The sequence below is a fragment of the Streptomyces albiaxialis genome, assembly GCF_039530985.1.
Classification (GTDB): Bacteria; Actinomycetota; Actinomycetes; order Streptomycetales; family Streptomycetaceae; genus Streptomyces; species Streptomyces albiaxialis.
The window spans coordinates 456,580-510,330 of record NZ_BAAAPE010000016.1; the positions used below are offsets into that span (position 1 = coordinate 456,580).

Genomic DNA, 53,751 nt, shown 5'->3' on the forward strand with positions numbered 1-53,751 from the left:
ACTGTCCCCGCCGCCGCACTTCGTCGAGGAGCGGATGACGTTCGTACGGGCACACCCCGGGCCCGTCACCGGCCAGGTGCTCGCGCAGCTCGACGCGCTCGGCGTCGGCTTCGGCGCGGCCCACACCGAGTTCGTGGTCGACGGGCGCGGCCGGGCCCGCCTCGTCGAGGTCAACTACCGCGCCATCGGCGACCAGTGCGACCTGCTCCTCGCCGGGCTCCTCGGCATCCCCCTGTTCGAGCACATCCTCCGCACCCACCTGGGCGAGCCCCTGCCGACCGATCTCGGCGCCCGGACCGACGGCGCCGCCCGCCTGGAGTACCCCTGCGCCGACCGTGCCGGGACGCTGACCGCCGCGCCCGAGGCGGCGGACCTGGACGTGGACGGCGTACGGCTGGCCTACCGCCCGCTGCGCGCGCTCGGCGAACGGCACGCGCTGTACCGCACGAACCGCGACTTCCTCGGCGTCGTCCGCGCCACCGGCACCGACCAGACGGCCGTCGACCGGGCCGTGGCCCGCTTCCTCGCCGCACACCGCTGGGAGGTCACCCCGTGAGCCCGTACGCCTACGCCCGGACCGGCCGGGTCCCCGCCGGGCAGGAACTGCTGCTGCGCGTGCTGGACGCGCTGCTGCGCGAGGACGTCGCGGGCCTGCGCTCCCGCTCCGTACCCGTCGAGCGCGAGGACGGCCGCTGGCTGCGCCTCCCCACGTCCGCCGACGGGGACGCGCTGCTGCTGCCGGTCCGGGAGGACGGGTTCCAGTGCGCGTACGCGGCCCGCGCGCCCTTCCTCGTCGCGCGGCAGGGCGCGGAGGAGCTGCGGCTGACCTCGTACGGCGTCGTGCTCGCCGCCCTCAGGGCCCTCGCGGACCCCGCCGACCGGCCCGGCTTCGACGCCTTCGCCGAGGAGTGCCGCGAGGACCTCGCCGCCCGGCGCCTCCACGCCCGTACGCGGAACGAGGTGGCCGCCCGGCTCCGCGAGCGCTACGGCGCCGACCCCGCACGCTGGACCGGCCCCGCCGGAGGGCTCGCCCTCGACACCCTCGCCGCCCGCCACGACCACCCCGTCTACCCCACAGGGCGCGGGCGCGCGGGGCTCGGCGAGGCCGAACTCCGCGCCTACGCCCCCGAGTTCCACCCGCGCTTCGCGCTGCGCTGGCTCGCCGTGCCCCGCGAGGCGCTCACCGTGGCGGGCGGCACGGAGGCCCTGCCCGAGTTCTGGCCGGCGCCCGGTGTGCTGGGGCTGCCGGAGCTGGCCGCGAGCCATCTCGCCCTGCCCGTCCACCCGCTCACCGTCGGCGCCCCGCTGCGGGAGGCGCTGCGCGCCACCGGCCTCCAGGACCGGGCCGTGCTCGCCGGACGCCCGTACCTGGAGGTCGTACCCACCCTGTCCATGCGGACCGTCGCCGTCGCCGACGCGCCCGGCCTCCACCTCAAACTGCCGCTCGCCACCGCCACGCTGGGCCTGCGCAACCGGCGGACGATCAAGCCGGGCACGCTCGCCGACGGCGCCGTCTGCCAGCGGCTCCTGGAGGCCGTGACCGCCCGCGAGCCCCGTTTCCGGAACACGGTGCTGCACGCGGACGAGACCGTGTACGCGCACGCCGGACACGAACTCCTCGCCGTCCTGTGCCGCCGCCTCCCGCCGGGCCTCGACGGCGCGGTCGTCACGCCGCTGGCCGCGCTGCTGAGCGAGGCGCCGGACGGCGGGCCGGTGATCGGCCACCTCGCCGACCGCTTCCACGGCGGCGAACCCGTCGCCCTCCTCGACGCCTTCCTCACCCCGCTCCTCGACTGGCAGACCACGCTGCTCGGCCACGGCATCGCGCTGGAGTCGCACCAGCAGAACGTCTCCCTCGTCCTGGACCGGGAAGGCGCCTCGCGCGGGACGCGGCTGCGCCTGCTGTTCAAGGACGACGACGGGCCGCGCCTGAACGCCGCGCGCGTACGCGCCTCGCTGGGGGACGCGGCGCCGGACCCGGCCGCGTTCGCCGACGCCCGGATCCTCGCGGAGGACGACGGACCGGTCCTCGACCTGTTCACCACCATCACCCTCCACCTCTGCGCCGTCGCCCCGGCGTTCGCGCTCGCCCGGCACGGCCGGGCCCCGCTGCCGGAGCTGCTCGGGCTGATACGCGCGCGGCTCGGCGAGGCCGCCGACCGGCTCGGCACGGGCCCGGGGGAGCCGGGCGCGCTGCTGCGCTCCCGCGTCCTGGACGCGCCGGAACTGCCGGTCAAGGCCATGGTCACCGCCGGGACGCTGCTCACGAAGGAGCGTTCGGGGGCGGCCGACGTCAACAAGCACTACACCACAGGCCCGAACTACCTCCGCTGGAGCCGTCGATGCCCCTGACCGATGCGGTCGGTTCCCGTTCTCTCTCCGTCACCGCCGAGGACGCCGTCGCGCACACCCTCCTCAACTGCCTGCTCCGCGAGGTCTGCGGCCCCGAACACCTGACCGCCGTCCACGGGGACCATCTGCTGCTGCGGCTGCCCCGCCGGGGCGTCCCGCTCCGCGTCGCCCTGCGCCGTACGTCGCTGCTCGGCGCCCACCGCTTCACCGGGCCCGTCCAGGAAAGGGGCCGCGACGGCCGCTGGACGGAGGCCGGCTGGCGGCGGCTCGGCGCGTACGTACGGGACGAGCTGTCGCTCCGTACGGGCGTGCGCAACGAGGAGTTCCTGGGCCAGATCGCCTCCAGCCACCAGGCCGTCGCCGCCGCGCTCGCCGTCCGCGCGGAGCGAACCGGGCTCGGGCCCGGGCCCGCGCCGTCCGGCCCGGCGGACACCTACCTCGCCTCCGAGCAGTCCCTGCTCTTCGGCCACCGCTTCCACCCCACGCCGAAGGCCCGGACGGGCGACCCCGGCACCTGGCAGGCCTACGCGCCGGAGACCGGGGCCTCCTTTCCGCTGCGCCATCTCGCCGTCCGCGCGCACCTGCTCGCGGGGGAGAGCGCCCACCCGGGCGCGGACGCCGCCCTCGACCGGCTCCGCCCCGGCTCCGTCCCCGCCTCCGCCCCCGGGCTCCCGGACGGCTACCGGCTGCTGCCCGCGCACCCCTGGCAGTACGAGATGCTGCGCGGGCACCCCGCGCTGCGCGCGGCCCTCGCGCGGGGCGACGTGCTCGACCTCGGGCCCGGCGGACGCCCGTTCGCCGCCACCGCCTCCGTCCGCACGCTCTACGACGGCGACACGTTCCTCAAGTTCAGCCTCAACGTGCGCCTCACCAACTGCCTGCGGAAGAACGCCCGTTACGAACTGTCCGGCGCCGTCGCCCTCACCCGCCTGCTGGAGCCGGTCCTCGACGGCCTCGCCGCCCGCTTCCCCGGCAGCGCCATGCTCCGCGAGCCCGCCTACCGCTCCCTCGCCCTCCCGGGCCCCGACGGGACGCCCCGCACGGAACTGCTCGAAGGGTTCGGGGTCATCGTCCGCGAAGGGCTGGCCGCGCGGCTGCTGCCCGGCACCACCCCGCTGCTCGCCGCCGCCGTCGCCGACGAGTACCCGACGGGCCCCGCGCACATCTCCTGCCTCCTGCGCGGCGCGGGCCCCGGGACGGCGCTCGCCTGGTGGTCCGCGTATCTGCGGCTGCTCGTCCCGCCCGTGCTGGCCGCCTACTTCGACCACGGGCTGGTCCTGGAGCCGCACCTCCAGAACGTCCTGGTCTGCGTCGACGACGACGGCATGCCCGCGCAGGTCGTCTTCCGCGACCTGGAGGGCACCAAGCTCCTCCCCGGCCACCACGCCGAGGCCCTCGCCGCGCTGCCCGCCGACGTCGCGGGCCCCCTGACGTACGACGCGGGGCGCGGCTGGGACCGGGTCGTCTACTGCCTGCTGGTCAACCACGTCGCGGAGCTGCTCGCGGCCCTCGCCGACCTGCACCCGGAGACCGAGCGCGCGCTGTGGGCCGAGGTCCGCGCCACGCTGCGCGCGTACGGCGAACGCCACGGCTGCCCCGCCCGCCTCGCCGCCCTCCTCGCGGGAGCGCCCCTGCCCGCGAAGGCCAACCTGCTCACCCGCTGGGCCCGCAGGGCCGACCGCGAGGCCGCCTACGTCCGCCTCCCCAGCCCCCTCGCGGAGGATCCGCCGCCCGTCCCCGGCACCCGGAGGCCACGATGACCGCGCCGACCTTGGCCGTACGCGAGCGCGTACTGTCCCTGCCCGCCGCCGAACTCCCCGCGTACGTCTATGACCTGGCGGCACTCCGCGCCCACGCCGCCCGCGTACGTGCCGCGCTGCCCGCCGGTGTCGAGCTGTACTACGCCGCGAAAGCCAACCCGGAGCCCGGGCTGCTGACCGCGCTCGCGCCGTACGTCGAGGGGTACGAGGTCTCCTCGGGCGGCGAACTCGCCCACGTCCCCCGGGCCGTGCCGGGCCGCCCGCTGGCCTTCGGCGGGCCCGGGAAGACCCCGGCGGAGACCGCCGCGGCGCTGGCGGCGGGCGTGGACCGCTTCCACGTCGAGAGCCTCCACGAGGTGCGGGTGCTCGCGGAGCTGGCGCGCCGGGCGGGCACGCGCGCGGCCGTGCTGCTCCGCGTCAACCTGCCGCTGCCCGCCGAACGCCTGGCGGGCAGCTCCCTCGCGATGGGCGGCGGGCCCACCCCGTTCGGCCTCGACCCGGCCGACGTCGACACAGCCGTACGGCTCCTCACCGACGGCTCGGCCCCGCACCTCGAACTGCGCGGCGTCCACGCCCACCTGGCCAGCGGGCTCGACGCCCCCGCACAGGCCGCCGTCGCCGGGACCGTCGTCACCTGGGCGGCCGGACTGGCAGCCCGGCACCGGGTGCGGCTCGCCGAGGTGACCGTCGGCGGCGGCATGGCCGTGGACTACGCGGCGCCGGACACGCGCTTCGACTGGGCCGCCTACGGCAAGGAGCTGGGCCGACTCGCCGAGGCCCACCCGGAGTTCACGCTCAGGATCGAGCCGGGGCGCGCGCTCACCGCGTACTGCGGCTGGTACGCGACCGAGGTGCTGGACGTGAAGCGGAGCCACGGGGAGGAGTTCGCCGTCGTCCGCGGCGGCACGCACCACCTGCGGACCCCGGCGACGAAGGCCCACGACCAGCCCTGCGCGCTCCTCCCCGTGGACGACTGGCCGCACCCCTGGCCCCGCCCCGCCGCCACCGGCGAACGCCTCACGCTCACCGGCCAGTTGTGCACCCCGAAGGACGTCCTGGCGCGCGGCGTCCCGGCCCCGGGACTGCGCGCGGGCGACCGCGTGGCGTTCTGCCTCGCGGGCGCGTACGCGTGGAACATCTCGCACCACGACTTCCTCATGCACCCCCGGCCGGGCTTCCACTTCCTGGACCGACCGCTGTAGGGCGCCGGTTCAGAGCCGCCAGAGGCCCGGGTCGCGTCCCCGGAGCCCGCTCACCCCGGCCGCCGAGCCGTGGGAACGGAACGCGCGTGCCGTGAGGCGCGCGTCGCGCATGCCCCGCGTCGCGGCGGCCTCGATCCGCCGCGCCTCGGGCGCAGGTGCGGCCGCGGCCCGCCGCCGCTCGCGCCGCGCCAGCACGGCAACCGCGAGCGCGATCACCAGGAGCACGGCCCCCACCGTCGCCGGCATGGTCACCACCCGCTCTCGTCGTGCCCCGAGGATAGGCGCGCCCGGCGCGCCGGGACACGGCCCCGCCCGGCAGCGTGGCGGGGCCCGCTCCTGCCGAGGGGCGGCAACCCCCGGGCCGTCACCGGTCGCGCGGTGCCACCAGCCCCGACTCGTAGGCGAGGACGACGAGTTGGGCGCGGTCGCGGGCGTGGAGCTTGGCCATGGCGCGGTTGACGTGGGTCTTGGCGGTGAGGGAGGTGATCACCATCTGCCGCGCGATCTCGTCGTTCGACAGCCCCCGCGCGACCAGCGCGACGGCCTCGCGCTCGCGGTTCGTCAGCTCTTCGAGGCCCGGCACCTCGTCGGCCGGGAGCGGCTGGGCGACGTACCGGTCGATCAGCCTGCGGGTGACCGACGGGGCGAGCAGCGCCTCGCCGCGCGCGGCGACGCGCACGCCGTGCAGCAGGTCCTCCGGCAGGATCGTCTTCACGAGGAAACCGGCGGCGCCCGCGCGCAGCGCGTGGAAGACGTACTCGTCGAAGCCGTAGTTGGTCAGGATGACGACGTGCACCCCCGCGAGCGCCGGGTCGGCGGCGATGCGCCGGGTCGCCTCGATGCCGTCCACGACGGGCATCCGGATGTCCACCAGCGCGATGTCGGGCAGGTGCCGCCGCGCCAGCTCCAGGCCCTCCTGCCCGTCGCCCGCCTCGGCGACGACCTCGATGTCGTCCTCCAGGTCGAGGAGCGCGCGGAATCCGCTGCGCAGCAGCGGCTGGTCGTCGACCAGCAGGACCCGGATCACGGAGTACGGTCCACGGGGAGTTCGGCCCGGACGCGGAACCCGCCCCCGTCGCGCGGCCCGGCGTCCAGCCGCCCGCCCAGCGCGGTCACGCGCTCGCGCATCCCGGCGAGCCCGACACCGGGCGTCGGCGCCCCGCGCGCGCCGCCGCCGGAGCCCGGCCCCTTGCCGTCGTCGTCCACGCGTATCGCGAGGGCGTCGGCGCCGCAGTCGATCCGTACCCGGGCCGTACGCGCCCCCGCGTGCCGGGCGGCGTTCGTCAGCGCCTCCTGGACGATCCGGTAGACGGTCCGGTCCACCGCCGCCGGTACGTCGTCGTGCCGTCCCTCCATCGTCAACGTCGCCTCCAGGCCGATGGCCCGTGCCCGCTCCACCAGTTCCGGCACGTCGCCGAGGCCGCGCGGCGGGGCCGTGTCGTCGTCGCGCAGCGCCCCCAGGGTCGCGTGCAGTTCCCGCGCGGCCTCGCGCCCGGCCTCCTGGATCGCCAGCAGCGCCTCGGGCACCGTCTCGCCGCGCTTGCGGGCCACATGGACGGCGACCTCCGCCTGCACCTTGACGATCGAGATCTGGTGGGTCAGGGAGTCGTGCAACTCCCGCGCGATGCGCAGCCGTTCCTCGTCGGCGCGGCGCCGCGCGGTCTCCTCCCGGGTGCGCTCGGCCTCGTCCGCGCGCCGCTCGGCCTGCCGCAGCGCCTCGCCCGCCGCGCCCGCCGCGATCAGCCAGGCGATCTCCAGGGCGTCCCGCGCCCGCGCGAACGCCTCGCCCCCGTCGTGCGTCCCCGAGACCAGCGCGGCGACGGGCAGGGCCGCCAGCATCAGCACGCTCGCCGCTGCCGTGAGGGCCCGGTGCCCCGCCCGTACGGCCGCGTACACCGCGAACAGGAAGGCGACGGCGGGCACTTCGGCGCCCGCCGCCTCCGAGCCCGCCGCGCACAGCCCCGTCACGGCCAGCACGGGCACCGGGGCCCGGCGCCGCGCGACGAGGGCCAGGCCGCCGACGGCAAGCAGCGCGAGGGCGAGGGGAGCCGGGTGCGGGCCGGAGTGCCGCCCGGACACGACGGTCACCAGCAGCGCCGCCGTCACCCCGGCCGCTATCGCCCAGTCCCCGGCGGCGGGCAACCGCCCGACGTCCCCTCCTCCGCCCATGCGGGCACCCTAGCCGCGCGCCGCCCCGGGCGGGTCCCGCCCGGGAACGAGCGGACGACTACCGCGCACGCGGTACGCCCCGCGCTTCTGCGGCGCCCACGGCAGCCGGGTGCCGCGCGGGCGGCAGCGCGAAGTGACCGCGTCCGCCGGACGACCGGCGGCCCGCGCGGCGCCACCATCGACGGCATCCGCGCCTCGTCGGTGAGGCGCGCGAACGTGAGGAGAACGCGATGAGGCCGACTGTCCCGCTCCCACCCGTCCGGCACGTCCTCGCCGCGACCGGCGCCCTGCTCGCCGCGACGGCCGCGCTCGCGGCACCGGCCGCGGCGCACCCCGCCGTCCAGCCGAGCGCGGCGGCGGCCACGTCCCTGAGCGCGGGACGGCTCGGCGCCTCGACGGCCGCCGTGCTGGGGCTGATCGGCGTCGCCGCCGCCGTCCTGGCCCTCGCCCGCCCCGAGGGACGTTTCGGCGAGGGCTCGGGCTCCGGACGTCTCGGCGCCGTCGTGGCCCTGACGACGGGCGCGACCGCCCTCGCCCTCGGCACCCTCGTGACGGCCACCGCCGACGGCGGCCTCGGCACGGGCAACGGCCTGGGTGGCGCGGTCGTGGCGATGGTGGTGGGCGCGGGCGCGGTGGCGCTCGGCTGCCCGGCCCTGTCCCGCGCGCGGCGGCGCGGACGTCAGCCGGGTCCCGCCCGCGACCTGCGCGGCGGCACGGCGGGCACGTCCGGCTCCGGGGCGGGCGGCGTCAGGAGGCGGGCGCGCTCCTCCGCGAAGCCGGGGTCGGAGCGGTAGTCGCCGTGGCCCAGGATCGGGCGGGGGAGGGGGTGTTCGAGCGTACGGCCGTACGCGAGGGGGTCGCGGAGCGGCGGCCTGTCGATCTCGGCGCCGGGGACGCCCATCGGACCGCCGACCGGGTCCGTGAACCGCCACAGATTGCGCCAGTTCTCGACCCGGCGGTGGACCGTGGCCAGGGCGTCGGGGCCGAGGAAGGCGGGGAACCAGCGGGCGTAGATCCGCTCAAGGGGCGAGCCGTAGGTCAGCAGCGAAACACGGGACCGGGTCTCCCCGTCGAGCTGGAACAGCGCGGCCACGGCGAGGACGCTGCCCTGCGAGTGGCCGGAGACCAGCAACCGCCCCTGGGGGCCCATGCGCCGGGCCCAGGTCGCCATCCGCCAGGTGAGGTCGGGCACGGCGCGCTCCGCGTAGCACGGCGGCGCGAAGGGGTGCGCGGCGCGCGGCCAGAAGGTGCCCACGTCCCAGAGGATGCCGAGGGTGCTGACGGAGGCGGGGTCGCGGTAGGCGATACGGCCCCGGTTGAGGAAGAGGACGAAGCCGAGCGCGATCAGCCAGGAGCCCAGGGTCCGCGCCGTCGTGAAGGGGGCGTCCAGGTCGCCCGGGGAGTCCTGGGTGAGCTGCGCGCCCACCACCGCCGCGCACATCAGCAGGAAGAACGTCGCCAGGACCGTCGCCAGCAGCCAGGGCACCGTGTCCAGGAGGCTCGCGCGCACCATCGCCCGGGTGATGAGGCGGGACCGCGCGGGGTCCGGCGCCGACTCGGGGTAGAGCGTGGGGACCTCGGCCTTGAGGCGGCGGGCCCGCTGCCGGAGGATCACGATCACGGCGCACTGGACGAGGAGGACCACCACCAGCAGTACCGGAACGATGGCTACCGGCGAGACCAGTTGGGGCGCGGGCCCGGGCAGCGGAAGTCCCTTCCCGCCGAACGCGCCCCGCCCGAAGAGCCAGTCCGTGATGCCTTGCGCGGCACCCGCCGCCAGCGTCATCGCGAGCCCGCACGCGAGCATGGCGGCGGCAGCGGGCGCGAGCCCGCGCAGCGCGGCGCGGGGGGCGGCACCCCGCCGGTGGAGCACGGCGCCGACGACGGCGAGCGCGAGGACGCACACGCCCTGGACCAGGGCGAGCATCCCGAAGGCCTCGCCCCCGGGCAGCCTGCCCGACGACTCCCAGCCGGGGCGCGGCCAGAGGGTGTACGTGGCGGCCAGCAGCAGCGTGAGCAGGGCGAGCAGCGACAGGGCGCGCACGACCGCCCTGTCGATCCTCGTATCGAGCAGTGCGGCGCTGTGCCCTCTGCGGGCCACCACGTAGAGCGCCATCGTCACGCAGAGCGTGGCCGGTACGAGGACCAGCCGGCCGAGTGTCTCCAGCCAGACGCCGGTGTCCGGCGCCTCCCGGTCGTACCGGCGGGGCGCCGCGACGAGGAATTCCGCGATGACGGCCACCCCCAGCGCGGTGTGCGCGGCCCGCAGCCGGGCGATCAGACGCGCCGTGTACCAGAAGCCGGGCCGGGCGAGCGGCAGCGGAACGTCGTCCTCGTCCGGATCCCGGTCCATGAACGTGGGCGGCGGCTTGTTCTCGTACGCCTGCCAGGTGCGCTGGGCCAGCCACCACACGAGCAGCAGCAGCCCCGCCGGCACCAGCGCGGCCACCGTCAGCCGCGTGCCTGGCCTGCTCCACCAGCCCCCGGCACCGTCGGGCCCCGCCGCCAGGAAGGCCAGCCAGGAGCGGTCCTTCGCGCACGCGGGCGTCCCCGCGCACTGCCACGCGACGACGTCCATCGCGACCGCGCAGACGGCGGCGACGGTCAGCGCGGTGAGGCTGAGCGCCAGCAGCCGCACCAGAACGCCGTGCAGCCGTACCGTGCGCCGAAAGCCGCGTGCGGCGGGGCGCGTCCAGTGCGCGAGATTGATGAGGGTGAACGGCAGCAGGATCAGCCACAGGGTGCGGCTGCGGCTTCCGGTCACGGCGTTGGACCAGGTGTACGCCTCGGAGACGGATCGAGGCCCCTCGTCCCCGCGCTCCTCGGCGTCCACGTCCTCCGTGCGCCGGAAGAGCCCGGCGGTCGTGTCGCCCTGCGTCTGCTCGATACGGGTGTCGCCGAGCATCTCCGCCGGGTCGGTGTCCACGACGCCGTGGACGATGAGTTCCAGGGAGAGGACACGCAACGGCTCGGGCGACGGCTCGGGTTCGGGTCCGGGCTCGGCTTCGCGCTCGGGCTCGGGCTCGGGCTCGGCTTCCGCCCGTACGTCTGCCCGTACGTCCGCGCGTACGGGCGCCCATTCCTCCGTGCGGGCCAGCGCCTCCCGCACCGCGTGGGTCTGCGGGTGCCGGGCGCCGAGCGTGACGGAGGCGCGTTGCGCGGCCACGGCCAGTACGTGCGCGAGGCGTTCCGCGCTCCAGGCGTCCCCGTCGCGCACCGCGATCTCGTGCCGGGCGGAGGCCATCGTCACCAACGCTGCGAGCGCGCGCGGGTGTTCGTCGCCCCACGCGTCGATCAGCCGCCCGCACACGGACTCCAGCTCGACCGCCAGCTCGCGCGCGGCGCCCTCTTCGCCCTCGGCCCCCGCCGCCTGAAAGAGGACGGAGACGGAGCGCATCCGTATCTCCAGCCGCTCGCGCGGGTCCGGTACGGCCGAGAGGTGACGCGCGGCCGTGCGCGCGTGCGTGGCCGCCGCCGCCCAGCGCTGCTGCCGTGCGGCCAGGACGCCGAACAGTGCGTGTATCCGCGCGCGTTCGCGGCCGTCGCGCGCGTGCGGGAGGCCGAAGCGCAGCGCGGCGCGCGCGGCCCCGTTCCGCCCTGCCTCGGCCAGGAGGACGGCCACCCGGGTGTGCACGGCACCGCGTACGTCCCGCGGCACCCCGCCCGTCATGACGCGTTCCTCGGCCTCGTCCAGCGCCCTCGCGTGGGACCGCGTACGCCCCGACTCCCGCAGCAGCGCCACCAGATACGCGAACCGTCCGGCACCCTCCGGGGTGTCGAGCAGCGCCGGGTGGCCGAGCACGTCGGCGAGCACCGGGTCGTCCGGGTCGGAGAGCAGCGCGAGGGCCTGCCCGTCGCCGCGTACGGCCGCTTCGGCGGCCTCGACGGCCATCGCCCAGGGCGGGGCGCCGTCGCCTCCGTGGGGCCCGGTCACGAGCCGCTGCCCCCGGAGCCGTCGCGGACGCCGTCGGCGAGCCGCTTCAGGGCACGGCCGCGGGTCTTCTCGGCCTCCGCGGCCGTGATGAGGCCGCTCTCCTCCCACTGGCGCAGGGAGGTGAGGAGGTCGGCGACGCCGCTCAGCGCGGACGCGTGCCCGGACGGCGGGGAGCCGGCGGCGGGGCGTTCCGGGTCCGGGGCCGGGTCGGTGACGACGGCGCGGAGATGGCCGACGGCGAACTGCGGGAAGCGCTCGACGGCGTGGCGCACGGTCGCGGCGAAGAGCACGTTGCTGCCCTGGGCCGGGTCGAGCCGGTTGAGCTTCTCCTCCAGCAGGATCCCGACGACGGGCCCCGCCTCGTCCTCCGTCCTGGTCTCGACGGGGCCGCCCGAGTACCCGGCGAAGCTGCCGAGCGCCTGCTCCACCCGGAGCTGCAGCGCCGGGACCACGCCGCCCGCGAGGCAGCGGTGGTCGACGGGCGCGTGGGTGACGGTGCCGCTGAGGCGGGTGCCCGCGTCCTCGTTCGGCGGGACGTAGCGGCAGTTCCAGCGGACGTCGGCGCGGGGCGCGTCCGTCGCGGGGGCCTGGGGGAGCGTCGCGGCGTACGCGTGGGCGTTCCGCACGGCGATCAGGGCGAGGTCCGCCTCCTCGACCGCGTCGCACACCCGGCCGGACACGCTCTGTCCGTCGGCCAGTTCGAGCCGCAGGAGCGCCTGGTCCGAGGGGAGGCTCCGCAGGCAGTGGAGCGCGGTGAGGACGAAGCCCCGCGTGAGGAGGAACCCGGCGCCGAGATAGCGGTCGCCCTCGTGGATGTGCACCCAGTAGTCGGCACCGTCCCCGTCACCGTTCGCGTCCCCGTCCCCTTTCACGGTGTCCCGTCCGGCGACGGGCCGGAGGGGGCACCGGGACCGCCGGTGTCCCGTTCCACCGTGAGGGTGATCTCGAACGAGGCCTCCGCCGACGCCTTGGAGAGGATCACCCCCGCCTCCGCGGCGAGCGTCAGCCCGAACGTGATCTCCATGGTGCGCACCGACCACCCGTCGTGGCGCGGCACTTCGGCCACCGACCGCTGGGCGATCTCCGATGCCTGGACGATCGCCGCCCGCACGTCCTCGGACCGCTCGCTCAGCGCGGCCGAGGCCCGGGGCCGCGCACCGATCTGCCGCGCCCCGCGCGCGTCCAGATCGACGGTCTCAACTCGCACCGACGGGAGGCCGGTTATGTCCTCGCGGGACTCGTCGTCTCTCTCGAACACACCGCGCACGGTAGCGCGGAACGCGCCCCTCGTGAGCCTGACCTGCCTGCCCCGTAACCCTTTTGACGGACTGTCACGACCAGCGGCGCTGCGTATACGTTGAGTGAGGGCGGTGGTCCCGCCCGGACCTCTGCGGACGAACAAGGGCCGTGACCCCTCATGACGACCGACCGTGCAGAGCCGCGCGTGCGCGTGCCGCGCTGGGTCGCGGCGGGTGCCGTGCTCGTCGGGCTCTTCCTGCTGAGCATGGACGCGACCCTCCTCAACGTGGCCGTGCCCGAGCTGCAGCGCGATCTGGACCCGACCATGGCCGAGGTGCAGTGGGTCATCGACGGGTTTCCGCTGGTGCTCGCCACCGCGGTGCTGCCCTGCGGCGCCGTGGCCGACCGCTTCGGGCGGCGCCGGTGCTTCGTCACCGGCGTCCTGCTGTGCGGCGCGACCTCCGCGATCGGCGCCACCGCCACCGGGCCCGGCCCCGTGATCGCCGCCCGCTGCCTGATGGGTGCCGGCGCGGCGGTCGTGCTGCCCGCGACGCTGTCGGTGCTCACCACCCTGTACCGGGAACGGGAAGCGAGGCGGCGGGCCTATCTGGCGTGGACCGTGGTCGTCGGCGCGGGCGGCCTCGCGGGCCCCGTCGTGGGCGGCGCCCTGGTCGAGGCGTACTCCTGGCGCGCCGGGTTCTGGATCAACCTCCCGGTCGCCGCGCTGGCCGCGGCGGCCGTATGGGCGTGCGTGCCCGAGTCCCGCGCGGCGGGCGCGCCGCGCGTCGACGCCGTCGGCTGTCTGCTCTCCGCCGGAGGGCTGCTGGCCCTGGTGTGGGCGGTGATCGAGAGCCCGTCGCGCGGCTGGCTGAGCACGCCGGTGCTGTGCGCGTACGCGCTGGCCGCCCTGCTGCTCGCCGCGTTCTGGCGACAACAGGGCCGCGCCGCCGCGCCGTTGCTCGACCGCGGGGTGCGGGACGACACGGGGGTGCGCTGCGCGGTCGCGGCGGGCGCCGTGATGTGCCTCGCCGTCTTCGGGACGCTCTTCCTCATCAGCCTCTACCTCCAGGGCCTGCTGGGCTGCACGCCCTGGGAGGCGGGCGTACGGACGCTGCCGATGACGGCGGGCATGCTGCCGGGCGCGGGGGCGGCGCTGCTCCTGCTGAGGCGGGCGCCGCTGAGCGCCGTCCCCGCCGCCGGGCTCGCGCTCGTCGCCGCGGGACTGCTGCTGCTCGGCAGGGTCGGCCCGGACACGGGGTACGCGCTCGTCGCCGCCGTGCAGGTGCTGTGCGGCGCGGGCGCCGGGCTCGTCGCGACGGTCGTCAACGAGATGATCCTCGGCGCCGTGGGCGAGCACCGCTCCGGCGTCGGCTCGGCCCTGCACGACGCCTCCCGCGAGGTGGGCTCTGCGCTGGGCATCGCCGCGCTGGGCTCGCTGACGACGACCGCCTTCGAACGGCACCTCACCGACGCCGCGGGCGGCGCCGCCCCGGCCCCCGGGGAGCAGGGCGCCGCCGGGACCCTGCACGCGCTCACCCACCTCGCCGAACTGCCCCCGGGCGTACGGGCCGTGGTCGAGGACTCCTTCACGCACGCCCTCTCCGTGACCGCCCACGTCACGGCCGCGCTCGTGGCGCTGACGGCCGCCGCCACCTGGTGGGCGCTCCGCGCGCCCGCCGCGCCCACCCGCTCCCCGGCGGTCCGGGAAGCACAGGAAATCCAGGAAGCACAGGAAGTCCAGGAAGTCCAGGAAGTCCAGGAAGTACGGGAAGTACGGGAAGTACGGGAAGTACGGGAAGTACGGGAATCCCAGTAACTCCCCGGCACAGAAAGGCACTCAGGCACGTGGATGTGAAGATGCCGCGCGGTGGACCGGACGCGGCGTGGTGGGACCGGCTGTACGAGACGGACCGCCCGGAGTACATCGATCAGCCCTCCCGGGCCGCCGAGGCAGCCAAGGTGCTGCGCGGACTCGACCGCTTCCAGCGGCTGACCGGCGCCTACGGGGTGTGCGGCAGGCTGACCCTCGGCGAGGCCGAAGGGGTGGAGGCGCCCAGGATCCTGGAACTGGGCGCCGGGCGCGGCAGGCTCACCCGGCGGCTGCTCGCCGACCGCCCCTCGGCGCGCGTCACGGTCAGCGACGTCAGCGCCGAGTCCGTCGCCGCGCTGCGCGCCGGACCGCTGGGCGACGACCCGCGCGTGGACCTGCGCGTGGTGGACGGGACCCGCATCGACGCGCCCGACGGCACCTGGGACGTGGCGGTCTTCTGCTTCGCGCTCCACCATCTGGCGCCCGCCCAGGTCGTCCGGCTGATGACGGAGGGGACCCGGGTGGCGCGGCGCCTGCTGCTGATCGACGGCTGGCGGCACCCCGCGTTCCTCGGCATCGTCCCGCTGTTCGTGCTGACCGGAGGGCTGACGCAGGCGCACGACGGGCTGATCAGCCTGCGGAAGGTCTACAGCGCGAGCGCGGTGACCGCGCTGGCGCGGAAGTGCCCGACGCCGCTGCGCGTCCGGTACCGCTTCAGCCTCCCCGGCTACCTCGCGGTGTCCCTCTCCGTGGCCGATCAGGACTCGGGCCCGGTCCAGGCCCCGGCCCGGGACGTCCGGTGAGCGCCGTCGTCGCGCGCCGCCGGGTGCGGGTCGCGGTCGTGGGCGCCGGGCCCGCCGGACTGGTCCTCGCGAACGTGCTGCTGAGCGCCGGGGTGCCCGTCGAGGTCGTGGAAAGGCAGCCCCGCGAGGCCCTCGAACGGCACGCCCGCGCCGGGCTGGTGGAGCACCGCGTCGCCGCGTACCTGCGCGCGCACGGACTCGCGCACGGCCTGCTCGCCGACGGCGTACGGCACGGGTGGTGCGACTTCCTGTGCGAGGGCGAGCGCGTACGGATCGACTACGCGGCGCGCACCGGCGGCACCGCGCACTGGGTCTATCCGCAGCACCTGCTCGTCGCCGATCTTGTCCGCGCGTTCGAGGAGCGGGGCGGCACCATCCACTTCGGGCGCCCCGCGCGGGACGTCGAGGAGCCCGAGCCCGGCCGGCCGCGGGTGCGCTGCGACGGGCTGCTCGTCGAGGCGGACGCCGTCGCCGGGTGCGACGGCCACCGGGGGGTCACCCGGCGGGCCGTGCCGCGCCGGGTGCGCGGCGACCTCTCGGTCCGCTACGCCTCCGACTGGCTGACCGCCCTCGCCGAGGTGGACCGCCCGCCCGAGGGCGTGACGTACGGGCTGCACCACCGCGGCTTCGCCGGGATGATGCCGCGCACGGCGCGTCTGGCGCGGTGCTACCTCCAGATCCCGGCGGGCGGGTCCGCCGCGGAGTGGCCCGCGTCCCGCGTACGCGAGGAGCTGCGGCGGCGGCTCGACGCGGCCCGGCACGGACTGCCGCGCGTGGGGCGGATCGAGGAGACCGGCGTGCTGCGCATGGGCAGCACCATCAGCCGCGAACTCCGCCACGGCCACGTCTTCCTGGCGGGCGACGCCGCCCACCGCCTGGTCCCCGCGGCGGCGAAGGGCATGAACACGGCCGTCGCCGACGCCGCGCACCTGGCCGAGGCCCTCACCCTGTTCTGCCGTACGGGCGAACGCGCGGCCCTCGACTCCTACAGCGCCCGCCGCACCGCACAGATCTGGCGCACCCAGGAGTTCGCCGACCGGCTCATGGACCTGCTCACCGTCGACCAGTCGGCGACCGTGCGGGCGCGGCGGTTCGCGTTGCGGCTGAAACGGGAGCGGCTGCGACGGCTCGCCGAACCCGGCGACGCCGCCGCGGACTTCGCCGTCCAGTACGCGGGCCAGGGCCCGCTCACGCCGCCGCTCACGCCCCCGCTCCCCGCCGCGCGCACGGCGGAGGAGACCGGCGCGGCCACCGGCGCGGCCGTCGTGGGGAGCCGTCCATGAGCGTCGCGTTCGAGCAGTTGAAGGCCCTGTACCGGCTCTCGCGCGGCACACAGGCGACGTTGAGCCTCGCCCAGCCCGTGATCGGCGTGCTGCTGGCCACCACGGATCCGCCCGCAGGACGGTTCGCCCTGGCGTTCGCCGTCATGGTCGCGGGGTTCTTCGCCGCCTTCGCGCTCAACGACCTGCTGGACGCCCCGCTCGACCGCCGCCGCCGGGACGACGCGGAGCCCGGGTCCGGGTCCGGGTCCGGGCAGGAGCAGGGCTGGGACCTGGAGCGCGCCGGCCTGCACCCGCTGGCCGGGGGACGGCTGAGCCTCCGGGCCGGGGTGTGGTGGGCCGGGGGCCTGGGCGCCGTCGCCACCGCCGGGCTCGCCGTGCTCAGCCTGACGGCCCTGGCCCTGTTCGTGGCGGGGGTGCTGCTGGAGGCCGCGTACTGCGCGCTCGCCCGGCGCAGCCCGTACAAGGTCTTCCTCAGCGGCGTCCTGGTGGTGTGCGGCGCGGTCGCGGGCTGGTTCGTGTTCACGGACACCGTCGACGCGCGCCTGGGCCTGTTCGCGCTGTGGATGGCGACGTGGGAGATGGGCGGCCGCAACGTCCCGAACGACTTGGCGGACGTCGACGAGGACACCCGGCTCGGCATCACCACGCTGCCCACGGTGCACGGCCCGCGCCGCAGCGCGGTGTTCGCGTTCTGCTGCCTGCTCGTGGCGGCGGTGTCCTGCGTCGCGCTGGCCCTCGCCGCGCGGCCCGCGTTCGGGACCGTCGGCGTCGCGGTCGCCGCGATGAGCGCGCTGCTGCTGCTCGTGGCGCCCGGGGTGCGGATGCTGCGCGACCCGTCGGGGGCCACGGCGCTCACGCTCTTCAACTGCGCGAGTTTTCAGCCCCCTTGCGTGCTGCTCGGCTGCCTCGCGGGCCTGTGGTGGTGAACGGGCCGGTGCCGCCGCCCGCTCACCGTGGGCGCGCGGACGCCGCGTAGGCGCGGGCCACGGCCCCGGCGTCGACCGGGTGGCGCTCCGTCACCGCCCGGAAGTCGCCGGGGCAGCTCAGCTCCCAGCGCCGCAGGGCGCCGCCTTCCGTACCGCCTTCCGTACCGACGAAGTACAGGACGGTGCTGCCGTACGGGCCCTCGTGCGGGTTGTATCCGCCGCCCTCCCAGCAGAGCGCGGACCCGTCCAGCGCGTCGAGGAGCGCCTCCAGCATCCGCTCGTCCGGCCCGGCGACCGAGAACGCCGTGTGGTCCTCCAGTCCGCGCCGCCGCTCCTCGCGGACGATCCGCGCGTCGAGCGCCGCGCAGGAACGGGGAAAGAGGAACGCCTCGACGGCGGGCCGACCCCGCGCGGCGTCAGGCCCCGTGAGGAGCAGGCGGGTGACCCACACCTCGCAGCGCCCGGGCTCCAGCCCGTACCGTGCCGCCAGCCGCTCCTTGACCACGACGCTCGGCACCGGCCGCGCGGGGTCCAGCCCCGCCTCGGCGAACGCGGCGAGCGCCGCGCGCGCCGTCGAGGGGAAGAGCAGCAGCGCGTGGTGCGCGAAGCCGCACCGCCCCACCAGCACCCGCCCCGCCCGGCCCCCGCGCAGCGCGGCGGGAAGCAGCGCCTCGGGAGGCCGGGCCAGCGCCTCCCGGGCGCGGTCCACGGCCCGCGCGAGCCGCCGCCGGTCCTCGGGTTCGAAGGCGCCGGGACCGCCCGGCGCGCGGGATGCGGGAGAGAGGGAGGAGGCCACGATCCGCCGTTCCGCTCGGCAACGGTCGTACGGATCCCCCCTACCCCGCACGCACGGACGCGCGCGGAAGGGCGGCGAAGTGCAGCGCATCGAGTGAACTGCCGCGTGTCGTACGCAGCGTGGGCGTGCAGGAACGCGCGCCGGGACCGGTTCCTGCGGGAGCGGGGGGTTCAGGGGCGGCGGCGCAGGCGGGCCGTGAGGTGCTGCTGGAGCGGCTGGCCGACCGCGGCGAGGTGATGGACGAAGTCGAGCGTTCCCTCGCCGTCCCAGGTGTAGTGCCGCCGGGTGGCCTCGACGTCCTTGGCCGTGGGGGTCAGCGCCACCTCGTGCGACGCGAGTTCGACGGTTCCCCCGGCCGCCTCGCCGACGGCGATCTCCGCGACGCCCGTCGGCTGGGTGATCAGCGCCTCCACCCGCCCGCCGGGCTGCACTCGCCACCAGCCGCTCTCCCGGGCCGAGGGACGCAGCGGCGCCCCGTCGGCGTCGAGCAGCCAGGCGCGCGCCTCGTACCGGAGGAAGGGGCGGCCGTCGTGGCTGAAGGTGACCTCCTGCGCGTACGAGAAGTCCTCCGCGAGCGTCGGATACGTGCCCTGGCCCCGCCCGTCCCAGGTGCCCAGCAGCCCCGCCACGGGGGCGAGCAGCTCGTGCGGCGCGGGCTTTCCGCCGGGTGCGGTGCTGTCGGGGTACGGGTGTTCCGGCACGGTCTCGGACACGGGGTGCGCTCCTGGGTCTGTCGGGTGCGGGGTGCGGGGTGCGGGGTGCGGGGTGCGGGGTCGGGGACGGGTCGGGGTTCCGGGGGAAGCCTAGGCGGCTACCACTTGACCTGGTGGAAGTCCATCGTGCCGAAGGTCGTGATGTCCATCGCGTAGCTCCACAGCGCGTACCGCTGCTGGTCGGTGCGGCGATAGGTCTTGCCGAAACCGTTGTCGAGGATCTCGGTCCAGCCCTCGCCCTGGCCGTAGTGCGCGAACAGCCGGTCGTTGCGCCGCGCCGCGGCCTCCGCGGACTCCGCCGGGGTCTGGTGGATCACCTCGTGCAGCCGGCCGCGCCAGAGGGTGAGGAGCAGCCGGCCGCCGTCGATCACGTAGGTGTCCACGACCGCGTCGGGGGCTTTCTCGTGCGGGCCCGACGACTCGTGTGCGCCGGGGACCCGCACTTCGTCAGCCGCGCACAGCAGCTCCAGCAACGGCAGGTCATCGGTGAGACGGTCCATGACGGGCCACCCTAGGGCCTGTCGACGGTCTGTCCGGCCGTCTCTCCGGCGGCCTGTTCGGCGTCACTGGATGCTCCAGCGGTGCGGGTGGGCGGGGTCGGAGGGGCAGGCGAAGAGGTTGAGTTCGCCCGCGCGGCCCACGATCACCTGGGTCGGCACGGCGTGCGGGTGGGGGTGGAGGCCCGCCTCCTCGACCGGGCGCCAGCTCGCGCTGCCGCCGTCCCACTCGGAGCTGTCGACGGTGAGCAGCAGCTCCATGGGCGTCGCGCAGGACGCGCAGTCCATGCGGGCGGGGTCCGTCGTGTGCCAGGAGGCATAGCCGCCGACGCGCCAGCCGGGCGGGATGGACAGGTCGTACTGGTAGCCGACGGACCCGGCCGTTCCGCCCGCCCCCGCGTACTCCCCCTCGTCTTCCTCGTCTTCCTCTCCCTCCTCCTCAAGCTGGTCCTCCCAGGCGTATATCCGCTCGCGCAGCTCCTCCGGGAGGAGACCGGCGAAGGGGTAGGTGCGCACCTGTTCGGGGTGCAGGACGCAGGGCTCGGGCACGTAGCCCTCGAAGCCGACGACCGGCGGGCGGGGCGGGTCGGCGAGCACGTCGGTCACCTCGGCCGCGGCGCGCCAGCGGGCCTCCAGCGACATCCCGTACCCGGTCCTGCCGTGGCGGTCGAACGGGCACCAGAAGAGCTGGAGCAGATCGCAGCCGGGCGGCCCCGGCGGCAGGTCCGGGAGGTCGCGGCGGTGGAGCTGGGCGAAGCCGATCAGTCGAGCGGGCGCGGCGGGGTGGTTCGCGTCATGGGGCGACCCTAGGAGACGGCGGGCCGGGCCCCGTCAGCGCGCGAGGGGGAACGCGGCGTCGTCCCGCCAGCTCCGGCCGTCCCAGACGATGAGGTGGACGTCGCGGACGTACGCGGCGAACGGGAGCCGGGGCCTCAACTCGGCCTCCAGCGCGTCTTACGCGGCGTCCTGCGTCGCGGGCCCCTCGCTGTTCGCGAGCGTCAGGTGCGGGGCGAGGCCCGCGCCGAAGAGGCCCCGGTACGGGACGGCCTCGGGCCAGCGCCGGGTGAGGTCCTTGGTCAGCGCCGTCACCGGGGCGTGCGGCCACGGGTCGAGATAGAGCACGCCGGGCCAGCGCCCGAACTCGCCGAACGTCAGCGTGAACGACTCGTGCTCCGCGAGGAGCGCGGCCAGCTCGCCGCGCGCCGCCGCGTCGAGGCGGCTCTCGTGGAGGAACGGGTAGAGCACCGTCACATGCGCGGGGAACCCGGCCCGTACGAGCGGATCGGCCTCCGGGACCTTGAGGGTCAGCGCCGTGTCGCCGGGCACGTCCGGCCAGCGCTCCTCTTCGGGCGGCGTCACGTCTTCGGTGCTCATCACGCGCCATGATCGCACCGGCCGGACGACGTACGTCATCCCGCTCAGGACCGGCGGCGGCTGCGGCGGTGCGGCTGCGGCTGCGGCTGCGGCTATGCCTACGGCTGCCGTACGGCTACGCCTCCGCCATGGCCTGGCGGGTGATCTGGTCGATCCGGGTGCGCGCGCGTTCGGCCTCGGCGCGCGCGGCCTCCAGCTCGGTGTTCAGCGCGGCCAGGACCGCGTGCTTCTCGCCGAGGGTCCGCTGGAGGGTCTGGGAACGGGCCTGCTCCTCCTGGAGCCGCCGCCGGGCGTCCTCCTCCGCGGCGGCCGCGTCCTCGGCGGCCACGAGGGACTGGTTGAGTTCGCCGCGCAGTTGGGCGTTCTGCTGGCGGAGCTGGGCCGCTTCCGCGTCGAGCCGCTTACGGGCGTTCTCGGCCGTGTCCGTCGCCTCCCGCGCCTCCTCCAGCGCGAGGAGATGAACGCGGTTCTCCTCCTGGGACGCCGTCCACCGCTGACGCGTCTGCTCGGCCTCCCGCTCCGCCGCGGCGGTCTCGCTCAGGGCGACCTGAAGGGAGGTCTGCAGATCGCCGATACGGGAACGGGCGTGCGTCACCTCCACGCGGGCCTCCTCCAGCGCGGCCCCGAGGTTCTGCACCTGCTGGATGAGGTGGTCCCGCTCGGAGAGCGCCTGGGCGGCACGGGCGGAGGCCTCCTGCGCGGTGCTCCTGGCCTGCTCCTGCTGCTCGGCGGCGTGCGCGTGCTCCGTGCGCAACTGCTCGTTGGCCTCGGCCAGCAGCTCGTTCGCCTGCTCCTGGCTCTCCGCGCGGCGCGCCGCCTCCGCGGCCTTCTCCCAGGCCTGCGCGGCCTCCTGGCGTGCGGCGTCGCGGTCCGCGTGGGCCAGCGCGACCTCGGCCGCGGTCTCCGCGCGCTGCTGCGCGAGGGCCTGCTCGACCCCGGCGACGCTGAGCCCCGAGGTGAGGGAGACCGCGAGGTTCTCGCCGGCCTCCTGCAGCCGCTCGACGATGTCCCAGACGAGCGCGACCTGTCCGGTGAGACCGGGGGAGTTGCGGTTACGGCTGCGCTGCGCCGCCGCGGCCCTTTCGCAGGCGCCCCCGTTGTCGGGGCAGAACGCCTGCCAGCCCCACCCCGTCGGCTGCGAGATCTGCCGCCCGCAGTATCCGCAGGCGCCCACCTCGGAAACACGGGACTCGGAAACTCCGGGTGAGGGATCGCGCGGCGAAAAGTGCATCACCTCGGCCCCATTGTCGGCGTCCGCCTCGTCATGGTGTCCCGCGCTGCTCATTCCGCTGTCCCCCTCGTGTCTGCCGGCCTTCGGAAGAGTAGGACGCGGAAACGGCCCCGGCCACGGAAGAAGCCCGTGCGCAGGGACCCTTAAGGACCGGATGAGCTTCTCTTAAGAATCCGCGAGGCTACGCTTTTCTCCTCGACAGGGAGACGATTTCCGGGAGCCGAAGGACGTTGGACTCACAGCAGCGTGGGCAGTGCGGGCAGCACGAGCAGTGCGAGCTGTGCGGCGCCGTCCAGGACGGAGGCCGTGCGCGGACGTGCGGCTGCGCCTTGTCGCCCGCCGACCCGGTGTTCGGACACATATCGGCGGCCGAGGGACCCGCGCCTCTCGACCGTAGATCCCTCGAACTCTTCGAGTCCGCCGCGTCTTTCGCGACCGCGGAATCCTTCGGGTCGCCGGACGCATTCGAGAGCGAGGAAGAATTCGCAGGGCCGGGATCCGGCGGGGTGAAAGCAGACGCGAAGAATGCCGCCCCGGAAAACACCGCCCCGGAGAAAGTGGAGCGGCGCAACTCCCGTGCCCCGCGCGGAATCCGCGCGCGGCGTCGGCCGCCGTCCGGCCGCCGTGCCCCCTGGCTGTTCGCGACCGCGCTGGCGATCGGGGGCAGCGCCGCCGTGATCGTCTACGGGACGTACTCCCCGGGCGGCGGCACGGAACGGGAGGCGGGCCGCGCGCCCCGTACCGCGCCCGAGCCCTCGGCGTCCCCGGAGACCGCCGCTTCCGCCTCCCCGGTGTCACGCCCGTCGCCAGGGCCCTCCCGCACCGCGCCCGCCACGCCGTCCGGCGGCCCTTCCACGGGCCCGGCCACCGCGCCCACCGGCGCCACGCCGTCCGGCCCGCCCTCCGCCACGCCCGCCGAGCGCGCCACGGGCGAGCCCGTACGGCGGCACCGTTCCGACCGCCCGGACCGGCCCTCCCGGCCGGGGCACGGGGGAGGCGCCCTCGCGCGGGGCAGCCGCGGCCCCGGCGTGGCCGACCTTCAGCGGCGCCTCCAGAAGCTCTACCTCTATCTCGGCTCGGCGGACGGCCACTACTCCGCCGACGTCAGCGAGGCCGTCGGCCGCTTCCAGCGGGCCCGCGCGATCGACGAGCCCTCCGGCGTCTACGGCCCCGCGACCCGCGCGCTGCTGGAGGAGGAGACGGGCGGCTGACCCGGCCCGGCCCGCCCGGCCCGCTCGCGTCTCAGTGCTGGACCAGGCCGCCGACCGGGACCGTCGCCACATGGCCGGTCGGCGGGCGGGTGCGGGCCAGCGCGAGGCCGACGTCGACCAGGGAGGAGCGGCGCAGGGCCGCGACATCGGGGAGCGGGGTCCAGACGGACTCGGCGACCGCGCCGCCCGGTTCGGGCCGGAGCGTGCCGCCGGTGATCCGGACTCCGTAGAAGACGCCGACGTTCTGGTGGTCGCCCCCGCCGGGGACGGCACGCTCGGCGGCGGGGATCAGCCGGGAGTCCACGCCCAGCAGCCGTTCGACCGCCGCCTCGCAGCCCGTCTCCTCGGCCACCTCCCGGATCACCGCGTCGAACGGGTCCTCCCCGTGCTCGACCCGCCCGCCCGGAAGGGTCCAGTTGCTCTCGCCGTCCGCCGGGACGTGCCGGGCGAGCAGCACGCGCCCGTCCTCGACGCACACCGCGTACGCCGCCAGCCGGAAGCTCGTACCGGGCACCTCTAGTAATAGCCCTTCGTGCCGTCGAGCAGCTCCCGGACGATGTCCGCGTGGCCCGCGTGCCGTCCGGTCTCCTCGACGAGATGGATCAGCATCCAGCGGAGGTTGGCGTTGCTGGAGCGGAAGCGCGGGTGCGGGGCGCCGACGTCGTCGAGGGAGGCCGCGGCGACGATCTCGTCGCTGCGGGCGCACTGCGCCTCGTACTCCGCGAGCAGCTCGGCGAGGGGGCGCCCGCCGGTGCGCCAGTCGGCGTCCTCGTCGCTCTCGTCGAACGCCGGGTTCCGCTTCTCGTCGCCGCCGAGGAACAGCACCTCCAGCCAGGTGTGTTCGGTCCAGCGCATGTGCGAGATGAGCCCCGCCATCGTCATGGCGGGCGAGGTCGGGACGACCGCGCGGTGCGCGTCCTCGTCGCTCAGTCCCTCGCACTTCCAGCGGAGTATCCGCCGCTGGAGGTCCAGCCAGCCGAGGAGCGCGGTGCGTTCGTCTGCCTGCAGAGGAGGGCGTACCAGGTCAGTCGTCATGACCGGGCACGCTACCGGCGCCACCGGGAAGGGGCACCCGGATTTACGGTCCGTGCGGATGCCGTCGCCGTCGCCGCCGGCGCGCAGCGCGTTCTCCGCGGCCCGGAGCGTCCGCCGGTCGTCGAGGAGCTGGGCGTGGCACTCGTCGGGGAGACGGAACGCCTCCCCGGCGAGTGCCACGCCCCCTCGCTCGTTCCCGTCCCCGTCCGCGACCCCGTTCACCGCGTGCGTCACCGCCGTCGCAGTCCGAGCGCGCGCAGGGCACGCGCGTGCAGCGGGGTGTAGGTGCGGTAGCCCCCTGGGGAGCCCGTCCACGGCGAGGCCGCGCTGCTCGCCGCCGCGTCGCCACCGAGCCGCTCCCCTGCACGGCGGAGTCCCTCGACCGGCTGCTCGGCGCCGACGGCCGGTGGACCGGGCCCGGCGCCGTGCGCGACCCGGCCCGGTCCGCCGGACGGACGCCGGAGGCCCGGGAGTTGCGGCTGCTCGCGGACGAGATGGTGGCACCGCTCGACACGTGGGTCCCCCCGCATCCGGTCACGCCGGACGCGGGGGACGGGTGGGACGAGTGGCACCGCGCGCGGCCATACGGGCGTACCGCGGTCGCCCTGCTGCGCCCACAACGGCCATCTGCAGCGCGGCAGAAGCACGATGCGGCTCGGCGGCCTGCCGCTGGAGTGGTGGGGTGCCGGGGCGCTCGCGCACGCCCACCTGGGCGAGCGGTACGCCGTCCTGGCCACGGCCCTCGGCACGCTTCCGCGCCACGGGGTGGGGGCGCCGCCGCCGGACACCGTCGAGGGGCTCCTGTACGCGCTCCCGACGGATCGCCTCCTCGTCGCCGCGCCCCGACTGGCCGCGCTGCTCGGGGAGTCGGGCCCCGCCGGATCGCCCGTCGCCGCCGCGAATCGCCCTATCACGGCTACGCCCCGCTCGACCCGGACCGATTGGCCGACGTCGACGGAATCCTCTTCGTCAGGGACGCGGACGGCTCATGAGGGCGCGCCGCCGGTGCGGGGTCACTGGTGGGGTGGGCGTTTGGCGGCGTCTCTGAGGCGGCCGAAGACCTGGGTGAGGCCGCTTCGGGGCGTGCTGTCCGGCGGCGGCGCCTGTCCTGCCGTACCGTCCGGGGCCGTGCCCGCCGCGGCCAGGGCGGCGCGGGCCTGCTCGGCCTCCTCGCGGTACGCGTCGCGGGCGGCGGCCGTGGCGGCGAGCGCGTCCGCGTAGCGGCCGACGAGGCCCCGGGCGCGTTCCAGCTCCTCGTCGGGCGTGAGGAGGTGCCAGCGGTTCCGCAGGAGGTGCACGGCCTGCTCCGCCTCGGGGGAGAGGGCGCGGGGCAGCGCCGCGTACGCGGTGATCTTCCCGATCAGCTCCGTCGGCTCGGTGCCGTCGAGGAAGACGTTGCGCACGGTGAAGCCGTCCGCGTCGTACCCCGGAGGGGCGGGCGTCGAGGGCAGTACGACCGCCCCGCCGCGCGGGACGCTGACGCGCAGGTCCTTCAGCGCCCAGTTCACGATCTGCGACTGCTCCGGCGACGCCCGGTGCTCCACCACGCGGTGGCGCAGGCCCGGCGGCAGGAAGAGCGTGACCGGGCGGCGGCCCCGCGCGTCGGGCGTCATCGCCTCGTGGATGACGACGTGGATGCTCCAGCTCTGCCGCGAGCACTCCTTCAGCAGCCGCCGCATCTCCTTGTCGTCCTCGGGCAGCCGGTGCGTGAGCCGCAGCCGGGGGCCCGTCACCACGTCGTGGTCCCACTCGGTGCTGTCGCTGTCCGGCCAGAACATCGTGGCGGGGGAGGGCCACCGCGGGTCCCAGGGCCGCCCGGCGGCCTCCGCGGCCAGCACCCACGCCACGGCCTCGCCGTGCCTGCGCCGCTCCGCGACCTCGTACGTGGCCAACTGCGCACGCACCGTCACCTCGTCGTCCACGCGCCAGCGGGCCTCGAAGACCTGCCGGCACGAGGGGTCGAGCACGGGCGCGCCGTCCTCGCCGTCGAACGGGTCGGCGAGGCCGCCGACGGCCGACGAGGCGGCCTCGGCGGGGGTGAGGCCGAGGAAGCCGTCGATCACTCCGGCGGCCTGGAGCGCGATCAGATTGCGTCGGACGTCCTGCTCGGGCGAGGGCCCGAGGTGGCGCCCGTGTCCCAGCCACATCGTGTCGGGGACGGCGGGTGAGGAGGAACTGGTCTTCGGCATGACGTCGATCTGTGGGGGGTCGCGGACGGGTCCAGTATGGCCGCCCCGCGCGCGGCGCGGCGAGGGGGCGCGAACCTTACCCGTACGTACGCGGACCCGCTCCCGTACGCTCGGCGGATGGCGAAGTACTACGACGTGCACCCCGTGAACCCCCAGCAGAGGATCATCGGCGCGGTCGCCGAGAGCCTCCGCGACTCCGCCCTCATCGCCTACCCGACGGACTCGTGCTACGCGCTCGGCTGCCGCGTCGGCAACCGCGAGGGCGTGGACCGGATCCGGTCGATCCGCGACCTCGACGACCGTCATCACTTCACGCTCGTCTGCCAGGACTTCGCGCAGCTCGGCCGCTTCGTGCAGCTCGACAACGACGTGTTCCGCGCGGTGAAGGCGGCCACGCCCGGCCGCTACACGTTCATCCTCCCCGCCTCCCGCGAGGTCCCGCGCCAGCTCCAGCACCCGAAGAAGAAGACCGTGGGCGTCCGCATCCCGGACCACGTCGTCACCCAGGCCCTCCTGCGCGAATACGGTGAGCCGCTGCTGTCGAGCACGCTGCTGATGCCCGGCGAGGAGGAGCCGATGACGCAGGGCTGGGAGATCAAGGACCGCCTCGACCACTCCGTGGACGCCGTCCTGGACTCGGGCGACTGTGGCACCGAGCCCACGACGGTGATCGACTTCTCCTCCGGCGAGGCCGAGATCGTCCGCCGCGGCGCGGGCCCGACCGACCGCTTCGAGTAGCCGGGAGCGCCGGAGGCACTGGAGTGCCGGAGGCGCCGGAGCGCCGCCTCGCCCCCTTCCCAAGCGGTGCCGGCGGTGCGACGGTGCCGTCGGCCCAGTGCGCGACCGGGCGCGACCGGGCGCGACCGAGGAGGCGGGCGATGGCTCATCCGGATGTTCCGCACGTACGCAATCTGATCGACGGCGCCTGGCGGGACGGACCCCGCGCGGGTGATACGTACGCGCCCGCGACCGGCGAGGTCATCGGCACCTTCGCGGACGCCGACGAGGGCGTCGCCCGCGCCGCGGTCGCGGCGGCCCGCCGCGCCTTCGACGACCCGGGCACCGGCTGGGCCCGCGACCGGACGCTGCGCTCCCGCGCGCTGCTGGAGCTGGCCGACCGTATGGACGCGCGGCGCGCGGAGCTGGTCGCGCTCCTCTCCCGCGAGCAGGGCAAGAAGCGCGCGGACGCCGAACTGGAGGTCGGCGACGCGATCCCCAAGCTGCGCTATAACGCGGCGCTGGCCCTGACCGACGCGGGCCGCGCGGGCGAAATGGCCCCCGGCAGCTACTCCATGACGCTGCATCAGCCGCTCGGCGTGGCCGGCGTCATCGTCCCGTGGAACGCGCCCGTCGTCCTCGCCGTCCGCTCCTTCGCCCCGGCGCTCGCCGCGGGCTGCACGGTCGCGATGAAGATGCCCGCGCAGACGGCGCTCACCAACGGGCTGCTGTACGAGATCGTCGCGGCCACCGCGTCCCTGCCGCCCGGCGTCCTCAACGCGTTCACCGAGTCCGGGAACGAGGGCGCCCCGCTGCTCGTCTCCGACCCCGGCACCGACGTCGTCAGCTACACCGGCTCGACGGCGGTGGGCCGCGCCATCATGGCCGAGGCCGCGCGGCGCGTGAAGCCGTGCGTGCTGGAGCTGGGCGGCAAGTCGCCGATGCTGGTCTTCGACGACGCCGACCTCGACGCGGCGGTGCCGGTGCTCACCGCCGCCGTCACCACGTTCGGCGGCCAGTTCTGCATGGCGGGCAGCCGCGTCCTCGCCCAGGCGGGCATCGCCGACGAGCTGCGCGCCCGGCTGGCCGCCGCGCTGGAGGCCGTACGCCCGGGGCCCGGCGACCACCCCGGCACCGGCATGGGCCCGGTCGTGGACCGCGCGCAGGCCGAGCGGATCGACGCGCTGGTCGCCGACGCCGGGACGTACGGGAAGATCCTCGTGCGCGGCGGTCTCCTGCACGCCGAGGGCGCCGACGCGCTGCTGCGGCCCTCACTGGTCGAGGTCGAGGACCTCGCGGCGCCGCTCGTGCAGCACGAGGTCTTCGGCCCCGTCGCCACGTTCGAGGTCTTCGGAGACGAGGACGACGCGGTCCGCAGGGCCAACGCCACGGCGTACGGGCTGGCGGCCTCCGTCTGGAGCCGGGACGTGGACCGCCCGCTGCGGGTGGCGCGGCGCATCGACGCGGGCACTGTGTGGACCAACTCCTGGGCCGTCATCCGCGACCAGATGGAGGAGGGCGGCTTCAAGCAGAGCGGCGTGGGGCGGCTCAACGGGCCCCGGGCGCTGGCGGAGTTCCAGCAGATCAAGCACCTCGTGCACCACGCGTGATCACTTGACGTCGTAGGTCCCGCCGAACGCCTTCAGCTCGTACGGCCCGTCCAGGTCGTAGTTGCCGTCGTCGGCGAGGCGGCGGAAGGCCTCGACCCGGTCGACGGACTTCTTCCACTCGTCGGCGGTGGCCTCGTTGGACGGCGAGCGGAGGTTGGCCGCGCGGGTGGAGAGGAAGGTGTCGAGCCACTTCTTCTCGCCCGCCTCGGCGACCGTACCGGCCTTCTTCGTGGTGCGGCGGACCAGCGCGTGCAGGCTGTCGGGGTCGTGGCCCGCGCCGTGCTGCACCGCCGTGTCGTACAGCTCCGCGCGGGCCAGGGGCGTCTTCAGACCCACCCGGTCGGCCTCGCGCATGGCCGGGTCGTAGTAGCGCCGGTCGATCTGGCGGTCCTGGATCTCGCGGAACTCCTCGTCCTTCGCCGCCCGCTTCCACGCCGCGACGTACCGCTCCTCCGGCAGGCCCTCGGTGTCCTCGCTGTTGGCCTTCCGCAGCCGCTCCAGCTCGGGCACGAAGCGGGCCAGCGGATTGCCGGGCACGGCCTTGGCGTACGCCCGTACGACCGTGAGGGCGTCGCCGTCGCTGGTGGTGAAGCCGATGCGGCCCGCGGTGACGCCGCGGCCGTCGCCGAGATTCTCCGCGTAGGCGTACTGGGGCTCGGTGGTGCCGTTCTCGAAGACGCTCACCATCTGGTCCGCGCGGCTGCGCTGCGCCTCGGAGAGCGTCGCCCGGGCCTCCCGCGTCTCCTCTGCCCCCTTGCCCTTGCCCGGGCGCGCGTCCCCTCCGTCGTCCCCGTTGCCGCAGCCCCCCAGGAGGAGGCCGCCACCGAGCACCGCCAGACAGGCGGTGGTGACGGTGGCACGGCGGCGTATGTGTCCTCTCGCGGTCATGGGCCCCAGGATGCCGCATGACGGTGACGGACCCCGGCGGCGGCCGTCCGGGTCGGCCGTCCGGGGTCGGCCGTCCGGGCCGGGGTCAGGAAGCGGCGTCGGGCGGCGCCCCGTCGGCCAGGTCGGCGACGAACTTCCGCACCATGCCGCGCCGTACGGGCGTCACGCCGTGCATGAGCTGCGCCCCGTAGGCGACGGCCGTACGGGCGGGGGCGTCGGTGTGCCAGTGGGACTTGGGCGTCTCGGCGATCCAGGAGGACTCCCCGAGGTGCTCGCGTACGTACGCGGCTTCGTGCGGGAGGCTGCGCGCGAGCGGCGTACCGGCCTGGTACCCGTCGTCCGGGCGCAGCACGCGCGCGGTCCACGGCGTCCCGCTCGACGTCGTCGCGACGTAGAAGACGCCGCCCTCCTCCGCGTCGGTGAGGGTGACGCCGATACGGCCGATCCGGCGCGGCGCGCTCCCCGGGTCCGGGATGCCGTCGAGGTGCGTGGGGACGCGGTCGCCGGGGCGCAGCTCGGTGTAGCCCCAGCGGAGCGCGGCGGTGATCGAGGGCATGGTGCGCCGGACGGCGGGGAGCGCGCGCTCGGTCGCCTGGTGGAGGATCTGGAGCGCGGCGGCGGGCGCGGGCAGGACGTCGGCCTGGTGCCGGGGCCGCCACCCGGAGGCGCCCAGCTCCAGGTCCATGATCTTGACGAGCTGCGCGGACTCCTCCTCGGTGAGGAAGTCCTCGACGGTCTGCAGGGCGACGGTCTCGCTGACGTGGATCACGGTGTTCCCCCTCGCTCTTCGGCCTCGGCGGCTGTCCGCTCCCGCTCCCCACCACCGTGCGGGCCACGGGGGCGGACCGGCCCGGGCGCAGCACCCCGCGCACGGGAGCACGGAGGGTGGGACGAGGGCGCGTCACCCCCGGCACCGGCGAATCCTCATGACGAGTGAGGTTGGCGGCCACGGGCCGCGGGCGTGGGTAGCGTCCCCGTGATCGAGCCCGCGACCGTGAGGAGCCCGACTTGACCAGCGGAATCACCGACGACGAGGCACTGCGCGCCAAGTACATGCACCGCTTCCGGCAGCACGACACCGACGGGGACGGCCGCGTCACCGCCGAGGACTTCGACGCGCGCGCCGTACGCCTGACGCGGGCCCTGCGGGTGCCGGACGACGCGCCCCGCGCACGGGACCTGCGCGCGGGAGCCCGCCACATGTGGGAGGGCCTCGTCGCCCTCGCGGACGGCGGCGCGGCGGGGGAGGGCGGTCGCGCGGGGGAGGACGCGTCGGCCGGGGACGGCACAACCGCGGGGGCCGGCATCATCGGCGCGGAGGGCGCTTCGGCCGCGGAGGGCGCGTCCGCCGGGTACGGCGTGTCCGCCGGGGACGCCGGGGACGCCGGGGACGCCGGGCCCGCCGGGGAAGGCAGGTCGGCTGGCGAGGGCGCGCTGACCGAGGCGGCCTTCGTCGCCGCGCTGGCCCGCGCCCGCGCCGAGGGCGGCCTCGCGGACCTGGTCGGGCCGTCCGTCGCCGCGCACCTCGCGCTGATCGACGCGGACGGCGACGGGACGGTCAGCCTGGGCGAGTTCACCGCGGGGCAGGTGGCGATGGGGCAGAGCGCGGCGGACGCGGCGGAGGCGTTCGCGGCGATGGACACCGACGGCGACGGCGCCCTGTCCACGGCGGAGTGGCACGCCGCCGTCCTCGACTTCTACACCACGCCCGCCCCGCCCACCCCGGGCAACCTCGTCCTCGGCCACCGCCCCTGAGACCGAGGTCCCCGGAGAGGCCCCGGCGCAGGGGGTGCATAAGGTTGGTCCGGGCCGCCTCCCGTGGCGGCCCGGACCCGTACGACCGAGGAGCAGCCCCATGGCCGCCGACGTGCCCCCTGCCGCGTCCCGTATCGCCGTCGTCACCGGAGCCAGCAGCGGCATCGGTGCCGCCACGGCGCGGCAGCTCGCGGCCGCCGGATACCGGGTCGTGCTGACCGCCCGCCGGGAGGAGCGCATCGAGGCGCTCGCCGAGGAGATCAACGCGGCGGGGCACCAGGCCAAGGCGTATCCGCTGGACGTGACGGACCGGGCCGCGGTCGAGGAGTTCGCGGGCGCGTTCCGCACGGTCGGCGTCCTGGTCAACAACGCGGGCGGCGCGCTCGGCGCCGACACCGTCGCCGCCGGGGACCCGGAGGACTGGCGGCGGATGTACGAGACGAACGTCCTCGGCACCCTCAACGTCACCCAGGCCCTGCTCCCCGCGCTCACCGCGAGCGGCGACGGGACGGTGGTGGTCCTCTCCTCCACGGCGGGCCACGGTACCTACGAGGGCGGGGGCGGCTACGTCGCCGCGAAGCACGCCGAGCACGTCCTGGCCGAGACCCTCCGCCTGGAGATCGTCGGCACCCCGGTCCGGGTGATCGAGGTGGCGCCCGGCATGGTCAAGACCGAGGAGTTCGCGCTCACCCGCTTCCGCGGGGACGAGGAGAAGGCGGGGAAGGTCTACGCGGGCGTGGCCGAGCCGCTGACCGCCGACGACGTCGCCGACACCATCGCCTGGGCGGTCACCCGCCCCAGCCACGTCAACATCGACCTCCTCGTCGTCCGCCCCCGCGCCCAGGCCTCCAACACGAAGGTCCACCGCGAGCCCTGACGACGCTCCGCGTCAGTCCCCCAGCCGACGCTCGCGGTCGAACCGCACCAGCACCCGCACGACCCAGGCGAGCGCCACCAGCCCGCCCACCGCGCACCCCGCCTCCACCAGAACCGACTTGGCGGAACCGGACGGCGACCACACCAGCAACGGCGCCACCACGACCCCGAAGGCGACCCCGCCCAGAAAACCCCCGGACACCAACGCGTACCCGATCTCGACGGTCATCGCGTCCTTGCCCCGCCGTACTTCTCTCCCGGCCGTCACCTCACCCAGTGTCCCGTACCGCCCGGCCGCCGCCCCGCGCCAGACCCAGGGCGAAGGCGGCGAAGGGGATCGCGCCCAACGCGATGCCGAGGCCTACGCCGCCGCCCGTGATGAGGGTGAAGTTGGAGGCGACCAGCCAGAGGGCTGTGACGAGGCCGGTGGCGGCGAGGGCCGGGGCGATTCGGGTCTGCCAGGGGCGGCCCCGGGCGAGTTCGGGGTGGCGGGTGAAGAAGGCCAGGACGGCGGCCGAGGTGGTCAGCATCAGCAGCACCATGCCCACGGTCGAGACCCCGGCCATCGACCCGAACACCCCCACCAGCGGCTCCACTCCGAGCGCGGCGAAGAGCACCACCAGCAGCAGCGCCGTGCAGGACTGCGCGAGGGAGGAGACGTACGGGGAGCGGTGCCTCGTGTGCACGGCGGCCAGTCGCGCGGGGGCGAGCCCCTGGCGGGCGAGGGTGAAGGTGTAGCGGGCGATGACGTTGTGGAAGGAGAGGACGCACGCGAACAGGCTCGTGAGCAGCAGCACCTGGGTCATGTCCCGCAGCGCCGTGCCCACGTACGCGCCCGCCGCGTCCATGAGCATGTTCCCGCCGTCCGCCAGCGACGCGTCGGCGACGGCCGTGACCTTGTCCGTGCCCGCGCCGAGCACCAGCGCCCAGCACGAGAGCGTGTAGAAGGCGCCGATGACGAGCACCGCGCAGTACGTGGCGCGCGGGATCGTACGGTCCGGGTCGCGGGCCTCGTCCCGGAAGACGGCCGTCGACTCGAAGCCGATGAACCCGGTGAGCGCGAAGAGCACGGCGACGCCGAGCGGGCCGGAGAGTGCCGCGTCCGGGGTGAAGGAGGTGACGTTCACGCCGTCCTCGCCGCCCCGGGCGAGGATCACCGCGTCCAGCACGGCGACGACCGCGATCTCCAGGACGAGCGCGACGCCGAGCACCTTCGAGCTGAGCTCGATGTGCCGGTAGCCGAGGAAGGCGACGATGCCGGCCGCGGTCAGGGACCACACCCACCACGGGACCCCGGCCGCCCCGCCGAGTCCGAAGTCGGCGAGCACGCTGTCCACGGCCCAGCCCAGATAGCCGTAGACGCCCGCCTGGATCGCGGTGTACGTGACGAGCGCGACGGCGGCCGTGCCGAGACCGGCCCGTTCGCCGAGCCCGCGCGTGACGTACGCGTAGAAGGCACCGGCCTGGCGGACGTGCGGCGTCATCGTGACGAAGCCGACCGCGAAGACCAGCAGGACGAGCGAGGCGAGGGCGAAGCCGACGGGGGCCCCGGCGCCCGGCCCCTCGGCGATGGCCAGCGGCACGTTGCCGCCGACGACGGTGAGCGGTGCCGCGGCGGCGATCACCATGAAGACGATGGAGCCGGTGCCGAGCCTGCCGCTGAGGTTCCCGGACGACCGCGGGGACGACTGCCGGGACGACCGCGGGGACGGGACGGGCCGGGACGGCTTCGGCCCCTCCCGCCCCGCGGCCGGGCCCGTCGGCTTCCTCAGCACGGGCGGTCCCCGGCGACGGGCCCGCGCGCGTACAGCTCCGGTCTGCGGTCGGCCAGATACGGGTTCGCCGCGCGGCACTTGCGGACCGTCTCGGGATCGACGTCGGCGTACAGCAGCCCGGTGCCGTGCCGGATCCCGTCCAGCACCTCGCCGGAGGGGGCGACGAGCGAGCTGCGGCCGACGTAGCGGAGGGAGCCCTCCTCGCCGTCGTGGTTCACGTAGGCGAGATAGACCTGGTTCTCCCAGGCGCGGACCCGCAGCAGATGGTCCGCGACGAACTCGTACGGCCGCATCTGCGCCGTCGGCACCGCGATCAGGTCGGCGCCCGCGAGCGCGGCGGCGCGCACGGGTTCGGGGAACTCGACGTCGTAGCAGATCAGCAGGGCGATGCGGAGGTCCCGGTAGGGGACGGGGGCCGTCAGCCGGTCGCCCGGGGTGAAGTACGCGCGGTCCAGCGCGCCGAAGAGATGGGTCTTGCGGTGCCGGCCCAGCACGGCGCCGTCCGCGCCGATGAGGAACGCGCTGTTGTAGCAGGCCCCTTCGGCCGCCTGTTCCGGCGCGCCGAGGACGAGGCCGATGCCGTGGCGGCGGGCGAGGTCGCGCGCGGGGGAGAGCAGGTCGCGGCGGGCCAGATCGAGGACGGCGTCGCCGATGTCGTACCCGGTCACGAACAGCTCGCTGGTGACCAGGAGTTCGGCACCGGCCGCGCGCGCCCGGCGGCAGGCGTCGTCCAGTTCGTGCAGGTTGGCGTCGACGTCGCCGGGGGTCCCGGCGGTCTGCAGTCCGGCGATCTTCATGCGACTCCTTGGGCGGCAGCCGATTCCCGCCATGGAAACATGCTCACTTTGAGCACGTAAAGACTCCGGCACGTAAAGGGTCCGGGCGCGCGCATACCCTGGCCCGATGGCGTCCCAGGAACAGGACCGAGGCCGGGACCGCACCGCGCGGCACCCCCTGACCAGCACGGCCCTCGCGGCGATCCGCCGCACGAGCGCCGTCGACACGGTCCGCGCCCGTATCGCGCTCGCCGTCGAACTCGGCCTGCTCGCGCCGGGGGAGCGGCTGCCGAACGTGCCGAGCACGGCCGAGGCGCTGGGCGTCGCCGCGATCACCGTGCGGCGCGCGCTCACCGCGCTGGAGCGCGAGGGCGTCGTCGTGCGGCGCCCGGGCCGGAGCGGCGGCACGTTCGTCGCCGAGGAGCCCCGCCGCGACACGGTGCCGCAGATCGACGCGTACGAGCGCGACAGCGCGCGCGTGCACCGGCTCATCGACGAACGGGCCGTGCTGGAGACCGGGTTCGCGCACCTGGCGGCCGAACGGCTCGACGAGGAGGGGCTCGCCGCGCTCGACGCGTGCCTCGCGGCGATGGACGGGGCCGGGACCTGGGCCGAGTTCCGCTCCGCCGACGCGCGGTTCCACCTCGCCGTCGCGCGCGGCGCCGGGCAGCCGTCCGCGCTGGAGCTGTACGCCCAGGTCACCGGCGAGCTGTACCGCTACTTCCTGCCGTACCCCATGAGTTACCTCCGCGAGAGCAACGCGGAGCACCGGCGGATCCGCGAGGCGCTCGCCGCGCGCGACGCCGCCCTCGCCGCGCGCCTGACGCACGCCCACGCCTCCGCGCTGCACCGCACGATGTACGTGGGCCTGTCCCCCGCGCGAGCTACACGCAGGTGTCCACCCGGTGGTGACGATTCCGGGGCGCTTGATCCGTAGCGTTCCGCGCAGCCGCGGCGCTCCGGTCGCGGGTGTGGTGAAAGGGATCTCATGAGACTGGTGTGGCAGCTCGTGACCGTCGCGGCTGTCGCCTTCCTCGGCGGTCAGGGGCTCATGGCGGCGGACGGCGAGCCGTGGGTGATGCTTCCGGCGGGCCTGGCGACGGCCGCGCTCGCGCTGCTCGTCTACGGGGCGGTCGTACGGCGGACCGAGCGCCGCACGGTCACGGAGCTGTCCCGCGAGGGCGCCGGGGTGGCGGTGGGGTGGGGAACGGCGCTCGGCGTCGCGCTGTTCGGCCTCGTCGTCGTGAACCTGTACTTCCTCGGCTACTACGACGTCGACGGCCTCGGCTCCCGTTCGGAGGCCGCGGGCCTGGTCGGCTTCATGGCGGCGGCGGCCGTGACCGAGGAACTCCTCTTCCGGGGCGTGCTGTTCCGGATCATCGAGGAACGGACCGGCGCCTGGACCGCGATGGTGCTGACCGGCGTGCTCTTCGGCGTCTACCACCTGGCCAATCCGGACGCGAGCCTGTGGGGCGCCGTCGCGATCGCCGTCGAGGCGGGCGGCATGCTCACCGCCGCGTATCTCGCCACCCGGCGGCTGTGGGTGCCGATCGGCCTGCACTTCGGCTGGAATTTCGCCGCCGCGGGCATCTTCAGCACCGCCGTCTCGGGCAACGGGGACAACACGGGCCTGCTCGACGCCACGACCTCCGGCCCCGCCCTCGTCACCGGCGGCGACTTCGGCCCGGAGGCCAGCCCGTACTCCGTGGTCTTCTGCCTGCTGGCCACGGCCGGGTTCCTGTGGCTCGCCCGGCGCCGCGGCCATGTGCGGCCACGCCGCCGGAAGGCGGCGCCGGTTGACGCTCTCACTACACTTTCCCGGTGAGCGATCTCCCACCCCCCGGCCGTCCCCGGACGATCCCGGAACACTGGCGCCGGATGAGGGGCGCGGTCCGCCTCCCATTCGAGCGGGTGCTCGGCCCGTTCCTCGGGCTGGTGTTCCTCGTGGCCTCCTTCGTGCCCGCGTTCCACAGCCACGGCACGGAGCTGGGTGGTCTGCCCGACCGGCCCTTCGACGCGCTGACGGTCGTGGCGATCGTTCTCCAGTGCGCCCCGCTCGCGGTGTGCCGGCGGTGGCCGGTCGCGAGCCTCGCGCTGGCGTCGCTCGGCTTCGCCGCCGACCAGCTCCGCGGCTACCACACGCTCGCGGGTACCGGCATGGCCCTCACCCTGGTCGGCGCGGGGGCCTGCGTGGAACGGCACCGGCGCGCCGCCAAGCTGCTCTTCTCCGTGGCGTACGTGCCGCTGGCCGTCGCCCTGCACCGGCTGGGCCCCGGCCTGCCGGTGAGCGAGTTCGTGATGTTCTACCTCGCGCTGGTCCTCGCCTGGGGCATCGGCGCCTGGCTGCGCGCCACGAGGGTGGCCGAGGCCGAGCGGCGCCGCCGGGTCGCGGACGAGACCCGCAGCGCCGAGCGCAGCCGTATCGCCCGCGAACTGCACGACGTCGTCACGCACCACGTCACGGCGATGGTCGTGCAGGCCGAGGCGGCGCGCTATCTGACCGCGTCGCCCGAGCGGCTCGACCAGACGCTGACCTCCGTCACCGACACCGGGCGGCGTGCCGTCACCGATCTGCGTCACCTGCTCGACCTGCTCAATCCCGACTACGGCACCCCCGCCCGTACCGGGGCCGAGGGCAGGACGCCGTCCGTCGGGACGCTGCCCACGCTCATCGAGCAGACCCGGCAGGCCGGGCAGCCGGTGGAGTTCAGCGAGGAGGGCACGCCCGCGGCGTCGACGGGCAGCGCCGATCTCGTGGCGTACCGGGTCGTCCAGGAGGCCCTGACGAACGCCCTCAAGTACGCCCATGGCAGCCGCACCTCGGTCCGGGTGCGGCACGGCGAACGGGAGATCTCCGTGGAGGTCGGCACGGAAGGCACGGAACGCACGGAACGCACGGACGGCGGCGGCAGCGGCGGCTCCGGCGGTGCGAACGGCACCGGCGCGCGTACCGGGTTCGCCGCCGGGAGCGGGCGCGGGCTCGCCGGGGTCCGCGAGCGCGTGGAGATCCTGGGCGGCGACTTCGGCGCGGGCCCCCGCCCGGGCGGCGGCTTCGTCGTACGGGCCCGGATACCGGCGGGAGGCGCGTCATGACCGGCACGCCGATCCGCGTCCTCGTCTGCGACGACCAGGTCCTCGTCCGTACGGGACTGGTGACGATCATCGACGCGCAGCCCGACCTCGCCGTGGCGGGCGAGTGCGGGGACGGCCGCGCGGCCGTCGATCTCGCGGCCGAACTGCGGCCCGACGTCGTGGTCATGGACGTGCGCATGCCGGTGCTCGACGGCATCGAGGCCACCCGCCTGCTCGCCGGATCCGGGGTGCCGCACCCCGTCAAGGTGCTGGTGGTGACGACGTTCAACCTCGACGAGTACGTCTACGAGGCGCTGCGCGCCGGGGCGAGCGGCTTCCTGCTCAAGGACGCGCCGCCCGCCCAACTGCTGCACGGGATCCGCACGGTGGCCACGGGCGCCGCGCTGCTGGACCCCGAGGTGACGCGTCAGCTCGTCGGCAGGTTCGCCGCCCGCATCCGGCCCGCCGAGGACAGCGCGCACGAGATGCCGCTGACCCCTCGCGAGCTGGAGGTCCTGCGCCTCATCGCGGACGGCCTCTCCAACGGGGAGATCGCCGGGGCGCTCCAGATCAGCCAGGAGACGGTCAAGACGTTCGTCTCCCGCATCCTCACCAAGCTCGCACTCCGCGACCGCGTCCAGGCCGTGGTCTACGCCTACCGCCAGGGCCTGGTCACCTGAGCCGCGCGGGCCCTCGTCTGAGGGGCTGGGCAGGGGCTGCCCCGTCCTGTCTGCCGCAGTCTGCGACTCACCGGACGGGGCAGCCCCTGCCCAGGAGCCACGGTCTACAGCAGGACGCCGTTCCGGGCCACCACGTGACCGGCGTGTACGACCACGTCGCGCTGCGGCATGTCCACCACGACCTGCGGCGTGCCCTCGCCCTTGACCAGGACGAAGTCGGCCGGGTCGCCGTCCTTGAACTCCGAGCGGCCGATGCCCATCAGCTCCGCGCCGCCGTGTGCGCCCACCGCGTAGCAGTCGCGCAGCTCCTCGTCGAGGCGGACGTCGGTGACCCAGCCCAGGATGTGGGTGCGGTGCAGCATGTCCGCGTTGCCGAACGGGCTCCACGCGTCCCGCACGCCGTCCGAGCCCAGCCCGACCCGTACGCCGTGCTCGTGCAGCTTCGCGATCGGCAGGACGAGCGACTCGTTGGGCGCGACGGTCGTCACGGAGATGTCCAGGTCGCCGAGTTCGGCGGCCGTACGGTCCAGCTCGGCGTCCGACAGCCTGGTCAGGCAGAACGCGTGACTGACCGTCACCTTGCCGCGCAGGCCGAGCGCGCGGGTGCGCTCGACGATCGCGCGCAGCACGTCGGTGCCCTTGTCGTCCCGGTCGTGCAGATGGATGTCCACCCCGAGCCCGTGCCGGTCGGCGAGCCCGAAGACCAGGTCGAGCTGCTCCTTCGGCGCCTGGTCGAAACTGATCGGGTCGATGCCGCCGATCTGGTCGACCGCGCCGGAGCGCGCGGCCTCCTCCAGCAGCTCCGCCGTGCCCGGCGTACGGATCACGCCGTGCTGCGGGAACGCGACGATCTGCACGTCGAGCGCGTGCTTGAGCCGCTCGCGGGCGTGGCCGAGCCCCTCCACGCAGGCCAGGCCGTACGCCGGGGCGATGTCGGCGTGGGCGCGCATCGCGCGGGTGCCGCGGGTCACGGCGTGCGCCATCAGCCCGTACGCGCGCTCGCCGACCGTACGGTCCTGGCTCTCGAACAGCTCGACGTCCTGCGCCGCGTAGTCGGCGATCCCGTCGGCGGGCTTGCGCGACACCCAGTCGCCGCCCCAGGTCGTCTTGTCCGGGTGGATGTGCGCGTCCACCAGCGAGGGCAGCGCGAGGCGCCCGCCGCCGTCCACGACCTCGGCGCCGGGCGGCGCGGGACGGTCCGAGATCCGGCCGTCGAGGACGGTGAGGTCCACGGGCTCGCTCGCCCCGAACGGGCGCACGTCGCGGAACACCACGGCCTTCGCCGGTCCCTTGCCGCGCGGGCTCTCACCGGCGGCCGTGACCGGTGCGGCGGCGGCCGGGGTGGCGGCGGACATCGTCACGCTGGTGCCCGCGAACGCGGCGGCGCTCGCGAGGACGCCGCGACGGGACATCCGGGACGGGGTCATGGCAGCTCCTTGATAGCTCCTGAGGGAACGGGCGACCCGGCTTTTTGTATACCAAGAGAGGGGCGGCGACAAGGCCGGGACGGCCAGGAGGAGGGAATGTGCCGGATTCTCCGATGCTCGGTATACAAAGTGGGGTCGGACTACGCGTCCCCGAAGAGCGAGCGCAGCGCCACCGCGCGGCTGTCCCGCACGTGGATGAGCGTGCTCGCGGCGGCGGGCTCCTCGTCGCCCGCCGCGATGTGCCGGTAGATGTCCCGGTGCTGCGCCCGCATGTGCGCGGGCTCCGCGCGCATCCCGAACACGAGCTGGAGCTGCCAGGAGAGCTGCTCCATCATGCGCGCGAGCAGCGGATTGCCGCCGAGCGCCACGATCTCCTCGTGGAACGCGGTGTGCGCGGCCACCTCGCGCGTGCCCTCCGTCTCGACGGCGGCGCTCTCGGCCCGTTCCAGGCAGGCCCGCAGGGCGCCCAGCCCCTCGGGCTCCGGCTCCCCCGGCGCGCACCCGGCGATCCGGCGCGCGGCGAGGCGCGAGGCCTGCACGGCGAGCGGTTCCCACACCTCGTACAGGTGCCGCACGTCCGTCCGCTCCAGGCTGCGCACCCGTACGCCGCTGTGCGGCAGCAGCTCCAGCAGCCCCTCGGCGACGAGGGCGCGCAGCGCCTCGCGCACCGGGACCCGCGACATGCGCAGCTCCTCGGCGACCTCGCGCTCCACGAGGCGGGCGCCCATGGGATAGCGCCGGTCGACGATCCGCTGCCGTACCTCCTCGCGCGCCCGCGCGCCCAGCGAGGTCCTTCCGCCCGCGTCCGACCCGGCCGCCCCCGTCGTCCTGCCCGCCACCCGCACCGTCCTCCGCTCGTCGCGCCCCCGCGAGAATACGCCGGGGCCGCCGCGCGACGCCGCGGGCATTTGTCAGACACCCCCTAAAGGGTGTTGCGGAAGGCTTGGTTCGGGGCATTTTGCCTGTATGGGTGGGGTGTTGCGGGCTGAGCTGGTGTGGGTGGAGACGTTCACCGGCTTGCGGATGGACCGGTTCGTCAAGCTGGTGAAGGTGGTGCGGGAGCGGGGTGGGAACGGTCCGGGCGGTGGCCGGCCGTGGTGCCTGCCGCTTGCGGACCGGGTCTTGCTGGTGGCGGTGTACTACCGCACCAACCTCACGATGCGGCAGCTCGCCCCGCTGTTCGGGATCTCTGCGGCGACGGTCTGCCGGGGCATCCAGCGCCTGCGGCCCCTGCTCGCGCTGGAGCCCGCCCCGCGGCCCGTCGCGGGGGCCGAGCGGCTGTGGATCGTGGACGGCACGCTGGTCCCGGTGCGCGACCGGCAAGTCGGCGCCTCCTCCCGCAACTATCGTTTCTCAGCAAACGTGCAGGTCATCATCGACGCCGACACGCGCCTGGTCCTCGCCTCGGCCCGGCCGGCTCCGGGGAACACGGCCGACGCCCATGTCTGGCGCGAGTCGGACCTGCCCGCAGCGGCCGCCGGGACGAGGGTGCTCGCGGATGGCGCATACCTGGGCACCGGGCTGATCGTCCCGCACCGCAGAAGGGCCGGACGGCCCCTCCTGCGCGCTCAGGAGGAGGACAACGCCGAACACCGCCGGGTCCGTGCCCGCATCGAGCACACCTTCGCCCGCATGAAGACCTGGAAGATCCTCCGCGACTGCCGCCAGAAGGGCGACGGCCTCCACCACGCCGTCCAGGCCGTCGCCACCATGCACAACCTCGCTCTCGCCGGGTGAAACAGCAGGCCGAACACCCCTCCGGCCAGCCCGAACCGAGCCTTCCGCAACACCCTTTAGGGCCGTTCCGTCAGCCTGCCCCTGACGAACGGGTACGCCAGCGCGAACCCGAGCAGTACGCACCCGCCCGCCGCGCCCGCCCACGGCAGGCCCTCGGTCCACGAGCGGGTCAGGCCGCGCCCGAAGAGCGCGCAGGCCAGCAGGACGATCGCGGTCCACACCGCGCCCGTCCTCACGTACGCGCGGCGCGTGTCCACTCTCCCCGGCAGGCACTCCATCAGCAGTTCGAGCAGAAACCCCATCCGCCCCTCCCCCTCGCTCACCTGGTCGGGAACGACCCTACGTGAGGGCCGGATGCGATGATCGGCCTATGGCAAGGGACGCGCGGGGCGCGCGGGACGCTCGTGACCAGGGCTATCTTCTGGACAATCAGCAGGTCGAGGCCGGGGCGCGGTTCGCCGCGCTGTCGGAGCTGTTCGACCCGTGGACCTTCCGGCACTTCGAGACGGTCGGGGTCGCCGGGGGCTGGCGCTGCTGGGAGGCCGGCGCGGGCGGCGCGACCGTACCGGAGTGGCTGGCCGCGCGCGTCGGTCCGGCCGGGCATGTGGTGGCCACCGACATCGACACGTCCTGGATGGAGGGCCCGTCCGGGGCGGCGGCGCCCTTCGAGGTGCTCCGCCATGACGTGGGGGCCGGAGCGCCGCCGCCCGGGGGCCCGTTCGACCTGGTCCACGCCCGCCTCGTCCTCGTCCATGTCGCCGACCGCGAGCGGGCCCTGCGCACGATGGCGGCGTCGCTGCGCCCGGGAGGGTGGCTGATCGTGGAGGACGCCGACCCCGCGTTGCAGCCGCTGATCTGCCCCGACGAGTACGGGCCCGAGCAGGAGCTGGCCAACAGGCTGCGCCGCGGCTTCCGCGCACTGCTGCGGCAGCGCGGCGCGGACCTCGCCTACGGGCGCAGGCTGCCGCGCTCGCTGCGCGAGGCCGGGCTCGCGGACGTACGGGCCGACGCGTACTTCCCGCTCACCTCGCCCGCGTGCGCGGTCCTGGAGCGGGCGACCGTCCTCCAGGTGCGCGGCAGGCTGGTGGCCGAGGGCCTGGCCACGGACGAGGAGATCGACCGCCACCTGGCGAACGTGGCGGCGGGCGGCCTCGATCTGGCGACCTCCCCGATGATCTCCGCCTGGGGCCGCCGCACCAGGGCGTGAACGACGGCGCCAGGCGGGGCGGCCGGAACATTCGTCCAAGACAGCGGCGCCCGGGCGCGGTGACAGTGGGGCGATGAGCGACATCGTCCCGCGCGCCCTCCAGGCGCTCGTCAGCAAGGACCCCGACCGGATCGCCGCGGTCTTCACCGAGGACGCCGAGTGGCTCTCGCCCCCGGGCAACGCCGTCGCCCTCGCCCTCGGCGCGCCCGACCACATGGTGGGCAGAGCGGCCATCGCGCGCTTCTTCGCGGCCGACTTCCCCCGCCTGTTCGCCCGCGACCTCGACGTCACGTTCCACGGCTCGCACACCGACGGGGAGCGGGCGACGGTCGAGGTGACCGTGAACGCGACGCTCGCCGACGGCACGGCGTTCAGCAACCCGTACTGCTTCGTCTTCGCACTCCGCGACGGCCTCGTCCACCGCGTCCGCGAGTACACGGACACGGCACGCGGCCACCGCCTCATCGGGGGCGCGGCGGTCCCGTAGGGCGGCTCACCGGGGGAGAGCGAGGCCGCTCTCCGGCGGGGGCAGGATGCGGCAGCTCCACGGCAGCGGGGGCAGTTCGGCGAAGGCCGGGTGGGTGGCGGGCAGCGGACGCCCGTCCACGAGGGGCATGTCGAGATAGCGGCGCCGGACGGTGAAGAGGATGCCCTCCTGGTCGTCCCCGGGGCCGGCTTCGCGTACGGGCCAGGCAGGGGAGCGGCGCAGCGCGCGCGTCGCCCGTGCGGTCGCCGGGTCCGTGAGCAGCAGTGCCCAGAACTCGTCGTCGGTCATGGCCGCGATCTCGTCGCGCCGTTCCGGGGAGGCGTCGGCGAGCAGGAGCGCCGCGAGATGGCGTACGACCCCGCAGGGGACCGCGTTCACGGTCGAGGACAGCCAGCGGGCCTCCCCGGCGACCAGCTCGGCGAGATACTCGCCGGTCTCGGGGCCGGTGCTCACCGCGCCCTCGACCACCTCCAGTTGGGCCAGGGTCTCCGGCGGCGCCTGCCGTGTCCGCCCGTGCGCCCGGCCGCTGCGCACCAGCGACTCCAGATGGTCGAGCTTGAGCGCCCCGGGGCCGCCGCGCAGCACGGAAGGCCGCCTGCCCTCGTCGACGGCGACCACCTCGTCGGCGTCCACGCCGTGCGCCGCCAGCAGCCCGGCCAGGTCGCCGACGCGCCGGGCGCCGATGCGGTGGTGGTCCAGTCCGGCGACGCCCTCGAAAGTGTGGCTCAGCGGCAGATGCCCCACGTCGTGCAGGAGCGCCGCCGCACGGGCCACGGCGTCCCCGGGGGCGAAGTGCGCGGTCAGCGCGAGCAGCCCGAGCGAGTGCTCCAGCCGCGTGTACGACTGGGTCGCGGCCATCGAGGCCGCCCCCGCGTGCGCCACGAACCCGAGCCTGCGCACCCACCATGTGCCGAGCAACTCCCGCTCCAGGCCGGACAGTTCGACGGTCACCCGCCACATCGGGTCCCTGAACACCCCGTCGGTGCCCAGCACATCGGCGATCGCGGGCGCGACCTCACCGGAAACAGAAACCACCATGCCCCGGACTGTAGCCCCCGCCTCAGGACCGCGAGGGCTCCGCCGGGACCCGGGTGAGCTTCTCCGGTCTCCGTACGGCGCGGTCGGCGGCCCAGACCGCCAGGGCGCAGGCGGCGAACGCCGTGCCGAGGAGGGTGGAGCCCGTCCAGCCGTGGGCGGTGAAGGCGGCGGTGGTCGTGGCGGCGCCGAGGGCCGAGCCGAGCGAGTAGAAGACCATGTAGCCGCCGATGACGGCCCCGGCGCGGTCCGGGTGCGCGGCGGTGAGCAGGTGCTGGTTGCTCACATGGACGGCCTGGACGGCGAAGTCGAGGAGCACGATGCCCGCGGCGAGGAGCCACAGCGACCACGGCAGCCGTCCGATCGCCGCCCAGGAGACGACGAGCAGGGCGAGCGCGAGGCCGGAGACCCGGGCCGTACGCCCCGCGTCCGCCCAGCGGCCCGCGCGTGCCGCGCCGAGCGCCCCGGCGAGCCCGGCGAGTCCGAAGAGCCCGATCTCGCCCTCGTCCAGCCGCCAGGGCGCGCCCGACAGCGGCAGGGACAGCCCGCTCCACAGGGTGCCGAACGAGGCGAAGAGGAAGAACGCGATCAGCCCGCGCGTCACGAAGAGGCGCTGCCCGAACAGCCCGCCGAGCGCGGCGAGGGCACGCCCGTAGCCGGTCGGCAGGCCATGGCGTTCCTCCGGCGGCAGTGCGGCGAGGACGAGGGCGGCGAGGCCGAGGGAGAGGGCCGCGAGCGTGGCGTAGACGCTCCGCCAGCCCCAGGTCTCGGCGAGGGCACCGGTGACGATCCGCGCGCCGAGGATGCCGACGACGACACCGGAGGTCACCACGCCGATGTTCCGGCCGCGTTCGGCGGGCGGCGAGGCCGTCGCGGCGTACGCCACCGCCGTCTGCACCACGACCGCGAACACCCCGGCCGCGGCGAGCCCCGCGAGGGCCGTCCACGCGCCCGGCGCCGCGGCCGTGAGCGCCAGGCCCGCCGCGGTGAGCGCCAGGTGCGCGGCGATGAGCCGGCGGCGGTCGGCCACGTCGCCGAGCGGCACCAGCAGCACGAGCCCCACCAGATAGCCGAACTGGCCGGTGGCGACGATCCAGCCGGTGAACTCCGCCGGTACGCCCAGGTCGCGGCCCATCGGCTCCAGCACCGGCTGCGCCGCGTAGACGCTCGCCACCGCGACACCGCAGACCACCGCGAGCAGCAGCCGCCGCCACGTGTTCATCGCACTCCCTCGATCCGATCGGTAGCAGATTGCAACCGTTCGGACGGTACGGCATGATGGTTTCAATCCGCAACTCATTGGGAGGTGTCATGACCGGCGGCACCACGGGCCCCGCGAACCCCGACTGGACCGACCCCGCATGCCCCGTCGCCAGGACGCTCGACCTCGTCGGCGACCGGTGGAGCCTGCTCGTCGTGCGCGACGCGATGGACGGGGCGCGGTCGTTCACCGAGTTCCAGCGCCGCACCGGCATCGCGCGGAACATCCTCACGGACCGCCTCCGCAAGCTCACGGCGCACGGGCTCCTCGCCCAGCGCACCGCGCCCTCGGGCCGGCGTCAGGAGTACGTGCTCACCGACGCCGGCCGCGACCTCTTCCCCGTCGTCCTCACCCTGCGGCAGTGGGGGGAGCGCCACGCCTTCGCGCCCGGCGAGGCCCACTCGACCCTCGTCGACGCGCACGGCGCCCCGGTGCCGGAGCTGACGCCGACGGCCGCCGACGGTACGCCCGTCGACGCCGCGACCACCCACGTACGCAAGGTCGAGTAGGCCCGGCGGCCCGGACCGGCGGGCTGGAGGACCGCTCGGCGGCTCCTCGCGTGGTCCGGGCTACTTCGGCTGTTCCCCGAGGTCCGTGCGGTCTCCGCGGTCAGCGAGGTCCGCGAGCAGTCCGTCGAGAGCCTTGTGGAGGTCCTCGGCGTTGGCCGGGGTGAACCAGGTGGTGCGGACGCGCTCGTTGTTGCCCTTCGGCGTCTCGTGGTCGGCGGCGAGCCGGTCCAGGGAGCGCGACTCGTCGCTCAGTGCCCGGCCGACGCCCTGGAAGAGGCTCCGCACATAGCTGTCGGCGGCGTCGGGCGCGATGCCGTGCCCCGCGGCCCACTTGGTGAGCGTGGCGAGGTACGCGTAATGGGTCGTCAGCGTCCCGGTCAGCGCGGAGAAGACGTCGAAGGCGGCCTCGTCCGGGACCGGGAGCGCCCCGCCCAGGCGCGTGAAGAGCGCGTCCACCACCGGGTGCGCGGGGCAGGTCACGGTGAGGGAGCGCCGTTCGCGCACGGAGGGCAGGGGGATGGCCCGTACGAGCGGCGCCGATGTGCCCAGCGTGCCGCGCAGATCGTCGTTGGCGACACCGGCCATCACATTGACCACGATCTTGTCGTCGCCCACCGTCAGCCCGGCCAGCGCCTCGTGCCGGTCCTGGCGGCGTACGGCGATGAGCACGATCTCCGAACTGTCCACCACCGCCTGGTTGTCGGCGCGGACCCGCACGCTCGGGTAGCGCTCGGCCAGCTCGGCGGAGGTGCGGGCGCCGCGCGGGGAGAGGTTCACCTCCGGCGCCGGTTCGCCGCTCCCGCCCGCCGCCCGGCTCTCGCCCGCCGCCCGGCTCCCGTCCTCCTCCGTCCCGTCCTCGCACAGGCCGGTGACGATGGCCCGGGCGATCTCGCCCACCCCGATGATGCCGATGCGCCGCATCGCGTCCTCCTCGTGTCTCGTACGAGCCGGTCCTGTATATCCGGCGGGCCGAGGGCCGCGCGCACCGCCCCACCGGGGCGGGACGGCCACCTCGGCGTGGCCGGGAAGCCATGTCCCGTCCATGGCGGGGACATAGGCTCGCATCCGGAACGCAGCACCGGACGAAGGGACGCAGCATGGGCACGCCGGACACGTCGGGCACGCCGGGCACCTCGGTGGTCATCGGGGGAAGCGGCGGGCTCGGCCGCGCCGTCGCCGGGCGGTTCGCAGGGCGCGGCGACTCCGTCGTCGTGACCAGCCGCGACGCGGAACGGGCGCGGGCGACGGCGGAGGAGATCGGCGGCGCGAGCCGCGGCCTCGCCGTGGACCTCTCGCGCCCCGGGACGATCGCCGCCGCCCTCGCGGACGTCGCCGAGGTCGACCGGCTCGTCCTGACGGCGATGGAGCCCGCGCCCAACTCGCTGGCCGAGTTCGACGTGGACAGCGCCGTACGCGCCGTCACGGTCAAGCTCGTCGGCTACGCCGAGTCGGTCCGCGCGCTGCGGGACCGCCTCCGGCCGGGCGCCGCCGTCGTCCTCTTCGGCGGCATGGCCAAGGAACGCCCGTACCCCGGCTCCACGATGATCACGACCTTCAACGCCGGGCTGTCGGGCCTGGTCAAGACCCTCGCCGTCGAGATGGCCCCGCACCGGGTCAACGCCCTGCACCCCGGCGTGGTCGGCGACAGCCCCCGCTGGCGTGAGGTGAACGATCACCCGCACGCCCGGCGTACGCCCATCGGACGCCTCGTCACGATGGACGAGATCGTCGACGCCACGGACTTCCTGCTGCGCAACGGGGGCATGAACGGGCACGACCTCCACGTGGACGGCGGTCTGCTCGCCGCCTGACGCCTCGTCGGGCCCGCCTCCGCGCTACCTGGGCGTGAGCAGGCTGAACGGGTTCCCGTCGGGGTCGGCCATCGCCACCCGGCCCGCCTCGCCTCTGCCGGAGCCGGAGCCGGAGCCGGAGTCGATGCGGGTCGCGCCGAGCGAGAGCAGCCGCTCGGCCTCGGCCTCCTGGTCGCCGTGAGCCGGGGGAGCGAGGGCGAACTGCAGCCGGTCCTTGCCCGCCCTCGGCATCAGCGGCGGCCCGCCCCAGGTGAGCATCGGGCCCCCGTGCGGCGAGCGGATCGCGGTCTCCTGGTCCTTGTCCCAGACCAGCGGCCAGCCCAGCGCCTCGCTCCAGAAATACCCGGCCTTCTGCGAACCGTCGCAGGCCAGCGCCCCGATGAAGCCGCAGTCGGCGAGGAAGGCGTTGCCGGGCTCGCAGACACAGAACTCGTTGCCCTCGGGGTCGGCGAGCACCACGTGCCCCTCCTCCGGGCGCTGGCCGATGTCGATGTGCCGCGCGCCGAGACCCAGCGCCCTGTCCACCGTCTCCTGCTGGTCCTCCGCCGAGGTGCTCGTCAGGTCGAGGTGCATCCGGTTCTGCCCGGTCTTCTTGTGCCGGGTCGGAGGGAAGCGGACGCGGAACCCCGTGTCGTCGTGGGGCAGGAGCGCGATGCCCTCGTGCGGGTCGTCGTCCGTCTCCCGGCCCAGGACCCCGGACCAGAACCGGGCGAGGCGCAGCGGCTGGAGCGCGTCGACGCAGACCGCGAACAGTTGAGCAGTCATTCCCGTGCCCCTCCCCGGTCATGGGAACCTCAGGCGTGAGCCTAAGGGGGCCCGGCGGCCCGCGCAGGGGAATCCGCCGGGAGGGCGGGACACGGCGCGCGGGTGCCGGGCGGATGTCAGTGGCGGGTGCCAGGCTGGAACCGTGGAAGAACTGCCGCGCCAGGCGCACGAAGCAGACCCGCAGAAGCCCGGCCACGGCCCCGCGGTGGCCGTGGCGGAGCTGATCGGGGGACCGCTCGACGGCCTCCGGCTGGACGTCTCCGAGGACTCCGGCGCCGAGCTGGCCGGGGGCGCGATCCTCGTCACGGAGATCTCCGCCGCACGCGAAGTCGGCGCCGACGGGGTGGTGTACCGCCCGAGGGGCGGCGACCCGCGGCGCTGGGACTGGGAAGGCTGCGCCTGAGCGTCGTCCTCGTCCGACGGCGGCGGCTGCTACTGCTCCGCGGATTTCTGTGAACTCCCGGCGGAATGCGGGAAATCCGTTTGGGAAGCCGAGGGGGCCGCTGGTACCCAGTCCCCGGACGACGCCCCCGGACGACAAGGAGCACAGATGACCGACGCCCGTCTGGGTTCAGTGGACGAATTCTGCTGGATGGACCTGAAGACCCGTGACATGCCCGGGACGGCGGCCTTCTTCTCGGAGGTCCTGGGGTGGAGCTTCGCGGTCGACGGGGAGGACTGGCGCCGGGCCACGAAGATCTCCGTGGGCGGCCACCGCATCGGGAGCGTGAGCGACCTGGCGAACCCGGTCTATCCGCCGGGGACGCCCCCGCACATCGCCTATTACCTCGCTGTCGACGAGGTCGACGGACACATCGAGGCCGCGGCGTCGAAGGGCGCGCGCCTCGTCGTCCCGCCCTTCGACGCGGGCGACCAGGGCCGGATGGCGATGCTCCTCGACCCGCTGGGCGCCGCCTTCTCGCTGTGGCAGCCGTACGCGTTCGGGGGCTGGAACCTCCCGCCGGACCTGCCCGGCGCCCCGAGGCGCATGGCCCTGGCGTGCGAGCAGCCCGACCGCGCCCGGCACTTCTACCGCGAGGTCCTGGGAGCCAGCCTCGCCTGCGCGGACTTCGTCCCCTCACTTCACCCCGTCGCCTCTGCCCCGCAGTGGGAGCTGGCCGTCGGGGCCGAGGACCCGGACGCCGTCGCCGCGCGGGCGCGCGTGTACGGGCCGGAGGCCGTGAGCCGTACGGAGGAGCCGGGCGGCCCCGTGGTGCGGGTGACGAGCCCCGAGGGGCTGCGGTTCCAGGTGCGCGCCCTGAATCCCTAAGTTTCGGGCGACCCCGAAAGTCCTGGTCCTTTCCGGAAGTTCCCCGCATTCTGCTGATGCCGCTTCCGTAACGGAATGCGGCGGCACGGGAAAACTGGGGGACTGTATGCGAACGACACGGAGAACGGCCGCGTACGCGTGCGCCGTTCTGCTCGCGAGCGGCGGAATGACCGCGGGCGCCACCACCGCGTACGCCGGGGGCGGCGCGGAGAGGGAAGCGCGGAAGGCGACGGTCTGCGAGGAGTTCCGGGAGGCCTACGCGCGCTGCTCTTCGCCGAAGAAGGGCCGTACGCAGGCTTCCTACCACGACAAGGGGGACAAGGTCGATATCGTCGACCGCTACCGCAACGGCCGGTCGACGAAGGTGATGCTCCAGGTCAAGGGGAGCGGAATCGCGGTCTTCTCCAGCCGGGGCGAGGAACGCAGGATCATCCCGAACAATTACACCGACGGAAAGAAGGTGCGCCTCAAGGTGTGCACCTCTTTCAGCTCGAAGGCGAAGTGCTCGGACTGGAGCGGCTGGGGGACCACATGACCGGAAAGCGTGTCGCGTCGGCCTGTGCGGGGGCGCTGCTCGTGCCCGCGCTGCTGGCGGTGCCCGCCGCCGCGGATCCGCAGCCGGGCGAGGCGGCCCCGCGCCTGAAGAAGACCAGGTGCGAGGCCGTGATGGTCGAGCCCGCCGCGTTCTGCCGCAGCTCGAAGTCCCGCTGGACGCAGGTGACGTACTACGACAAGGGCGACAAGATCAAGATCACGGATCGCTACGACAACAACCGCTGGACGAAGGCGATCGTGCAGGCCGAGGGCCACCCGAAGCGGTACTTCAGCAGCAAGGGGAAGGTGACCAGGACCGTTCGCGGGGACTTCGGCGAGAGCTGGTCGGTCCGCGTGAAGGTCTGCACCTCGTGGACGAAGAAGGCCAAGTGCAGCCCCTGGAGCCGGTACTACCCGGCCTGACCGGGACCAGGAGCCAGGGGGCAGGGACCGGTCCCGCCGTCAGGCGTCGGGCGTCGGGCGTCGGGCGTCGGGCGTCGGGCGTCAGGCGTCTGTCGGCGGGACCGGGTGGCCGTTCTCCGCGAGGACGCGGACCGTGCGCAGGCCCGGGTCCGCGGCGTCGGGGAGGTTCATGCCGGCGGCGAGGCCCGTGCGCAGGTAGTCGAGCACGGTGCCGGTCAGCCGTTCGCCGGGCAGGACCGCGGGGATGCCGGGCGGGTACGGGGTGATCATCTCGGCGGCGACGCGGCCCTCCGCCTCCTCGGCCGGTACGTCCTCGACCCGCCCGAAGTACGCGTCCCTCGGCAGCACGGCCTGCTCCATGCGCAGTGCGGAGGAGGCGGACAGGGAGATCGTCGGGCCCGGGGGCAGCTCGCGGGCGCGGGCCCGCTCGGCGAGGTCCCGTACGGCGTCGACGAGGGCCGTCGCCGTCCCGTCGTCGTCGGCGTGGGTGAGCTGGGTGTTGATCCGGCGGTGGTCGCTGACGTGCACGTCGATCCGGCGGTGTTCGCGCAGCCAGTCCGCGGCCTGGTAGCCCGTGACCGGCAGCGCGGACAGGTCCAGGACGACGGGCAGGGGGTCGAGGTCGGCGGCGCCGCCCTCGTCGACGAAGTCCTCGCGGCCGTTGACGTGCACGCCCTCGATCGCCTGGAGCCGATCGCGCGTACGGGCCGTCAGCTCCAGCGCCCGGCTCAGCAGCTCGTGCCCGTGCTGGGCCATCTGGCGGCGCCAGCCGTCCATTCCGGCGTAGATGAGCACGCTGGGGCTGGTCGTCCCCAGCAGGTCGGAGCGCTGGGCGAGCAGGGCGGGGTCGATGTGCGGGCCCTGGAGATGGAAGACGGAGCCCTGCTCCAGGCCGCTGCCCATCTTGTGGATGCTGGTGACGCACACGTCGGCGCCCGCGTCCATCGCCCACGTGGGGACGTCGGGGTGGAACGGCAGATGGGCACCCCACGCCTCGTCGACGACGAGGGGCCTGCCCCTGCGGTGGCACACCTGGGCGATACGGGCCAGATCCGCGCAGGTGCCGTACGGCGTGGGGCTCGTGACCAGGGCGCCGCGCGCGTCGGGATGGGCCTCGAACGCGGCCTCGAAGGCGTCGGCGGACGGGGCGTGCGCCAGCAGCCGCGTGTCGTCCCACCGCGGCTCGACCCACACCGGGTGGATCCCCGAGAGCACCAGCCCCGAGACCACCGACTTGTGCGCGTCCCGCCCGACCAGCAGCTTCTCGTGCGGTCCCGCGACCGCGAGCATGGCGGCCTTCACGGACAGCGAGCTGCCGCAGGTCGAGAAGAACGTGTGCTCGGCGTGGACGGCGTCGGCCATCAGCCGCTCGGCGCGCTCCAGGACGCCGCCCCGCGTACGCCGGTCGTCCAGCCCGCCCGAGGCGAGGACGTCACCGTGGAAGACCGCGTCCCCCAGCACCGCCCGCACCCTCGGGTCCGCGCCCCGCGCCTGCTTGTGGCCCGGCGGGGTGAAGGGCAGCTCGTCCGTCCGCTGGTACCTCTCCAGCGCCTCCAGTACCGGTGCCTCATCGTGATCCATGCGCATGTGCCCCACGGTGCCCCCGAACGCCCCGAAGGAACCAGGATTCCCGCCATCCGGGCCTTATGGTGCCCGTGTGGCCGGACTGCTGGAAGAGAAGCTGTCGGACGAGGAACGCGCCCTGCTGCGCGAGGCGCCGCCCGGGAGGGACCTCGCCGCCTCCCCGATGCGGGCCGAACTGAGCGACCGGCGGGACTTCGGCCAGGGCTGGATCTTCGAGCGCAAGCTCGACGGGGTCCGCGCCCTCGCCGTGCGCGAGGACGGCGGCGCGCGGCTGCTCTCCCGTACGGGGAACCGCCTCGACCGCACCTACCCGGAGATCGTCGAGGCGCTCGGCGCGCAGGAGTGCCGCGACTTCACGGTGGACGGCGAGATCGTCGCGTTCTCCCACGGGCGCACCGACTTCGCCCGCCTCCAGCAGCGCATGCAGCTCACCGACCCGCGCCAGGTCGGGGCCAGCCGCGTCGCCGTCACGTACTACGTCTTCGACCTGCTGCGCCTCGACGGCGCGGACCTCACCCGGCTGCCCCTGCGCACCCGGAAGTCGCTGCTGCGCGCGGCGCTCGCCTTCCACGGCCCGCTGCGCTTCACCCCGCACCGCAACACGGGCGGGCAGGCCGAACTGGACGCGGCCTGCGCACGCGGCTGGGAGGGGCTGATCGCCAAGCGTGCCGACGGCGCCTATCTGCCGCGCCGTTCCCCGGACTGGCTGAAGCTCAAGTGCGAGCGGGGACAGGAGCTGGTCGTCGGCGGGTTCACCGAGCCGTCCGGGAGCCGCGTCGGCTTCGGCGCGCTGCTGCTCGGCCACTACGAGGACGGCGCCCTGCGGTACGCGGGCAAGGTCGGCACCGGCTACAGCCGCGCCGTGCTCCAGGACCTGCGCGCCCGGATGGACGCGCTGGAGGTCCCCCGCTCGCCCTTCGCCGACCCGGTGCGGGAGCGCGGCGCGCACTGGGTGCGGCCCGAGTTGGTCGCGCAGATCGGCTTCACCGAGTGGACGCGCGACGGGATGCTGCGCCACCCGCGCTACC

General features: G+C 75.0%; 57 protein-coding genes and 1 pseudogene (2 of these 58 cut by a window edge). 29 read left to right on the forward strand and 29 right to left on the reverse strand.

The window, feature by feature from the left end:
* The 4 genes in view from ABD343_RS33660 to ABD343_RS33675 are tightly spaced (each overlapping or abutting the next) and all read left to right on the forward strand, a layout consistent with a single transcriptional unit that may run on beyond the window.
* A protein-coding gene (locus tag ABD343_RS33660; protein WP_344533744.1) for an ATP-grasp domain-containing protein crosses the window boundary here: on the forward strand, positions 1 to 556 show its final stretch. Its footprint begins 638 nt before the window's first position; the window shows 556 of its 1,194 coding nt (coding positions 639–1,194); the start codon falls outside the window, past its left edge; it ends in the stop codon at positions 554 to 556.
* Positions 553 to 2,352 carry an IucA/IucC family protein gene (locus ABD343_RS33665; RefSeq protein ID WP_344533745.1) on the forward strand — a complete coding sequence of 600 codons (1,800 nt, stop codon included), beginning with the start codon at positions 553 to 555 and terminating at the stop codon, positions 2,350 to 2,352. Before ABD343_RS33660 ends, ABD343_RS33665 begins: the two co-directional genes overlap by 4 nt.
* A complete protein-coding gene (locus ABD343_RS33670) occupies positions 2,343 to 4,112 on the forward strand; it encodes an IucA/IucC family protein (protein WP_344533746.1) in 1,770 nt (589 codons plus the stop codon). Before ABD343_RS33665 ends, ABD343_RS33670 begins: the two co-directional genes overlap by 10 nt.
* The gene (locus ABD343_RS33675; protein WP_344533747.1) at positions 4,109 to 5,314 is read left to right on the forward strand and encodes a type III PLP-dependent enzyme; all 1,206 of its coding nucleotides are present in this window, start codon (positions 4,109 to 4,111) and stop codon (positions 5,312 to 5,314) included. Before ABD343_RS33670 ends, ABD343_RS33675 begins: the two co-directional genes overlap by 4 nt.
* Before the next feature lie 9 nt (positions 5,315 to 5,323).
* Here the strand turns inward: ABD343_RS33675 and ABD343_RS33680 are convergent, their stop codons facing one another.
* The 3 genes from ABD343_RS33680 to ABD343_RS33690 all read right to left on the reverse strand — a co-directional run bounded on the left by ABD343_RS33680 (position 5,324) and on the right by ABD343_RS33690 (position 7,483).
* Positions 5,324 to 5,560 (reverse strand): hypothetical protein, encoded by a 237-nt coding sequence (locus ABD343_RS33680; RefSeq protein WP_344533749.1) that lies wholly within the window; start codon positions 5,558 to 5,560, stop codon positions 5,324 to 5,326.
* A gap of 118 nt (positions 5,561 to 5,678) precedes the next feature.
* Positions 5,679 to 6,341, reverse strand: coding sequence for a response regulator (locus tag ABD343_RS33685; protein WP_344533750.1), 663 nt, complete (start codon positions 6,339 to 6,341; stop codon positions 5,679 to 5,681).
* Positions 6,338 to 7,483: a sensor histidine kinase gene (locus ABD343_RS33690; RefSeq protein ID WP_344533752.1), complete on the reverse strand. Its 1,146-nt coding sequence runs from the start codon at positions 7,481 to 7,483 to the stop codon at positions 6,338 to 6,340. The genes ABD343_RS33685 and ABD343_RS33690 overlap by 4 nt, the downstream gene beginning before the upstream one ends.
* Before the next feature lie 230 nt (positions 7,484 to 7,713).
* On the opposite strand from ABD343_RS33690, the gene ABD343_RS33695 reads away from it, so the two are divergent.
* Entirely contained in the window at positions 7,714 to 8,277 is a 564-nt protein-coding gene (locus ABD343_RS33695; RefSeq protein WP_344533753.1) for a DUF6223 family protein, read from the forward strand.
* Here ABD343_RS33695 and ABD343_RS33700 read toward each other — a convergent pair.
* The 3 genes from ABD343_RS33700 to ABD343_RS33710 are packed head-to-tail and all read right to left on the reverse strand — an operon-like array spanning position 8,163 to position 12,675.
* A complete protein-coding gene (locus tag ABD343_RS33700; protein WP_344533755.1) occupies positions 8,163 to 11,417 on the reverse strand; it encodes a hypothetical protein in 3,255 nt (1,084 codons plus the stop codon). The two genes, ABD343_RS33695 and ABD343_RS33700, sit on opposite strands and share 115 nt — an antisense overlap.
* Positions 11,414 to 12,289: a trypsin-like peptidase domain-containing protein gene (locus ABD343_RS33705; protein WP_344533757.1), complete on the reverse strand. Its 876-nt coding sequence runs from the start codon at positions 12,287 to 12,289 to the stop codon at positions 11,414 to 11,416. Before ABD343_RS33705 ends, ABD343_RS33700 begins: the two co-directional genes overlap by 4 nt.
* The gene (locus ABD343_RS33710) at positions 12,286 to 12,675 is read right to left on the reverse strand and encodes a CU044_2847 family protein (protein ID WP_344533758.1); all 390 of its coding nucleotides are present in this window, start codon (positions 12,673 to 12,675) and stop codon (positions 12,286 to 12,288) included. Before ABD343_RS33710 ends, ABD343_RS33705 begins: the two co-directional genes overlap by 4 nt.
* A gap of 159 nt (positions 12,676 to 12,834) precedes the next feature.
* Here ABD343_RS33710 and ABD343_RS33715 point away from each other — a divergent pair, with 159 nt between their 5' ends.
* From ABD343_RS33715 to ABD343_RS33730, 4 genes are read left to right on the forward strand one after another with little or no spacing between them, the layout of a single operon-like run.
* Positions 12,835 to 14,472, forward strand: coding sequence for an MFS transporter (locus ABD343_RS33715; RefSeq protein WP_344533759.1), 1,638 nt, complete (start codon positions 12,835 to 12,837; stop codon positions 14,470 to 14,472).
* A gap of 41 nt (positions 14,473 to 14,513) precedes the next feature.
* Positions 14,514 to 15,269, forward strand: coding sequence for a class I SAM-dependent methyltransferase (locus ABD343_RS33720; RefSeq protein ID WP_344533760.1), 756 nt, complete (start codon positions 14,514 to 14,516; stop codon positions 15,267 to 15,269).
* Positions 15,266 to 16,552 (forward strand): FAD-dependent monooxygenase, encoded by a 1,287-nt coding sequence (locus ABD343_RS33725; RefSeq protein ID WP_344533761.1) that lies wholly within the window; start codon positions 15,266 to 15,268, stop codon positions 16,550 to 16,552. Before ABD343_RS33720 ends, ABD343_RS33725 begins: the two co-directional genes overlap by 4 nt.
* Positions 16,549 to 17,478 carry a UbiA prenyltransferase family protein gene (locus tag ABD343_RS33730; RefSeq protein ID WP_344533762.1) on the forward strand — a complete coding sequence of 310 codons (930 nt, stop codon included), beginning with the start codon at positions 16,549 to 16,551 and terminating at the stop codon, positions 17,476 to 17,478. The genes ABD343_RS33725 and ABD343_RS33730 overlap by 4 nt, the downstream gene beginning before the upstream one ends.
* A 22-nt stretch (positions 17,479 to 17,500) precedes the next feature.
* On the opposite strand, the gene ABD343_RS33735 is transcribed toward ABD343_RS33730, so the two are convergent.
* From ABD343_RS33735 to ABD343_RS33760, 6 genes are all read right to left on the reverse strand, one after another.
* On the reverse strand, positions 17,501 to 18,274 hold the full coding sequence (locus ABD343_RS33735) for a hypothetical protein (protein WP_344533763.1): 774 nt from the start codon (positions 18,272 to 18,274) through the stop codon (positions 17,501 to 17,503).
* A 170-nt stretch (positions 18,275 to 18,444) separates the two neighbouring features.
* Entirely contained in the window at positions 18,445 to 18,987 is a 543-nt protein-coding gene (locus ABD343_RS33740) for a nitrobindin family protein (protein WP_344533764.1), read from the reverse strand.
* Positions 18,988 to 19,085: 98 nt separating this feature from the next.
* Entirely contained in the window at positions 19,086 to 19,487 is a 402-nt protein-coding gene (locus tag ABD343_RS33745) for a hypothetical protein (RefSeq protein WP_344533765.1), read from the reverse strand.
* Between the two features lie 63 nt (positions 19,488 to 19,550).
* Positions 19,551 to 20,126, reverse strand: a complete 576-nt coding sequence (locus ABD343_RS33750) for a hypothetical protein (protein WP_344533766.1) — start codon at positions 20,124 to 20,126, stop codon at positions 19,551 to 19,553.
* Between the two features lie 312 nt (positions 20,127 to 20,438).
* Positions 20,439 to 20,858, reverse strand: a complete 420-nt coding sequence (locus tag ABD343_RS33755; protein ID WP_344533767.1) for a 2'-5' RNA ligase family protein — start codon at positions 20,856 to 20,858, stop codon at positions 20,439 to 20,441.
* A gap of 115 nt (positions 20,859 to 20,973) precedes the next feature.
* Positions 20,974 to 22,143, reverse strand: a complete 1,170-nt coding sequence (locus ABD343_RS33760) for a coiled-coil domain-containing protein (RefSeq protein ID WP_344533768.1) — start codon at positions 22,141 to 22,143, stop codon at positions 20,974 to 20,976.
* A gap of 503 nt (positions 22,144 to 22,646) precedes the next feature.
* On the opposite strand from ABD343_RS33760, the gene ABD343_RS33765 reads away from it, so the two are divergent.
* Complete coding sequence (locus tag ABD343_RS33765; RefSeq protein WP_344533769.1) at positions 22,647 to 23,300, forward strand: peptidoglycan-binding domain-containing protein; 654 nt, start codon at positions 22,647 to 22,649, stop codon at positions 23,298 to 23,300.
* Between the two features lie 31 nt (positions 23,301 to 23,331).
* Here the strand turns inward: ABD343_RS33765 and ABD343_RS33770 are convergent, their stop codons facing one another.
* The 3 genes from ABD343_RS33770 to ABD343_RS41065 all read right to left on the reverse strand — a co-directional run bounded on the left by ABD343_RS33770 (position 23,332) and on the right by ABD343_RS41065 (position 24,865).
* Positions 23,332 to 23,814 carry an NUDIX hydrolase gene (locus ABD343_RS33770; RefSeq protein ID WP_344533770.1) on the reverse strand — a complete coding sequence of 161 codons (483 nt, stop codon included), beginning with the start codon at positions 23,812 to 23,814 and terminating at the stop codon, positions 23,332 to 23,334.
* Positions 23,815 to 23,816: 2 nt separating this feature from the next.
* On the reverse strand, positions 23,817 to 24,335 hold the full coding sequence (locus ABD343_RS33775; protein WP_344533895.1) for a DinB family protein: 519 nt from the start codon (positions 24,333 to 24,335) through the stop codon (positions 23,817 to 23,819).
* Between the two features lie 230 nt (positions 24,336 to 24,565).
* Positions 24,566 to 24,865 carry a hypothetical protein gene (locus tag ABD343_RS41065; protein WP_425578336.1) on the reverse strand — a complete coding sequence of 100 codons (300 nt, stop codon included), beginning with the start codon at positions 24,863 to 24,865 and terminating at the stop codon, positions 24,566 to 24,568.
* Positions 24,866 to 24,983: 118 nt separating this feature from the next.
* Between ABD343_RS41065 and ABD343_RS41070 the strand changes: the two are divergent.
* A pseudogene (locus ABD343_RS41070) lies at positions 24,984 to 25,115 on the forward strand (erythromycin esterase family protein); the annotation flags it as partial.
* 233 nt (positions 25,116 to 25,348) lie between these two features.
* On the opposite strand, the gene ABD343_RS33785 reads toward ABD343_RS41070, so the two are convergent.
* A complete protein-coding gene (locus tag ABD343_RS33785; protein ID WP_344533771.1) occupies positions 25,349 to 26,524 on the reverse strand; it encodes a hypothetical protein in 1,176 nt (391 codons plus the stop codon).
* A 117-nt stretch (positions 26,525 to 26,641) separates the two neighbouring features.
* On the opposite strand from ABD343_RS33785, the gene ABD343_RS33790 reads away from it, so the two are divergent.
* Together ABD343_RS33790 and ABD343_RS33795 are read left to right on the forward strand one after the other, a co-directional pair.
* Entirely contained in the window at positions 26,642 to 27,262 is a 621-nt protein-coding gene (locus ABD343_RS33790) for an L-threonylcarbamoyladenylate synthase (protein WP_344533772.1), read from the forward strand.
* A gap of 140 nt (positions 27,263 to 27,402) precedes the next feature.
* On the forward strand, positions 27,403 to 28,851 hold the full coding sequence (locus ABD343_RS33795; protein ID WP_344533774.1) for an aldehyde dehydrogenase family protein: 1,449 nt from the start codon (positions 27,403 to 27,405) through the stop codon (positions 28,849 to 28,851).
* On the opposite strand, the gene ABD343_RS33800 is transcribed toward ABD343_RS33795, so the two are convergent.
* Positions 28,852 to 29,739 (reverse strand): chitosanase, encoded by an 888-nt coding sequence (locus tag ABD343_RS33800; protein ID WP_344533775.1) that lies wholly within the window; start codon positions 29,737 to 29,739, stop codon positions 28,852 to 28,854.
* Between the two features lie 85 nt (positions 29,740 to 29,824).
* Positions 29,825 to 30,508 carry a hypothetical protein gene (locus ABD343_RS33805; protein ID WP_344533777.1) on the reverse strand — a complete coding sequence of 228 codons (684 nt, stop codon included), beginning with the start codon at positions 30,506 to 30,508 and terminating at the stop codon, positions 29,825 to 29,827.
* A gap of 239 nt (positions 30,509 to 30,747) precedes the next feature.
* Between ABD343_RS33805 and ABD343_RS33810 the strand changes: the two genes are divergently transcribed.
* Both ABD343_RS33810 and ABD343_RS33815 read left to right on the forward strand, forming a co-directional pair.
* A complete protein-coding gene (locus ABD343_RS33810) occupies positions 30,748 to 31,494 on the forward strand; it encodes a hypothetical protein (RefSeq protein ID WP_344533779.1) in 747 nt (248 codons plus the stop codon).
* Positions 31,495 to 31,594: 100 nt separating this feature from the next.
* Positions 31,595 to 32,371, forward strand: a complete 777-nt coding sequence (locus ABD343_RS33815) for an SDR family NAD(P)-dependent oxidoreductase (protein ID WP_344533781.1) — start codon at positions 31,595 to 31,597, stop codon at positions 32,369 to 32,371.
* A gap of 12 nt (positions 32,372 to 32,383) precedes the next feature.
* Here the strand turns inward: ABD343_RS33815 and ABD343_RS33820 are convergent, their stop codons facing one another.
* From ABD343_RS33820 to ABD343_RS33830, 3 genes are read right to left on the reverse strand one after another with little or no spacing between them, the layout of a single operon-like run.
* Complete coding sequence (locus ABD343_RS33820) at positions 32,384 to 32,638, reverse strand: DUF6332 family protein (RefSeq protein ID WP_344533783.1); 255 nt, start codon at positions 32,636 to 32,638, stop codon at positions 32,384 to 32,386.
* 1 nt (position 32,639) lies between these two features.
* The gene (locus ABD343_RS33825; protein ID WP_344533785.1) at positions 32,640 to 34,145 is read right to left on the reverse strand and encodes an APC family permease; all 1,506 of its coding nucleotides are present in this window, start codon (positions 34,143 to 34,145) and stop codon (positions 32,640 to 32,642) included.
* Positions 34,139 to 34,942: a carbon-nitrogen hydrolase family protein gene (locus tag ABD343_RS33830; protein WP_344533787.1), complete on the reverse strand. Its 804-nt coding sequence runs from the start codon at positions 34,940 to 34,942 to the stop codon at positions 34,139 to 34,141. Before ABD343_RS33830 ends, ABD343_RS33825 begins: the two co-directional genes overlap by 7 nt.
* A 106-nt stretch (positions 34,943 to 35,048) precedes the next feature.
* On the opposite strand from ABD343_RS33830, the gene ABD343_RS33835 reads away from it, so the two are divergent.
* Genes ABD343_RS33835 through ABD343_RS33850 form a run of 4 tightly spaced genes read left to right on the forward strand, consistent with a single transcriptional unit; the run spans position 35,049 to position 38,673 of the window.
* On the forward strand, positions 35,049 to 35,858 hold the full coding sequence (locus ABD343_RS33835; RefSeq protein ID WP_344533789.1) for a FadR/GntR family transcriptional regulator: 810 nt from the start codon (positions 35,049 to 35,051) through the stop codon (positions 35,856 to 35,858).
* Between the two features lie 51 nt (positions 35,859 to 35,909).
* Positions 35,910 to 36,746, forward strand: a complete 837-nt coding sequence (locus ABD343_RS33840; protein WP_344533791.1) for a CPBP family intramembrane glutamic endopeptidase — start codon at positions 35,910 to 35,912, stop codon at positions 36,744 to 36,746.
* A 53-nt stretch (positions 36,747 to 36,799) separates the two neighbouring features.
* The gene (locus ABD343_RS33845) at positions 36,800 to 38,014 is read left to right on the forward strand and encodes a sensor histidine kinase (protein WP_344533896.1); all 1,215 of its coding nucleotides are present in this window, start codon (positions 36,800 to 36,802) and stop codon (positions 38,012 to 38,014) included.
* Complete coding sequence (locus ABD343_RS33850) at positions 38,011 to 38,673, forward strand: response regulator (protein ID WP_344533792.1); 663 nt, start codon at positions 38,011 to 38,013, stop codon at positions 38,671 to 38,673. The genes ABD343_RS33845 and ABD343_RS33850 overlap by 4 nt, the downstream gene beginning before the upstream one ends.
* A gap of 104 nt (positions 38,674 to 38,777) precedes the next feature.
* Here ABD343_RS33850 and ABD343_RS33855 read toward each other — a convergent pair whose 3' ends face one another.
* Together ABD343_RS33855 and ABD343_RS33860 are read right to left on the reverse strand one after the other, a co-directional pair.
* Positions 38,778 to 40,100 (reverse strand): amidohydrolase, encoded by a 1,323-nt coding sequence (locus ABD343_RS33855; RefSeq protein WP_344533794.1) that lies wholly within the window; start codon positions 40,098 to 40,100, stop codon positions 38,778 to 38,780.
* 140 nt (positions 40,101 to 40,240) lie between these two features.
* The gene (locus ABD343_RS33860; RefSeq protein ID WP_344533796.1) at positions 40,241 to 41,008 is read right to left on the reverse strand and encodes a GntR family transcriptional regulator; all 768 of its coding nucleotides are present in this window, start codon (positions 41,006 to 41,008) and stop codon (positions 40,241 to 40,243) included.
* A gap of 58 nt (positions 41,009 to 41,066) precedes the next feature.
* On the opposite strand from ABD343_RS33860, the gene ABD343_RS33865 reads away from it, so the two are divergent.
* Entirely contained in the window at positions 41,067 to 41,837 is a 771-nt protein-coding gene (locus tag ABD343_RS33865) for a transposase (protein ID WP_344533797.1), read from the forward strand.
* 56 nt (positions 41,838 to 41,893) lie between these two features.
* On the opposite strand, the gene ABD343_RS33870 is transcribed toward ABD343_RS33865, so the two are convergent.
* On the reverse strand, positions 41,894 to 42,139 hold the full coding sequence (locus tag ABD343_RS33870; protein WP_344533799.1) for a hypothetical protein: 246 nt from the start codon (positions 42,137 to 42,139) through the stop codon (positions 41,894 to 41,896).
* 68 nt (positions 42,140 to 42,207) lie between these two features.
* On the opposite strand from ABD343_RS33870, the gene ABD343_RS33875 reads away from it, so the two are divergent.
* Together ABD343_RS33875 and ABD343_RS33880 are read left to right on the forward strand one after the other, a co-directional pair.
* Positions 42,208 to 43,044, forward strand: a complete 837-nt coding sequence (locus ABD343_RS33875) for a methyltransferase domain-containing protein (protein ID WP_344533801.1) — start codon at positions 42,208 to 42,210, stop codon at positions 43,042 to 43,044.
* 73 nt (positions 43,045 to 43,117) lie between these two features.
* Complete coding sequence (locus ABD343_RS33880; protein ID WP_344533803.1) at positions 43,118 to 43,531, forward strand: nuclear transport factor 2 family protein; 414 nt, start codon at positions 43,118 to 43,120, stop codon at positions 43,529 to 43,531.
* A 6-nt stretch (positions 43,532 to 43,537) separates the two neighbouring features.
* Here the strand turns inward: ABD343_RS33880 and ABD343_RS33885 are convergent, their stop codons facing one another.
* Both ABD343_RS33885 and ABD343_RS33890 read right to left on the reverse strand, forming a co-directional pair.
* Positions 43,538 to 44,569, reverse strand: coding sequence for an HD domain-containing protein (locus tag ABD343_RS33885; RefSeq protein ID WP_344533805.1), 1,032 nt, complete (start codon positions 44,567 to 44,569; stop codon positions 43,538 to 43,540).
* A gap of 22 nt (positions 44,570 to 44,591) precedes the next feature.
* Positions 44,592 to 45,788, reverse strand: a complete 1,197-nt coding sequence (locus ABD343_RS33890; protein ID WP_344533806.1) for an MFS transporter — start codon at positions 45,786 to 45,788, stop codon at positions 44,592 to 44,594.
* Positions 45,789 to 45,877: 89 nt separating this feature from the next.
* Here ABD343_RS33890 and ABD343_RS33895 point away from each other — a divergent pair, with 89 nt between their 5' ends.
* The gene (locus ABD343_RS33895; protein WP_344533807.1) at positions 45,878 to 46,336 is read left to right on the forward strand and encodes a winged helix-turn-helix transcriptional regulator; all 459 of its coding nucleotides are present in this window, start codon (positions 45,878 to 45,880) and stop codon (positions 46,334 to 46,336) included.
* A gap of 60 nt (positions 46,337 to 46,396) precedes the next feature.
* Here the strand turns inward: ABD343_RS33895 and ABD343_RS33900 are convergent, their stop codons facing one another.
* Positions 46,397 to 47,257 (reverse strand): NAD(P)-binding domain-containing protein, encoded by an 861-nt coding sequence (locus tag ABD343_RS33900; RefSeq protein WP_344533809.1) that lies wholly within the window; start codon positions 47,255 to 47,257, stop codon positions 46,397 to 46,399.
* A gap of 176 nt (positions 47,258 to 47,433) precedes the next feature.
* On the opposite strand from ABD343_RS33900, the gene ABD343_RS33905 reads away from it, so the two are divergent.
* Complete coding sequence (locus tag ABD343_RS33905; RefSeq protein WP_344533810.1) at positions 47,434 to 48,147, forward strand: SDR family NAD(P)-dependent oxidoreductase; 714 nt, start codon at positions 47,434 to 47,436, stop codon at positions 48,145 to 48,147.
* Between the two features lie 24 nt (positions 48,148 to 48,171).
* On the opposite strand, the gene ABD343_RS33910 is transcribed toward ABD343_RS33905, so the two are convergent.
* Positions 48,172 to 48,912 carry a VOC family protein gene (locus ABD343_RS33910; protein ID WP_344533811.1) on the reverse strand — a complete coding sequence of 247 codons (741 nt, stop codon included), beginning with the start codon at positions 48,910 to 48,912 and terminating at the stop codon, positions 48,172 to 48,174.
* A gap of 142 nt (positions 48,913 to 49,054) precedes the next feature.
* Between ABD343_RS33910 and ABD343_RS33915 the strand changes: the two genes are divergently transcribed.
* The 4 genes from ABD343_RS33915 (at position 49,055) to ABD343_RS33930 (ending at position 51,139) form a co-directional block, all read left to right on the forward strand.
* Positions 49,055 to 49,315: a hypothetical protein gene (locus ABD343_RS33915; RefSeq protein WP_344533813.1), complete on the forward strand. Its 261-nt coding sequence runs from the start codon at positions 49,055 to 49,057 to the stop codon at positions 49,313 to 49,315.
* 147 nt (positions 49,316 to 49,462) lie between these two features.
* Positions 49,463 to 50,182 (forward strand): VOC family protein, encoded by a 720-nt coding sequence (locus tag ABD343_RS33920; RefSeq protein ID WP_344533814.1) that lies wholly within the window; start codon positions 49,463 to 49,465, stop codon positions 50,180 to 50,182.
* A gap of 106 nt (positions 50,183 to 50,288) precedes the next feature.
* The gene (locus ABD343_RS33925) at positions 50,289 to 50,717 is read left to right on the forward strand and encodes a hypothetical protein (RefSeq protein WP_344533816.1); all 429 of its coding nucleotides are present in this window, start codon (positions 50,289 to 50,291) and stop codon (positions 50,715 to 50,717) included.
* Positions 50,714 to 51,139, forward strand: coding sequence for a hypothetical protein (locus ABD343_RS33930; RefSeq protein WP_344533818.1), 426 nt, complete (start codon positions 50,714 to 50,716; stop codon positions 51,137 to 51,139). The genes ABD343_RS33925 and ABD343_RS33930 overlap by 4 nt, the downstream gene beginning before the upstream one ends.
* 81 nt (positions 51,140 to 51,220) lie before the next feature.
* On the opposite strand, the gene ABD343_RS33935 is transcribed toward ABD343_RS33930, so the two are convergent.
* Positions 51,221 to 52,726 carry an aminotransferase class I/II-fold pyridoxal phosphate-dependent enzyme gene (locus ABD343_RS33935; RefSeq protein WP_344533819.1) on the reverse strand — a complete coding sequence of 502 codons (1,506 nt, stop codon included), beginning with the start codon at positions 52,724 to 52,726 and terminating at the stop codon, positions 51,221 to 51,223.
* Between the two features lie 70 nt (positions 52,727 to 52,796).
* On the opposite strand from ABD343_RS33935, the gene ligD reads away from it, so the two are divergent.
* Positions 52,797 to 53,751 carry the 5' portion of a non-homologous end-joining DNA ligase gene (ligD, locus tag ABD343_RS33940; protein ID WP_344533821.1) on the forward strand. It continues 65 nt past the right edge of the window, so 955 of the gene's 1,020 nt are visible here — the first part of the coding sequence; its start codon is at positions 52,797 to 52,799; the stop codon falls past the right edge of the window.

Coding starts and splice junctions, on each gene's coding strand:
- ABD343_RS33670 (WP_344533746.1), top strand. CDS start 2,343: ATGCCCCTGACCGATGCGGTCGGTTCCCGTTCTCTCTCCGTCACCGCC.
- ABD343_RS33675 (WP_344533747.1), top strand. CDS start 4,109: ATGACCGCGCCGACCTTGGCCGTACGCGAGCGCGTACTGTCCCTGCCC.
- ABD343_RS33680 (WP_344533749.1), bottom strand. CDS start 5,560: ATGCCGGCGACGGTGGGGGCCGTGCTCCTGGTGATCGCGCTCGCGGTT.
- ABD343_RS33690 (WP_344533752.1), bottom strand. CDS start 7,483: ATGGGCGGAGGAGGGGACGTCGGGCGGTTGCCCGCCGCCGGGGACTGG.
- ABD343_RS33695 (WP_344533753.1), top strand. CDS start 7,714: ATGAGGCCGACTGTCCCGCTCCCACCCGTCCGGCACGTCCTCGCCGCG.
- ABD343_RS33715 (WP_344533759.1), top strand. CDS start 12,835: ATGACGACCGACCGTGCAGAGCCGCGCGTGCGCGTGCCGCGCTGGGTC.
- ABD343_RS33720 (WP_344533760.1), top strand. CDS start 14,514: ATGCCGCGCGGTGGACCGGACGCGGCGTGGTGGGACCGGCTGTACGAG.
- ABD343_RS33730 (WP_344533762.1), top strand. CDS start 16,549: ATGAGCGTCGCGTTCGAGCAGTTGAAGGCCCTGTACCGGCTCTCGCGC.
- ABD343_RS33745 (WP_344533765.1), bottom strand. CDS start 19,487: ATGGACCGTCTCACCGATGACCTGCCGTTGCTGGAGCTGCTGTGCGCG.
- ABD343_RS33750 (WP_344533766.1), bottom strand. CDS start 20,126: ATGTCGCTGGAGGCCCGCTGGCGCGCCGCGGCCGAGGTGACCGACGTG.
- ABD343_RS33755 (WP_344533767.1), bottom strand. CDS start 20,858: ATGAGCACCGAAGACGTGACGCCGCCCGAAGAGGAGCGCTGGCCGGAC.
- ABD343_RS33760 (WP_344533768.1), bottom strand. CDS start 22,143: ATGAGCAGCGCGGGACACCATGACGAGGCGGACGCCGACAATGGGGCC.
- ABD343_RS33775 (WP_344533895.1), bottom strand. CDS start 24,335: ATGACGACTGACCTGGTACGCCCTCCTCTGCAGGCAGACGAACGCACC.
- ABD343_RS41065 (WP_425578336.1), bottom strand. CDS start 24,865: ATGCGGGGGGACCCACGTGTCGAGCGGTGCCACCATCTCGTCCGCGAG.
- ABD343_RS33785 (WP_344533771.1), bottom strand. CDS start 26,524: ATGCCGAAGACCAGTTCCTCCTCACCCGCCGTCCCCGACACGATGTGG.
- ABD343_RS33790 (WP_344533772.1), top strand. CDS start 26,642: ATGGCGAAGTACTACGACGTGCACCCCGTGAACCCCCAGCAGAGGATC.
- ABD343_RS33795 (WP_344533774.1), top strand. CDS start 27,403: ATGGCTCATCCGGATGTTCCGCACGTACGCAATCTGATCGACGGCGCC.
- ABD343_RS33800 (WP_344533775.1), bottom strand. CDS start 29,739: ATGACCGCGAGAGGACACATACGCCGCCGTGCCACCGTCACCACCGCC.
- ABD343_RS33815 (WP_344533781.1), top strand. CDS start 31,595: ATGGCCGCCGACGTGCCCCCTGCCGCGTCCCGTATCGCCGTCGTCACC.
- ABD343_RS33830 (WP_344533787.1), bottom strand. CDS start 34,942: ATGAAGATCGCCGGACTGCAGACCGCCGGGACCCCCGGCGACGTCGAC.
- ABD343_RS33835 (WP_344533789.1), top strand. CDS start 35,049: ATGGCGTCCCAGGAACAGGACCGAGGCCGGGACCGCACCGCGCGGCAC.
- ABD343_RS33840 (WP_344533791.1), top strand. CDS start 35,910: ATGAGACTGGTGTGGCAGCTCGTGACCGTCGCGGCTGTCGCCTTCCTC.
- ABD343_RS33845 (WP_344533896.1), top strand. CDS start 36,800: ATGAGGGGCGCGGTCCGCCTCCCATTCGAGCGGGTGCTCGGCCCGTTC.
- ABD343_RS33850 (WP_344533792.1), top strand. CDS start 38,011: ATGACCGGCACGCCGATCCGCGTCCTCGTCTGCGACGACCAGGTCCTC.
- ABD343_RS33855 (WP_344533794.1), bottom strand. CDS start 40,100: ATGACCCCGTCCCGGATGTCCCGTCGCGGCGTCCTCGCGAGCGCCGCC.
- ABD343_RS33860 (WP_344533796.1), bottom strand. CDS start 41,008: ATGCCCGCGGCGTCGCGCGGCGGCCCCGGCGTATTCTCGCGGGGGCGC.
- ABD343_RS33865 (WP_344533797.1), top strand. CDS start 41,067: ATGGGTGGGGTGTTGCGGGCTGAGCTGGTGTGGGTGGAGACGTTCACC.
- ABD343_RS33870 (WP_344533799.1), bottom strand. CDS start 42,139: ATGGGGTTTCTGCTCGAACTGCTGATGGAGTGCCTGCCGGGGAGAGTG.
- ABD343_RS33875 (WP_344533801.1), top strand. CDS start 42,208: ATGGCAAGGGACGCGCGGGGCGCGCGGGACGCTCGTGACCAGGGCTAT.
- ABD343_RS33880 (WP_344533803.1), top strand. CDS start 43,118: ATGAGCGACATCGTCCCGCGCGCCCTCCAGGCGCTCGTCAGCAAGGAC.
- ABD343_RS33885 (WP_344533805.1), bottom strand. CDS start 44,569: ATGGTGGTTTCTGTTTCCGGTGAGGTCGCGCCCGCGATCGCCGATGTG.
- ABD343_RS33890 (WP_344533806.1), bottom strand. CDS start 45,788: ATGAACACGTGGCGGCGGCTGCTGCTCGCGGTGGTCTGCGGTGTCGCG.
- ABD343_RS33895 (WP_344533807.1), top strand. CDS start 45,878: ATGACCGGCGGCACCACGGGCCCCGCGAACCCCGACTGGACCGACCCC.
- ABD343_RS33900 (WP_344533809.1), bottom strand. CDS start 47,257: ATGCGGCGCATCGGCATCATCGGGGTGGGCGAGATCGCCCGGGCCATC.
- ABD343_RS33905 (WP_344533810.1), top strand. CDS start 47,434: ATGGGCACGCCGGACACGTCGGGCACGCCGGGCACCTCGGTGGTCATC.
- ABD343_RS33910 (WP_344533811.1), bottom strand. CDS start 48,912: ATGACTGCTCAACTGTTCGCGGTCTGCGTCGACGCGCTCCAGCCGCTG.
- ABD343_RS33920 (WP_344533814.1), top strand. CDS start 49,463: ATGACCGACGCCCGTCTGGGTTCAGTGGACGAATTCTGCTGGATGGAC.
- ABD343_RS33925 (WP_344533816.1), top strand. CDS start 50,289: ATGCGAACGACACGGAGAACGGCCGCGTACGCGTGCGCCGTTCTGCTC.
- ABD343_RS33930 (WP_344533818.1), top strand. CDS start 50,714: ATGACCGGAAAGCGTGTCGCGTCGGCCTGTGCGGGGGCGCTGCTCGTG.
- ABD343_RS33935 (WP_344533819.1), bottom strand. CDS start 52,726: ATGCGCATGGATCACGATGAGGCACCGGTACTGGAGGCGCTGGAGAGG.